Origin of the sequence: Tumidithrix helvetica PCC 7403 (assembly GCF_965232925.1) — a bacterium.
Taxonomy (GTDB): domain Bacteria; phylum Cyanobacteriota; class Cyanobacteriia; order Pseudanabaenales; family Pseudanabaenaceae; genus Tumidithrix; species Tumidithrix helvetica.
This window is the reverse complement of sequence record NZ_CBDDRA010000002.1, coordinates 229,933-287,603: the sequence shown is the minus strand read 5'-3', so window position 1 is coordinate 287,603 and position 57,671 is coordinate 229,933. Positions and strand designations below refer to the sequence as shown.

At 45.4% G+C, this 57,671-nt stretch carries 49 protein-coding genes, 1 tRNA gene and 1 pseudogene (2 of these 51 only partly in view); 28 read left to right on the top strand and 23 right to left on the bottom strand.

The window, feature by feature from the left end; translation table 11 throughout:
- The 7 genes from ACP2WE_RS03110 to ACP2WE_RS03080 form a co-directional block, all read right to left on the bottom strand.
- Nucleotides 1-595: part of a trypsin-like serine peptidase coding region (locus tag ACP2WE_RS03110; RefSeq protein WP_425214124.1), annotated on the bottom strand (this coding region is incomplete at its 3' end). 421 nt of the annotated region lie to the left of the window's left edge; the window shows 595 of its 1,016 annotated nt.
- 39 nt (nucleotides 596-634) lie between these two features.
- Entirely contained in the window at nucleotides 635-763 is a 129-nt protein-coding gene (locus ACP2WE_RS03105) for a hypothetical protein (RefSeq protein ID WP_425214123.1), read from the bottom strand.
- Between the two features lie 17 nt (nucleotides 764-780).
- The gene (locus ACP2WE_RS03100) at nucleotides 781-2,019 is read right to left on the bottom strand and encodes a fascin domain-containing protein (RefSeq protein WP_425214122.1); all 1,239 of its coding nucleotides are present in this window, start codon (nucleotides 2,017-2,019) and stop codon (nucleotides 781-783) included.
- Nucleotides 2,020-2,260: 241 nt separating this feature from the next.
- The gene (locus ACP2WE_RS03095) at nucleotides 2,261-2,686 is read right to left on the bottom strand and encodes a DUF7668 domain-containing protein (RefSeq protein ID WP_425214121.1); all 426 of its coding nucleotides are present in this window, start codon (nucleotides 2,684-2,686) and stop codon (nucleotides 2,261-2,263) included.
- 169 nt (nucleotides 2,687-2,855) lie between these two features.
- Nucleotides 2,856-3,947, bottom strand: coding sequence for a glycoside hydrolase family protein (locus tag ACP2WE_RS03090; RefSeq protein ID WP_425214120.1), 1,092 nt, complete (start codon nucleotides 3,945-3,947; stop codon nucleotides 2,856-2,858).
- 340 nt (nucleotides 3,948-4,287) lie between these two features.
- Nucleotides 4,288-4,704, bottom strand: a complete 417-nt coding sequence (locus ACP2WE_RS03085; RefSeq protein ID WP_425214119.1) for a hypothetical protein — start codon at nucleotides 4,702-4,704, stop codon at nucleotides 4,288-4,290.
- Nucleotides 4,705-4,727: 23 nt separating this feature from the next.
- Nucleotides 4,728-4,994 (bottom strand): hypothetical protein, encoded by a 267-nt coding sequence (locus ACP2WE_RS03080; protein ID WP_425214118.1) that lies wholly within the window; start codon nucleotides 4,992-4,994, stop codon nucleotides 4,728-4,730.
- A gap of 221 nt (nucleotides 4,995-5,215) precedes the next feature.
- On the opposite strand from ACP2WE_RS03080, the gene ACP2WE_RS03075 reads away from it, so the two are divergent.
- Nucleotides 5,216-6,250, top strand: a complete 1,035-nt coding sequence (locus tag ACP2WE_RS03075) for an integron integrase (RefSeq protein WP_425214117.1) — start codon at nucleotides 5,216-5,218, stop codon at nucleotides 6,248-6,250.
- A 108-nt stretch (nucleotides 6,251-6,358) separates the two neighbouring features.
- Here the strand turns inward: ACP2WE_RS03075 and ACP2WE_RS03070 are convergent.
- Nucleotides 6,359-6,633: pseudogene (locus tag ACP2WE_RS03070) on the bottom strand (BrnA antitoxin family protein).
- A gap of 80 nt (nucleotides 6,634-6,713) precedes the next feature.
- Between ACP2WE_RS03070 and ACP2WE_RS03065 the strand changes: the two are divergent.
- From ACP2WE_RS03065 to ACP2WE_RS03035, 7 genes are all read left to right on the top strand, one after another.
- Nucleotides 6,714-6,917 (top strand): hypothetical protein, encoded by a 204-nt coding sequence (locus ACP2WE_RS03065; protein WP_425214116.1) that lies wholly within the window; start codon nucleotides 6,714-6,716, stop codon nucleotides 6,915-6,917.
- Between the two features lie 65 nt (nucleotides 6,918-6,982).
- A complete protein-coding gene (gene uvrC, locus ACP2WE_RS03060; protein WP_425214115.1) occupies nucleotides 6,983-8,890 on the top strand; it encodes an excinuclease ABC subunit UvrC in 1,908 nt (635 codons plus the stop codon).
- Nucleotides 8,891-9,249: 359 nt separating this feature from the next.
- Nucleotides 9,250-10,011, top strand: a complete 762-nt coding sequence (locus ACP2WE_RS03055) for a PspA/IM30 family protein (protein WP_425214114.1) — start codon at nucleotides 9,250-9,252, stop codon at nucleotides 10,009-10,011.
- Nucleotides 10,012-10,221: 210 nt separating this feature from the next.
- Nucleotides 10,222-10,920 (top strand): PspA/IM30 family protein, encoded by a 699-nt coding sequence (locus tag ACP2WE_RS03050; protein WP_425214113.1) that lies wholly within the window; start codon nucleotides 10,222-10,224, stop codon nucleotides 10,918-10,920.
- Nucleotides 10,921-11,012: 92 nt separating this feature from the next.
- Nucleotides 11,013-13,652, top strand: coding sequence for a CHAT domain-containing protein (locus ACP2WE_RS03045; RefSeq protein WP_425214112.1), 2,640 nt, complete (start codon nucleotides 11,013-11,015; stop codon nucleotides 13,650-13,652).
- 148 nt (nucleotides 13,653-13,800) lie between these two features.
- On the top strand, nucleotides 13,801-14,151 hold the full coding sequence (locus ACP2WE_RS03040) for a Spx/MgsR family RNA polymerase-binding regulatory protein (RefSeq protein WP_425214111.1): 351 nt from the start codon (nucleotides 13,801-13,803) through the stop codon (nucleotides 14,149-14,151).
- Between the two features lie 139 nt (nucleotides 14,152-14,290).
- Nucleotides 14,291-14,863, top strand: a complete 573-nt coding sequence (locus ACP2WE_RS03035) for a hypothetical protein (RefSeq protein WP_425214110.1) — start codon at nucleotides 14,291-14,293, stop codon at nucleotides 14,861-14,863.
- A 50-nt stretch (nucleotides 14,864-14,913) separates the two neighbouring features.
- Here ACP2WE_RS03035 and ACP2WE_RS03030 read toward each other — a convergent pair whose 3' ends face one another.
- Together ACP2WE_RS03030 and petJ are read right to left on the bottom strand one after the other, a co-directional pair.
- Nucleotides 14,914-15,873: a tetratricopeptide repeat protein gene (locus ACP2WE_RS03030; protein ID WP_425214109.1), complete on the bottom strand. Its 960-nt coding sequence runs from the start codon at nucleotides 15,871-15,873 to the stop codon at nucleotides 14,914-14,916.
- A gap of 56 nt (nucleotides 15,874-15,929) precedes the next feature.
- Nucleotides 15,930-16,274, bottom strand: a complete 345-nt coding sequence (petJ, locus tag ACP2WE_RS03025; protein ID WP_425214108.1) for a cytochrome c6 PetJ — start codon at nucleotides 16,272-16,274, stop codon at nucleotides 15,930-15,932.
- A gap of 273 nt (nucleotides 16,275-16,547) precedes the next feature.
- Here petJ and ACP2WE_RS03020 point away from each other — a divergent pair, with 273 nt between their 5' ends.
- Nucleotides 16,548-17,021, top strand: a complete 474-nt coding sequence (locus ACP2WE_RS03020; protein ID WP_425214107.1) for an Hsp20/alpha crystallin family protein — start codon at nucleotides 16,548-16,550, stop codon at nucleotides 17,019-17,021.
- A gap of 138 nt (nucleotides 17,022-17,159) precedes the next feature.
- Here the strand turns inward: ACP2WE_RS03020 and ACP2WE_RS03015 are convergent, their stop codons facing one another.
- From ACP2WE_RS03015 to ACP2WE_RS03005, 3 genes are all read right to left on the bottom strand, one after another.
- The gene (locus ACP2WE_RS03015; RefSeq protein WP_425214106.1) at nucleotides 17,160-17,852 is read right to left on the bottom strand and encodes a DUF4276 family protein; all 693 of its coding nucleotides are present in this window, start codon (nucleotides 17,850-17,852) and stop codon (nucleotides 17,160-17,162) included.
- Nucleotides 17,813-18,892 (bottom strand): AAA family ATPase, encoded by a 1,080-nt coding sequence (locus tag ACP2WE_RS03010; protein WP_425214105.1) that lies wholly within the window; start codon nucleotides 18,890-18,892, stop codon nucleotides 17,813-17,815. Before ACP2WE_RS03010 ends, ACP2WE_RS03015 begins: the two co-directional genes overlap by 40 nt.
- A gap of 114 nt (nucleotides 18,893-19,006) precedes the next feature.
- The gene (locus ACP2WE_RS03005; protein WP_425214104.1) at nucleotides 19,007-19,864 is read right to left on the bottom strand and encodes an ADP-ribosylglycohydrolase family protein; all 858 of its coding nucleotides are present in this window, start codon (nucleotides 19,862-19,864) and stop codon (nucleotides 19,007-19,009) included.
- Nucleotides 19,865-20,282: 418 nt separating this feature from the next.
- On the opposite strand from ACP2WE_RS03005, the gene ACP2WE_RS03000 reads away from it, so the two are divergent.
- The 6 genes from ACP2WE_RS03000 (at nucleotide 20,283) to prfC (ending at nucleotide 26,137) form a co-directional block, all read left to right on the top strand.
- Nucleotides 20,283-21,368: a cytochrome c oxidase subunit II gene (locus tag ACP2WE_RS03000; protein ID WP_425214103.1), complete on the top strand. Its 1,086-nt coding sequence runs from the start codon at nucleotides 20,283-20,285 to the stop codon at nucleotides 21,366-21,368.
- A gap of 5 nt (nucleotides 21,369-21,373) precedes the next feature.
- Complete coding sequence (gene ctaD, locus ACP2WE_RS02995; protein WP_425214102.1) at nucleotides 21,374-23,014, top strand: cytochrome c oxidase subunit I; 1,641 nt, start codon at nucleotides 21,374-21,376, stop codon at nucleotides 23,012-23,014.
- Nucleotides 23,015-23,173: 159 nt separating this feature from the next.
- Nucleotides 23,174-23,797, top strand: coding sequence for a cytochrome c oxidase subunit 3 (locus ACP2WE_RS02990; protein ID WP_425214101.1), 624 nt, complete (start codon nucleotides 23,174-23,176; stop codon nucleotides 23,795-23,797).
- 158 nt (nucleotides 23,798-23,955) lie between these two features.
- Nucleotides 23,956-24,144: a 50S ribosomal protein L33 gene (gene rpmG, locus ACP2WE_RS02985; RefSeq protein ID WP_330484676.1), complete on the top strand. Its 189-nt coding sequence runs from the start codon at nucleotides 23,956-23,958 to the stop codon at nucleotides 24,142-24,144.
- Between the two features lie 25 nt (nucleotides 24,145-24,169).
- Nucleotides 24,170-24,385 carry a 30S ribosomal protein S18 gene (gene rpsR, locus ACP2WE_RS02980; RefSeq protein WP_408648805.1) on the top strand — a complete coding sequence of 72 codons (216 nt, stop codon included), beginning with the start codon at nucleotides 24,170-24,172 and terminating at the stop codon, nucleotides 24,383-24,385.
- A 138-nt stretch (nucleotides 24,386-24,523) separates the two neighbouring features.
- Nucleotides 24,524-26,137 carry a peptide chain release factor 3 gene (prfC, locus tag ACP2WE_RS02975; protein WP_425214100.1) on the top strand — a complete coding sequence of 538 codons (1,614 nt, stop codon included), beginning with the start codon at nucleotides 24,524-24,526 and terminating at the stop codon, nucleotides 26,135-26,137.
- 40 nt (nucleotides 26,138-26,177) lie between these two features.
- Here prfC and pdxA read toward each other — a convergent pair whose 3' ends face one another.
- Nucleotides 26,178-27,212, bottom strand: a complete 1,035-nt coding sequence (gene pdxA, locus ACP2WE_RS02970; protein ID WP_425214099.1) for a 4-hydroxythreonine-4-phosphate dehydrogenase PdxA — start codon at nucleotides 27,210-27,212, stop codon at nucleotides 26,178-26,180.
- 187 nt (nucleotides 27,213-27,399) lie between these two features.
- Between pdxA and dnaA the strand changes: the two genes are divergently transcribed.
- Nucleotides 27,400-28,869 (top strand): chromosomal replication initiator protein DnaA, encoded by a 1,470-nt coding sequence (gene dnaA, locus ACP2WE_RS02965; protein ID WP_425214224.1) that lies wholly within the window; start codon nucleotides 27,400-27,402, stop codon nucleotides 28,867-28,869.
- A gap of 174 nt (nucleotides 28,870-29,043) precedes the next feature.
- On the opposite strand, the gene ACP2WE_RS02960 is transcribed toward dnaA, so the two are convergent.
- Nucleotides 29,044-29,265, bottom strand: a complete 222-nt coding sequence (locus tag ACP2WE_RS02960; RefSeq protein WP_425214098.1) for a hypothetical protein — start codon at nucleotides 29,263-29,265, stop codon at nucleotides 29,044-29,046.
- Between the two features lie 57 nt (nucleotides 29,266-29,322).
- Nucleotides 29,323-30,282, bottom strand: a complete 960-nt coding sequence (locus tag ACP2WE_RS02955) for an asparaginase (protein ID WP_425214097.1) — start codon at nucleotides 30,280-30,282, stop codon at nucleotides 29,323-29,325.
- A 503-nt stretch (nucleotides 30,283-30,785) separates the two neighbouring features.
- Here ACP2WE_RS02955 and ACP2WE_RS02950 point away from each other — a divergent pair.
- From ACP2WE_RS02950 to lpxB, 8 genes are all read left to right on the top strand, one after another.
- Entirely contained in the window at nucleotides 30,786-35,009 is a 4,224-nt protein-coding gene (locus ACP2WE_RS02950; protein WP_425214096.1) for a PAS domain S-box protein, read from the top strand.
- A 439-nt stretch (nucleotides 35,010-35,448) separates the two neighbouring features.
- Nucleotides 35,449-39,666 carry a PAS domain S-box protein gene (locus ACP2WE_RS02945; RefSeq protein WP_425214095.1) on the top strand — a complete coding sequence of 1,406 codons (4,218 nt, stop codon included), beginning with the start codon at nucleotides 35,449-35,451 and terminating at the stop codon, nucleotides 39,664-39,666.
- A 159-nt stretch (nucleotides 39,667-39,825) separates the two neighbouring features.
- Nucleotides 39,826-40,086, top strand: a complete 261-nt coding sequence (locus tag ACP2WE_RS02940) for a BolA family protein (protein WP_425214094.1) — start codon at nucleotides 39,826-39,828, stop codon at nucleotides 40,084-40,086.
- Between the two features lie 10 nt (nucleotides 40,087-40,096).
- Entirely contained in the window at nucleotides 40,097-40,300 is a 204-nt protein-coding gene (thiS, locus tag ACP2WE_RS02935) for a sulfur carrier protein ThiS (protein ID WP_330485265.1), read from the top strand.
- 94 nt (nucleotides 40,301-40,394) lie between these two features.
- The gene (gene pdhA / locus ACP2WE_RS02930) at nucleotides 40,395-41,420 is read left to right on the top strand and encodes a pyruvate dehydrogenase (acetyl-transferring) E1 component subunit alpha (protein ID WP_425214093.1); all 1,026 of its coding nucleotides are present in this window, start codon (nucleotides 40,395-40,397) and stop codon (nucleotides 41,418-41,420) included.
- A gap of 106 nt (nucleotides 41,421-41,526) precedes the next feature.
- Complete coding sequence (locus ACP2WE_RS02925; RefSeq protein ID WP_425214092.1) at nucleotides 41,527-42,867, top strand: PrsW family glutamic-type intramembrane protease; 1,341 nt, start codon at nucleotides 41,527-41,529, stop codon at nucleotides 42,865-42,867.
- A 76-nt stretch (nucleotides 42,868-42,943) separates the two neighbouring features.
- Nucleotides 42,944-43,657: a Uma2 family endonuclease gene (locus ACP2WE_RS02920; RefSeq protein ID WP_425214091.1), complete on the top strand. Its 714-nt coding sequence runs from the start codon at nucleotides 42,944-42,946 to the stop codon at nucleotides 43,655-43,657.
- A gap of 13 nt (nucleotides 43,658-43,670) precedes the next feature.
- Nucleotides 43,671-44,837: a lipid-A-disaccharide synthase gene (lpxB, locus tag ACP2WE_RS02915; protein ID WP_425214090.1), complete on the top strand. Its 1,167-nt coding sequence runs from the start codon at nucleotides 43,671-43,673 to the stop codon at nucleotides 44,835-44,837.
- Nucleotides 44,838-45,014: 177 nt separating this feature from the next.
- Here the strand turns inward: lpxB and ACP2WE_RS02910 are convergent.
- Together ACP2WE_RS02910 and ACP2WE_RS02905 are read right to left on the bottom strand one after the other, a co-directional pair.
- Nucleotides 45,015-45,087, bottom strand: a tRNA-His gene (locus ACP2WE_RS02910).
- 63 nt (nucleotides 45,088-45,150) lie between these two features.
- Nucleotides 45,151-46,131 carry a pentapeptide repeat-containing protein gene (locus ACP2WE_RS02905; protein WP_425214089.1) on the bottom strand — a complete coding sequence of 327 codons (981 nt, stop codon included), beginning with the start codon at nucleotides 46,129-46,131 and terminating at the stop codon, nucleotides 45,151-45,153.
- A 144-nt stretch (nucleotides 46,132-46,275) separates the two neighbouring features.
- On the opposite strand from ACP2WE_RS02905, the gene ACP2WE_RS02900 reads away from it, so the two are divergent.
- Nucleotides 46,276-46,458: a DUF8621 family protein gene (locus ACP2WE_RS02900; RefSeq protein WP_425214088.1), complete on the top strand. Its 183-nt coding sequence runs from the start codon at nucleotides 46,276-46,278 to the stop codon at nucleotides 46,456-46,458.
- 182 nt (nucleotides 46,459-46,640) lie between these two features.
- Here ACP2WE_RS02900 and ACP2WE_RS02895 read toward each other — a convergent pair whose 3' ends face one another.
- From ACP2WE_RS02895 to pilM, 4 genes are all read right to left on the bottom strand, one after another.
- Nucleotides 46,641-49,016 (bottom strand): secretin GspD/PilQ domain-containing protein, encoded by a 2,376-nt coding sequence (locus tag ACP2WE_RS02895; protein ID WP_425214087.1) that lies wholly within the window; start codon nucleotides 49,014-49,016, stop codon nucleotides 46,641-46,643.
- A 345-nt stretch (nucleotides 49,017-49,361) separates the two neighbouring features.
- Complete coding sequence (locus ACP2WE_RS02890) at nucleotides 49,362-50,111, bottom strand: hypothetical protein (protein ID WP_425214086.1); 750 nt, start codon at nucleotides 50,109-50,111, stop codon at nucleotides 49,362-49,364.
- Nucleotides 50,108-50,788: a PilN domain-containing protein gene (locus ACP2WE_RS02885; RefSeq protein ID WP_425214085.1), complete on the bottom strand. Its 681-nt coding sequence runs from the start codon at nucleotides 50,786-50,788 to the stop codon at nucleotides 50,108-50,110. The genes ACP2WE_RS02890 and ACP2WE_RS02885 overlap by 4 nt, the downstream gene beginning before the upstream one ends.
- A gap of 5 nt (nucleotides 50,789-50,793) precedes the next feature.
- Nucleotides 50,794-51,906: a type IV pilus biogenesis protein PilM gene (gene pilM / locus ACP2WE_RS02880; protein WP_425214084.1), complete on the bottom strand. Its 1,113-nt coding sequence runs from the start codon at nucleotides 51,904-51,906 to the stop codon at nucleotides 50,794-50,796.
- Between the two features lie 268 nt (nucleotides 51,907-52,174).
- Between pilM and moaA the strand changes: the two genes are divergently transcribed.
- From moaA to ACP2WE_RS02865, 3 genes are all read left to right on the top strand, one after another.
- Nucleotides 52,175-53,167 carry a GTP 3',8-cyclase MoaA gene (gene moaA, locus ACP2WE_RS02875; protein ID WP_425214083.1) on the top strand — a complete coding sequence of 331 codons (993 nt, stop codon included), beginning with the start codon at nucleotides 52,175-52,177 and terminating at the stop codon, nucleotides 53,165-53,167.
- 232 nt (nucleotides 53,168-53,399) lie between these two features.
- Nucleotides 53,400-54,857: a TIGR04222 domain-containing membrane protein gene (locus ACP2WE_RS02870; protein ID WP_425214082.1), complete on the top strand. Its 1,458-nt coding sequence runs from the start codon at nucleotides 53,400-53,402 to the stop codon at nucleotides 54,855-54,857.
- 129 nt (nucleotides 54,858-54,986) lie between these two features.
- The gene (locus ACP2WE_RS02865; protein WP_425214081.1) at nucleotides 54,987-56,396 is read left to right on the top strand and encodes an S-layer homology domain-containing protein; all 1,410 of its coding nucleotides are present in this window, start codon (nucleotides 54,987-54,989) and stop codon (nucleotides 56,394-56,396) included.
- Nucleotides 56,397-56,682: 286 nt separating this feature from the next.
- On the opposite strand, the gene ACP2WE_RS02860 is transcribed toward ACP2WE_RS02865, so the two are convergent.
- Nucleotides 56,683-57,671, bottom strand: partial view of a YHYH protein gene (locus ACP2WE_RS02860; RefSeq protein ID WP_425214080.1) — the 3' portion only. It continues 160 nt past the right edge of the window; the window shows 989 of its 1,149 coding nt (coding positions 161-1,149); its start codon lies beyond the right edge, outside the window; the stop codon is at nucleotides 56,683-56,685.

The following is a 57,671-nucleotide window of genomic DNA, read 5'->3' as shown; positions in this document are numbered from 1 at the left end:
CAAGTGCCCAGTCTGCACCGTTCCCAAACTCTTGTCGTCCAATAATAGAGACTCCATTGTAGATTTCTCCATTATTGATGACTGTTTGGGCAGTCGTCGCATTCTGCATGCGGAATCCAAAGACAAAGCGAACATTTGCTACATTACCTGCATTCACACAATGCCCAGCCGTAGCTATTACATCCCGCGCAACTAGAAAACCTGAACAGAAAGCCCCAATGGGTTGATTGACGAAAGGTTCTCCAGCACATAAATTTCGGGCGGTGCCAAAATTTTGGGTTTGCAATGTTGAAGTTCCATTACCGTTGTTAACAACGTTTGCAGCTTGAAAGAGTGCAACAACACTATCCACGTCAGCCAAAACTGGATCTCCAGCTAGAAGCTGAAACACATCTAATCTGTCATCCGTTCCGTAAATAACCTTTTGATTTTCTTTAAGAATTTTGGCAATTGTTTCACTATCAAAGTCACGGAGGTTCTCGCTCGGTTCTAGTGGAACAGCGAGAAAAGATTTTCCAACTTTTGCCTCACGGGATCTTAACTCCTGTAACAAATCATCAACAGATAGCTCTTTCAGTTTCTGAATATCAGACATGTGAAGTTTTCTCCTGAAAGTTCGTTAATATGGTTTGTTTTAGAATTCCGCCCAACGGTTGAGGTCAGCGGCGGCAAAGAATGTCATAGAAATGTCATGGAGAACGCCCGTCCGCTGCACTGAATGGTTAGGCAACATCAATCGAATCCAACGCTTCTTAAAAACCATGATAAAACACCACATAATTATCTAAAAACAATTGTAAAGATTTCATCACTAACAGCAGGGTCAAAATTAGCGTTTTGGATCGCTTGGACACTACCAACACTGTCATGACAATTGAAGAAAAAACCTCGACGGGTTCGAAAAAGAATTTTGTCTCCGCTGTTAATACGCCCACCGCCATTCTTAACAATTGTAAAGATTTCATCACTTACAGCAGGGTCTAAATTAGCGTTTGGGATCGCTTGAACATTACCAACACTGTCATGACAATTGAGGAAAAAACCTCGACGGCTTCGGAGAAGTACTTTGTCTTCACTGTTAATACTCTTATCTTGATTATTACTGCCATCATCAAGCTTAACGATTGAAAAGATCTCATCACTTACAGCAGGGTCGGAATTAGCGTTTGGGATCGCTTGAACACTACCAACACTGTCATGACAATTGAAGAAAAAGCCTCGACGAGTTTCGAGAGTTATTAACGAGAGGGTTATTAATCCCGAGTTCGGGTTTGGATTAATGAAATTATCTGGAATAATCCTACGAGGAATTACAATATCTGCAGAAAATTGAGACTTTTGTTCATTAGTATCTCCATCACGTATAGTTACATTTACCAAAACGGTAAAGCTTGTATCTTCATTTGTTATCACAGGAAAAAGAGAATCACCGTTTGACAACCGAAAGTTTTTATGAAAAGTACCACCAATTGAAGTCTCACCAAAAGTATCAATATTTAGAAAGGCTTTGTCGAGAATAAGAATCGGTCCAGGATTCCACTTTATTCTGATAAAGGCATTGCCAGATTCATCTCTGAAGCCATAACCATTAATACTTGCTTGTTGATTACTAGAAACTCGATCCACACAATCTCGCCAGGCTTCAATAGTGTTGGGATCTCTTACAAAAGTTGCAAAATGGCTTGTAAATGAGAAAGATTCCCTATCTTGCTGTGAAAAACTTGTTTCGTCCTTCCATCTACTATATTCTTGCCTAAATTCTGAAGAGATGAAAGCCCTTCTCCCATTTCCACCAATATCAACCCCAACAGGAAATCCCTGAACAGGGAAGCGGGCACCGATATTGAGGTTTTCTCCACCATTTTTCGATGCCCACTTCTGATATGTTGTAAAGGCTTCACCCTCGCCCATATGGAAGAACGAAAGAGAGCTAACATAGTTTTGCTCCTGTGTTACTGAGGAGATTGACTTATTGAATAAATCTCCAGCTAAAACAGAGTTACAAGCTTCGATTCCCATTCTTTCTACCTCTTTTATTCCGTATAGTCAGATTAGACTGACAGATTCCGCCTGCTAAGTAATTAAATACTAGTAGAGTACAAATACTCATTCAAGACGCATTTGAATTACTTTCATCTGGAAAGCGCGTTTAGCGATTGGAACACTAACGGTTGAGCTGAGCGGCGCGCGCGCCGTGGTTTGAGCTTGGCACTTTATCTCCCACGCGGCCGTTCCAGCGATTTGTTAGGCGGCAAGCGGTTCACGGGACGTAAACCATACCGATATCTACAACGAAGTCGGAGCCCGATTCCATAACCTTTGCACCGAGCACTAGGTCACTTCTTCCCTCGGATTGTGTCCACAAATCCACGAGAATATCCCAACGTTTTCCCATCCAAATGCAAACAGACGAGTCCCAGGTCTGCTCGGGAAGTTCCACCAGTGTTTGTCCATACTCAAGTATGTAGTTCGCCATGTGATCGGCGGTATCGGCGGAGACGGGAAGAACTTTCAGCACGCCATCGCTGAGGCGATAGTCATGCCGAACGAGCGCGCTGACAACGTCGCTAAATACCGGGCGCCAGACCGTGGGAATCGGGCGCTCACCCGACTCGTCTTTGACGGCGAGAATCTCGCGCTCTGAAGTGTGATCACGCATATCGAAGCTACAACCCTCTTGCCGCATAGCGCCCTGCGCGTCACTGGACGGCGATAATATTTGCATCATAACCGATAGTGTCTACTTCTGTTCCGAGTGCACGCGCTTGTTAGACCTCGATTTGGAAGTACAAAAGTTTACATAAACCCTTGAGTAAATATAATACTGTTCTACAAAGAAATCAAATTAAATATAGTTATTGCCAGCTCTTTCTTAGTTCACATATTCGTCTACTGATATCCCCCTCACGAAGCACTGCTACGCCAAGGTTAATTTCTTTATAGCCTATTCCATTGCCATCTTTTACTATTCCTGCCAAATAAATTTGTGATGCACAATTTTCCAAATCAACGAAAAATTGTGGGCTTCCTTGTCCGTTAACATCCCATCGATTAAATTGACTAGACGTATTAGTAAGTGGCTTCCATCCATCCCAAACATTTTGATCATCACTTAAATTGTAACCAACACCTTCACCAAAAGAAGATAGCAATACTTTATTATGATTATCGACATTAAATACATCTATATCCAGAGCACCTTCTATACCTACTGGCTGTATCAATCTTTCATCTAATTGATTAACATTTGACACGGGAATTCTAAAGATTTTTCCGACTTTATCAAACCACAATTCATATGTTTTTTTCGCCAATTGCCTGTATGTAGGACGACTGAATCCACTGTCATTTTTATTTGCATTACAGTTATTCAAGCCCGGAGTTAAATAATTATCATTTCGGTAAACTATCTTGAAATTAGAATCAAAAATAGCTGTTCCAATAAGTCCGCATTCTTTTCCAGGAAATGGGGAGTTGTGTTTAACAGCAGTATATGAAATGTAAAAATTATTGTCTTGAAACACGACGGTTGGATCATTTACTTGATATAGCAAGCCTTCAGGCCATTGGTTAAGTGGAACGGTGCAAGCTCTTTGATCAGGTTCAATTAAATATCCCTTAAATTTCCAATTATTGACTCCGTCAGGAGATACTGCATAGCCAATTGAATCTCTTGCCACTGAGCCATTCTGGCAATATACAGATATACCCATAAACATAACAAAAGTGTTGTTATTTGTTTTTACAACGAAAGGTGAGTAAACACCTTTTACATTACTATCATCTTCGGGAGAAATTATATCTGATGGCTTAAAAATCAAATGATACGTAAATATATTTTTGCCTAGATCAATATTTAATTGCTCTGCTTGTGCATTTGCAGAATTGAATAGCAACAGAGCGCATATAAATACTGAACTTAGCAAAAGCATAATTTTTTCGCTCATATGGGTAAGTAGGTGAAGTTAGTTAAAAAGGGCAACTGAGATCCTTATATTAAGCAAATGAATTTTTTGAGTTGAATCCAGTTTCACCTGATTCCCTACATGAGCGAATTTTTTTCATGATCATCACCTATTAACAAGTCTGAGTGATGGAAGTCTAACGGCTCAAATCAGCGGCGGCAGATTAGCTTGAACTCTGCATGAGTGGCTTTCGACCGTCCGCTGCATTTGAATTGTTAGACCGCTTGCACAGGATTATGATTGCATACACATTTTGAGAGTCAGCAACTTCAGGGAGGTGAGCAATACTCCCTCTCTGATAGTATCCACCCTTCGGTCAGATTCAATCTTCAACTACAGAGTTGGTGAAGCTCAACCCTATTTCAGCGTGATCTCCTCCACCTGTTCCAGAATTTCTGAGTTGGACATTGTGATGAGCTGGTGTACCACCTTTTGGAACAGTAAAGCTGACGACCTTTTCGTCTTCAAGATCATCAGTATTCTCAGATGTACCCTCGAATAGCTTTGCGTTCCCCTCAATCTGCACAGCTTTACCATCCACAACTCTGGCTGTAATTCTTAGTTCAACACGACATTCACCACCCCAACGTACATCTGGAATATCCATCGCGGATGCAGGCTGCCCAGCATCAAGAACCATCTCTACATTAAATACACGATTGGTATGCTCATTACTCTGGGGCCAGGTTTCATCATCAGTACCATTAATAATTACCGTTCCAGCTAATCGACGTGCCATTGCTAATATCCTCTATCTAAGTTTTAAAGATCAATCTTGATACCAACACTGACAGAACCATCTCTTTCTCGACGACCCTGAACAGTCACTCGATCATTGACAGGTATATCAACGCGAGATCTACCCTCCATAGAATCTTGAACAGATTGAGCAAGATCCCGCTTAGTGTCTTCACTAACGCGATCAAAATTGCCGTCTAAAGCATGTCCGACATCCTCTTTGACTCGATCAACCCGTTCACGTACTGCATCAATAACGCGCTCTACTGGATCTCGATCCACTGGTGGCATTGGTCTTACTCCTTAACAAAATGATGTTGGAACCTAACAAATATCCTCTGGTTACAGTCTCGTCAGAACCTTGCGGTCTAACTATGTATTATACGGAAAGTTTCCGTATAACTACCTTAAACAGTATGATTATACTGAAACTTTCGGGTTAACACAACTATTTGGTGTACTATACGGAATTTTTCTGGGTAACATCCTTGTATAGGGTGTTATACGGAAAAATGCAGAGTATCAAACTAAAACCAATTCTTAGGAATAGAGAAAATAAAGTAGCTGAGCCTGTTGCTGATGAGGTTCAGCCGCCAAGAAAATTGCTCGATCGCGTTCGTGATGCCATTCGGGTTAAGCACTATTCCTATCAGACTGAGAAAACATATGTGCAGTGGATTCGACGCTACATTTTGTTTAATGGCATCCGTCATCCTAGTGAAATGGGTGGCGCTGAGGTCAATTCATTCTTAACTTATCTTGCGGTTGAAGAGAATGTCGCGGCTTCCACTCAAAATCAGGCTCTTTGTGCGATTTTATTTTTGTACAAACACGTATTGCAGCAAGAATTAGATTTGTGTCTTGATACTGTTCGTGCCAAACGTCCTCGCAACTTGCCTACCGTGCTAACTGTGGATGAAGTATTGGCAATCATTCAAAATCTTTCTGGAGTCTATCAACTGCTTGTCAAGCTACTTTATGGAAGTGGAATGCGGTTGAACGAAGCATTACAATTGCGGGTCAAAGATGTGGATTTTTCACAGCAGCAGATTGTTATCCGAGATAGCAAGGGAATGGAAAGTCGCATTACGATGTTACCAAAAAGTATTGTAGAACAGCTTCAAGTGCATTTGGAGGGCGTGAAACATCTGCATCATCAAGATTTAGATAAGGGTTATGGGGTAGTCAATTTGCCCTTTGCTTTAGAAAGGAAGTATCCCAATGCTTGTCGTGAGTGGATTTGGCAATATGTTTTCCCAAGCAGTCACATCTCTAAAGATCCTCGGAGTGAAGCTATGCTCCGCCATCATTTGCATGAGAGTGGATTGCAAAAAGCAATCAAACAAGCCGTGAGACTTACAAAAATTGAAAAGCGGGTAGGATGTCATACCTTTCGTCATAGTTTTGCAACGCATCTACTTCAAAGTGGTTATGACATTCGCACGGTTCAGGAATTATTGGGACACAAAGATGTGAAAACCACGATGATTTATACGCACGTTCTCAATCGCGGCGGAAAGGGCGTGATTAGTCCACTCGATCGCTAGCGATCGAATTTCATCCATCGACAAATCTAAAGCCCCAGACAATTGGGTGCGATCGCGTTGACAATCAAGATCACCTTTAAACCATTGTGCAATATCACCTTCAAACCATTAATGATGGTCTTCCATATACGCTTGTAGTAAGCTATTAATTTGGGTTTGATAGCCTCGTCCTTGAGACTTAAACCATTCCAAAATATCGCTGTCAATTCGTAAAGTCACTTGAGCTTTGTGCTGGCTACGGGTAAACCATGTCGAACCACAACTTTAGCAAATTTTTCAGGTGTAATTTCAGGGCAGTCAGACAGATCGATCGCTTCGTCAGTCATTGCATCGAGTCGTTGCCAGTCTGTTTCAGATTTGCTCAAAATAGGTTTGTTGCTCATATTAGATTGCCTTTCTTGCAGAAGAGCTTTGAGTTAAACTAGCACTAGACTTGACAGTTATTTTATCCCACCAAATCACTATGCCTGAAATCATTGAGATACCAGTTGAACTGACTCACTTTAGGCTACCTGAAGCAGTGCAATTTCGTCTTCAGCTTTTGCTCGATCGCCAAGATGCTGGGGAAAGACTAAGCCTATTAGAAAGACAAGAGGCAGAGGGCTTAGTGGAATTAGCTGAGTTTCTATCCCTATTGCAGTTGCGATCGCAGACAGTCGCTCAATAAAATACAGTAAATTAAATATAGACGACAGCACTCCCCAAGCTTTACTCCGCTTGGTCAAGGAATCCATGACCTTGAGCCTGATCCAAAATCCTGAAAAACTGCAAGCCCGTCTCAAAGATATCCCCTTAGAAGCAGGGGTATATTTGATGCGCGATCGCCAAGATCAGATTCTCTACATTGGCAAATCCAAAGCCCTACGCAATCGGGTGCGATCGTATTTTCGCAGTAGCCAAGACCTGTCGCCGCGCATCGCCATGATGGTGCAGTTGGTCAGTGAAATTGAGTTTATCGTCACCGACTCCGAAGCCGAAGCGCTTGCCCTCGAAGACAATCTGATCAAGCAGCATCAGCCCTACTACAACGTTCTGCTCAAGGACGACAAGAAATATCCCTACGTTTGTATTACTTGGTCGGATGCTTACCCCCGCATTTTTATCACCCGCAGGCGCAATCTCGGCTCTGCCAAAGATAAATATTACGGGCCCTATGTCGATGTGCACAATCTCAAACGCACCTTAGGGATTATCAAGCGTGTCTTTCCCCTGCGCCAGCGTCCCAAACCGATGTTTAAAGATCGCCCCTGTCTCAACTATGACATGGGTCTATGTCCCGGAGTTTGCCAGCAACTAATTAGCCCAGAGGACTACCACACCACCATGCAACGGGTGGCAATGATTTTTCAGGGGCGCACTCGCGAGTTGATCGATGCGCTCTCGGCAAAAATGGAGACCGCCGCCGAGGATTTAGAGTTTGAGAAAGCCGCCTTTATTCGCGACCAAATCAACACGCTCAAGCATCTGGGGGCAGACCAAAAGGTGTCCCTGCCCGACGATACGGTTTCTCGCGATGCGATCGCCCTTGCCCATGACGAACAACATACCTGCATTCAGCTTTTCCAAATCCGTGCAGGGCGGCTGGTAGGGCGGCTTGCCTTTTTGGCAGACAGCCAAGGCGATTCATCGGCAATGATTTTGCAACGGGCCTTAGAGGCGCATTATCAGAGTTGCGACCCCGTCGAGATTCCCAATGAAGTGCATACCCAATTGGAACTGCCCGAAGCCGAGGTCTTAAGTGCTTGGCTGAGCCAGCGCAAGAGTAAAAAGGTGACGATTTTTATGCCCCAACGCCAGCAAAAAGCCGAGCTAATCGAGATGGTCGAGCGTAACGCGCAGTACGAGTTGGCAAGAATTCAAAGACAGAGCGATCGCAACCAGCAAAGCCTTGAGGGGTTAGCCGAAATTCTGGATTTACCGACATTGCCCCATCGCATTGAGGGCTACGATATTTCCCACATTCAAGGGTCGGATGCCGTTGCCAGTCAGGTTGTGTTTATTGATGGCTTACCTGCCAAGCAACATTACCGCCACTACAAAATCCGCAATCCTGAAATTACCTCAGGGCACTCCGATGATTTTGCCAGTCTGGCGGAGGTCGTGAGTAGGAGGTTTCGCAAGTACGCGATCGCACCACAATCCATAGAAAAAACCACAGAGCCATCCACAGAGCGATCGTCGCCTGAAGAATTTGACGAAGATTTTCCCGATCTCGTCATGATTGATGGCGGCAAAGGGCAACTCTCAGCGGTAATGGCTGTAATTGAAGATCTGGGGCTTGCCGAACAACTTAGGGTAATTAGTCTTGCCAAAAAACGCGAAGAAATCTTTTTGCCTTACCAAACCCAACCAATTGGCATCGATGCCGAGCACGCTGGCGTACAGCTATTGAGACGGCTGCGAGACGAAGCCCACCGCTTTGCCATTACCTTTCATCGCAAAAAACGCAGTCAGCGCATGCAGCGATCGCACCTCGACCAAATCCCCGGCTTGGGGCATCATCGCCAAAAGCAACTCTTAGAGAAGTTCCACTCTGTAGAATACGTGCGCCAAGCCAGTGTTGCGCAAATTGCTGAAACCCCTGGTATCGGTGACAAACTCGCCCAGCAAATCTACGCGCATTTTCACCCAGTTACCTAATATCAATTTCTCTTAGAATTTGCAACAGATCGGGTTTTGGATTCCGCACAGGGCGCAATCTTTTCAAAAAATGATATGGGCTGGGCTTAGGTGTTTTCTGCGAAGCCATAAGCATGCAAATGGTTGCCCATGATACTATGTAAGAGAATCACGTTTCACACTAAGCTGTCTAGCTGCTAGTTGTGCGCTCGATCGCTTTATTAGCCTCAAGTTAATGGTAGCGTGAGCAGAAACGTATCTGGGTTGGAAGACTTTAGGTTAAAAACTTAGACCCAAAGGAGCAATATATTTTTGTATCCACAGAAGTATATTTAGGTAATTGTTAAAGGACTTTGCTTTATTAAGGAAAAGGTAAGGATATGGGACTATTAGATCGCATCGGCATGGTGGTCAAGTCTAACGTAAATGCGATGGTCACCTCCGCTGAAGACCCAGAAAAGATTCTGGAGCAAACAATCATCGATATGCAGGAAGATCTGGTGCAACTGCGTCAAGCAGTAGCCCAATCAATGGCAGCCCTAAAGCGTCAAGAGCAACAGTATAACCAAGCTAATACCCAAGCTCAAGAATGGGAGCGTCGGGCAATGTTGGCACTGCAAAAGGGGGATGAAAATCTAGCACGGGAAGCATTAAGCCGCAAAAAAACTCATTCTGACACCGTTGCTTCCCTTAAGGGCAGTCTCGATCAGCAAACAGTTCAGGTTGATGCCCTCAAGCGTAATCTTGTTGGTCTTGAAGGCAAAATTTCTGAGGCTAAAACCAAGAAAGAAATGCTCAAGGCGCGTCTGCAATCTGCCAAAGCCCAAGAAAATCTCAACAATATGTTGGGCAAGGTCAATACCAACTCTGCCTCGGCAACTTTTGAACGCATGGAAGAGCGGGTATTGATGGCTGAAGCCAAAGCGGGTGCTTCTGCTGAGCTAGGCATGGACAACCTTGAAAGCCAATTTGCTCAGTTAGAATCAGGTAGCGGTGTCGATGACGAACTCGCAGCACTAAAAGCAAAAATGATTGCTGGTAGCAGCCCTTCTACCCCTGCTTTACCTTCTGACTCAACCAAGTCTTCGGTTGGTAATGTTGATGCCGAGCTGGATGCCCTGCGCAGACAAATGGGTAAATAGCAAAATTTGATGTTTATGTTGATAGGGGCGAACGGTTCGCCCCTATTTTCGTTTTACAAACAATAATTGGTCGATCGAAAGCTTGACTTTATCCCATTTTCAAAAAACACCTTCGCATTGCTTTGTAAAAAAAGTGCGGAGTGCGGCACTCAACTCTCAATCTGTTGCAAATTCAAGTGAAATAGGTATTAGTAAGGGAAAGATAAGGATATGGGACTCATACAACGCATTAGCATGGCGATCGAATCTAATCTCAATGCACTCGTCACCGATGCGGAAGATCCAAAAAAAATTTTAGAGCAGACAATCCTTGATATGCAGGAAGATTTGGTACAGTTGCGGCAAGCAGTAGCCCAAGCGATCGCCGCCCAAAAGCTTCAACAAGATGAGTACAACAAAACGAATATCGAAGCTGAAAACTGGGAACGTCGAGCGCTGCTTGCCATCCAAAAAGAGGATGAAAGTTTGGCGCGTGAAGCCCTGAGACGCAAAAAAGCTGCTACTGCTACTGCTGCATCGCTGAGTGAGAATCTCGAACGACATACAGGTGAGGTTGCGAAACTAAAGCTTAGTTTGGCGGCATTGGAAAGCAAGCTTTCTGAAGCTAAAACGATGAAATCTGTGCTTACGGCACGCTTGCAGGCGGCTAATGCACAAACTAATATCAACAATGTTTTGGGCGAGGTCAATACCGACTCGGCTTTTGCCACCTTCGATCGCATGAAAGAAAAAGTAGCGATCGCGGAAGCAGAAGCTGCGGCTACGGCTGAGTTGGGCATGGATGCACTCGAACTCAAATTTGCTCAACTGGAAGCAGGCAGTGATGAAGATGATGAGCTTGCCGCATTAAAGTTAAAAGCGATCGCTGGTAGTAGCCCTTCTACCCCTGTATTACCACCTTCTGAGTAGTCTCAAAATCCGTGCAAATCCTTGATTCAGATCTTTTGCTTTTCTGCTACTTTTAAATCATCTGATTTTTGTGTGAAGGAATGTCTAGTGCTATGCGTAAAAGCTTAGGTATTGCGCTCTCGTTGATGTTGGCTTGCTTGCCCGCGCAAATATTATGCAGTGAAAGCACTTGGGCGCAGAGGACGGCAGACCGAAAAGCCGAGGCAGATATATTGATGAAGCAAGGGAATCAGCAATATCAAATCAGCCAGTTTGAGTCAGCATTGCAGTCATGGCAACAAGCACTGACGATCTATCAGCAAATCAAAGATCGACAGGGTGAGGGTAGAACGCTGGGAAATTTGGGAAAAGCTTACGAAGCGCTTGGGAAGTATGATGAGGCAATCGAGTCCAATCAAAAGAGTTTAGCGATCGCCCAAGAGATTGGCGATCGCCGTGGCGAAGGAGAAGCTCTGATCGATTTGGGTGTTGTCTACCGCACTCGTGGAAACTACGCTAAAGCGATCGAATATCACGCACAAAGTTTAGTGATTACCCGCGAGATTAAAGATCGTCGTGGCGAAGGATCGGCTTTGGGTAATTTGGGCATGAATTACTATGCTCAGGGTAACTATGCCAAAGCGATCGAATATCACGAGCAACGTTTAGCCATTGCCCGCGAAATCAAAGACCGCCAAGGCGAAGGGAATGCAATGGGCAATCTTGGCAATGCCTATCGTTCTCAGGGGCACTATGCCAAAGCGATCGAATATCAAGAAAGACGTTTGGCGATTACCCGCGAGCTTAAAGATTTGAGAGGGGAAGGACAATCTCTCGGGTTTTTAGGACTTGTTTATCGGTCTCTGGGCAACTATACCAAATCGATTGACTATTACAAGCAGAGCTTAGCGATCGCAATCCGCATCAAGGATCGACTGGGTAAAGCAAAATCGCTTGGTTACTTGGGGAATGTGTTTTATGACCTCGGTGACTATAACGAGGCGATTAAGTACCACCAGTCGAGTTTAGAGGCGGCTCGGGAAATTCGCGATCGGCGTGGGGAAGGAAAATCACTAGGATTCCTCGGTCGTGCTTACGCGGCTCAGGGCAATTATGACAAAGCCATCCAATACTACGAGTCTAGTTTAAAGATTGCCCAAGAGATTGGCGATCGCCTTGGGGAAGGCGAAACACTGGATTTCTTGGGAGGTATTTACCAGGTGCGTGGCGATTATGCCAAAGCAATTGACTATCACAAGTCAGGGTTAGACATCGCCCGTAAAATCAAAAACCGCGATGGTGAAAGAATTGCCCTGAGTAACCTTGGGCTTACGCTACAAAAGCAGAACCAACTCGATTTGTCTATCGTTTTCTATAAGCAATCGGTTAATGTCAGCGAATCCATTCGCAAAGACATCCGAGGATTAAAAAAAGAAGAGCAGCAATCTTACCTCAACACGGTTGCTGGTAATTATCGCAGACTTGCCGATCTCCTAGTCAAACAAGGTCGCGTTATGGAAGCACTGCAAATCTTAGACCTACTTAAAGTTCAAGAACTTGAAGACTTCCTTAAAAACATTAAAGGGAACGATCGCACGGCACAGGGCGTTAGGCTTTTAGAACCAGAAAGAGTTGTCAGTGGACAGTTGACAGGTGTGAGTTTTGAGAAGATCCCCGAACTCAATCGCAATCTAGCAGATCGGATTCAGCAGATTCCTCAGGCAGAAATCAACAAGGTTCCAGAGTACTTGCAAAAAATCCCACAGGGGACAGTGCTACTTTATCCTTTGATTTTAGGCGATCGCTTAGAAATCATCCTCTTCTCACCCAATACCATTCCCATCCATCGCACTGTCCCCATTAAAAAAGCCGATCTAGAAAAGCTCGTAGAAGACTTCAGATCCGATATCCGCGATCCAACTTCCTTAGATATCAAAAACTCAAGTCAAAAGCTCTACGACCTACTGATTAAACCGATCGAAGCCGAACTCACGCAAGCCAAAACGGACACAGTTCTCTACGCACCTGATGGCTTATTACGCTACATTCCGCTGGCGGCGCTCTATGATGGCAAACAGTGGCTAGTTGAGAAATATCGCACCAGTAACCTGATCGCCTATAGCCTCACAGACTTCGATCGAAAAACCAAAACTATCCCTCATATTCTTGCAGGAGCTTTTGGGAAAGGCGATCCAAGCTCGAAGCAAGCTTCTCTGCCTGCCACGATCGCAGAAGTCAGCGAAATCACCAAAACCTTTCCCAATACGGTTAATTTGGTTGAGGCACAATTTAGTCGGGCAGCTACTGAAGCTCAGATGTCAAACCATAACATTCTGCACCTCGCCACCCATGCTGAGTTCAATTTGGGGAATCCCGATAACTCGTTTATCATCTTTGGCAATGGCGATACCGTGCGGTTAAGCGAGATCGTCGATTGGAAGATGAGCAATATTGACCTGATCGTGTTGAGTGCTTGTCAAACGGGCGTGGGAAAACTCGGGGATGGGGTTGAGATTCTTGGTTTTGGCTATCAAGTACAGAGGGCAGGGGCAAAAGCCGCGATCGCTTCGCTATGGTCGGTTTCTGATGGTGGTACGCAAGTCTTGATGCAGTCCTTTTATGAGTATGTGAAGCGATTGAATTTCACCAAAGCCGAAGCATTGAGGCAAGCACAAATTTCTACAATTCGCAGCCAAAAATTTAGCCATCCCTTTTACTGGTCGGCTTTTATCTTGATTGGCAATGGGCAATAGTGACGAGTTAAAACGGCGGATCTCAACCTAGATAGGGGTTAGTAAAACCAAGCATCTTTGGACGAGAATTAACGTCAAAGCGAAATAATGTTGGGAAGAACACAAAACCACCTGTAAAATCAAGGGTGACCCATATTTTGCATGATTTATGACCATTCAAGTCTACGGAATTCCCAACTGCGGAACTTGTAAAAAAGCTCTAGCATGGCTACAAGACAAAAACATTGACTACGAATTTATCAATACCAAAGAGCAGCCACCCAGTGAAAGCGCGATCGCGCTATGGGTAAAAGCTCTTGGCAATCAACCCATGCGAAATACCTCTGGGCAATCCTATCGATCGCTTGGGGCTGAGAAAGAAGCATGGACAGATGTGGAATGGATAGAAGCCTTTAGTAAAGATTCGATGCTTCTAAAACGTCCTCTGTTTGTCAAGGATGGCATTGCCGTATCCGTAGGATTTCGCAACCCTGAAGATTTACGCCAAAAACTAGCCTAGCTTTTTTGAACTTTGACGCAGTAAAAAATTATCTACCTGTAAATAATATTCCTCTGGGAATCCGTTCAAAATTTATCCTTTGAAAATGTATTGAATCCTTCTTTGGCTCATCCTCACTTTCAAGATTGTTAACTATTCTATGAAGAAATCGTTTTTAGTTGTTCTCAGCCTCATGGTTGGGCTGACATCCTTTAGTTCTACTGTGCGGGCGGATAGCTACAGGATTCAACCAGAAAGGGTACTCAGCGTCGTGACGGCTGACTGGAATAAGGATGGCAACTTCGATCGCGCAATTTTGATTGAAGCTGAACCGACAGAAGTAGACCTTTTGATTTATCTTTCCGACGGGCATGGCAAGATGCAATTGGCGATCGCTAAGAAAAATATCGCTTGGCGCGGCGCGATGTGGGGAACACAGCCGACGATGAATATCAATCCAGTCAGATCTTTGGAAATTATTTCTGGGAATGATGCGATCGGTCGAAATCGCTGGATGCAAAAACTTACCGTTGCCTATCGCAATCGTGAGTTTACAGTCGTGGGTTACACATACAACGCAAGAGATACCCTCGATCTTGATGATCAGATGGAATGCGATGTCAATTTACTCACGGGCATGGGCATCAAAAATGGACAATCGTTTATGACTTCTGCTTCTGCTGTGACCCTAGCCAATTGGTCTGAGACTTCATCTCCCAAGGAATGCCATTAACTTGACACGATCGCCAACGACTCCAAAAAACGCCGATTTCTTCGAACTGTTTACACAAACAGCGTCTGGTCAGAAGTTTTAAGTTCCTTAGCGAGATCGAGTGCTTGCTGATAGTTGGCGATCGCACCCTGTTCTAAAAATTCATTTGCCGCATTTTGGATGTCCGCGATCGAATCGGTCTGTTGCCCCAAGCTATATCTGGCAATGCCGCGATTGAGCCAAGCCTCAGGGTTGTGAGGATTAATTTGCAAAGATTGGCTCAGATCGGCGATCGCTTGGGCGTAGTTGCGTTGTCGATGATGGGCACAGCCACGATTGTAGTATGCTCGATCGTCGCGATCGTTCCACGCAATGGCATGGCTATAGTCAGCTAGAGCTGCCGAGACATCTTTTAACGCGAAATAGGTCAACCCTCGGTCATTGTGGATATTTGCATAGGTACTACCAAATTCAGAGGATGAATTCGGAATTTGTGTCGTTTCCCCATTCCCAAACTGGAGCGATAGCGATGCGAGGGATCGGTCGTAATCTGAGATCGCTTCTCGATAATGCCCTAGCTCAAACTTTGCTAAGCCCCGATTGTAAGCAGCCCTAAAATCACTGGGAATAAGCTGTAGTAATCGGTCGTAGTCAGCGATCGCCTTTTCGTAGCGCTTCAATCGGTAATAAGATAGCCCTCGATTAAGATAGGCTTCGGGATTTTGAGGATTTATCTTTTGGGCTTGGGTGCAGTCAACTACAGCATTTTGATACTGAGCAGTCTGCAAATAGGCTAAACAGCGATTGCTATAGGCAGCACTGAGGTTTGTCTCGAGCGCGATCGCATGGTTAAAACCCGCGATCGCGGCTTGATAATTGCCCAACTGCATCTGCTCGACAGCCTGTTGAAATGGCGACATTGCGGCGGCTGCGCTTTGATTGAAGAAGCGATCGCTTGGCGCAAAAAGAAGGAGGCAAATCACAACCCATAGAATGCCCGTAATCCTTAACAATCTATCAATGCGTTGCATGAGTTTGCCTCAATTCTTGATGAATTATTGCTTGTGGAATCGCTAAAGTAGGCTGCCTACTTTTTCTTTGCCCAGCCGTTATCAGCTTGGGCTAATACATAGCTAGCGACATTCTCAATCTGCTCGGCATTCAGCTTTTTCCCAAAGGCGGGCATGCCACCTTTGCCATTGGTAACTTGCTTGGTAACTGCCTCAATGGAATACATGCCGTACTCTTGAAGTGCCGCCAGCTTTAAGGTTTTATTCTTCACGACGTTGTTATTGCCCTGTAGATGGCAGCCAATGCAGTTTGCTTTAAAGATTTTGGCTCCATCGGCAATATCCGCCGCAGAGGATGGTTGCACGAAAGCCAATAGGCACAAGCTCATGGTTAGAAATATGGCTACAATCGTTCTCTTCACGTTGATTCTCCTTGGATAATGTGGGTTGCCTAGATGATTTGCCCTATCATTGTTTCGATAGAGATACGCTTACGTCAAATGACAGCCTGTCAAACAAGCCATAAACATCAAGAATGATGTGCCAGAAGCTTTGGTTAAGGTAGTGAGAACACAACCTCAATGGTGCGGTTCTCCTGACTGTAAGTCGAATGGAACCTCACCGATAATAACTGTGTGGGCAATGAAGCTCACAAAAACAAATACACAAACCCTTACACAGGAGGACTGATAGATATGTTGATGCGTTGGCAACCCTTTCAAGAAGCCGATCTGTTACGCCGTCAGTTCGATCGCCTTTTTAGCGATGTAGCTGCCCTTACGAGCGAAGCAACGGGTACAGAATGGCTACCTGCTACTGAATTACATGATGACGGCGAAAACCTCACACTTCGTGCCATTATTCCTGGAATGGAGGCTAAAGATCTAGATATCCAAGTTACCAAGGATACAGTCACTCTTTCTGGCGAACGTCGTTATGAAAAGGAAGATAAGACCAAAGACTACTTCTGGAGCGAAGTTAAGTACGGTAAGTTCTATCGCGTCATTCAATTGCCGATCGCCGTTCAAAACGACCAAGTGAAGGCTGAATACAATAATGGTATTCTGACGCTGACTTTGCCTAAGGCTCCCGAACTTAAAGCCTTTAAGGTCAATCTCCCCAACTTGGAATCAACAGAAACTGCCAAAAACTTGGAAGGTAAACAATAGTTTCGTGTGAGTTGCACATTTATGCAAACGTGATACGTGAAAGTGAAGTAAGTTAATGAAGTTGCGATCGCTGTTGAGGATTTCCCCAACAGCGATTTTTTATTTGCAAAGCTCTATGGCTTTCACAGCTTGATATTGTCAAACACTAGTCTTTGAAAGCGCTTCAATGCGTTCTACCCAATCATTAAAATACATACATTCGCGGCGGATAGTGTCTAATCCAATATCCAGAGCTATTAGAGAGCCGTGTAGAACTTTTTCATAGTTGCTGCATATATTGAGGATTCGTTTAGAAGGAGCTGTTGCCTGTCCATCATTGATATGCTCAGGTGAGTCAAAACTGTTCCGAATATCGAGCAACTTGCTGGTTAAGTCAGGGCTGCTAAACCAGTTTGTAAATGCATTAGGGTCACTAAATAAAAGTCCTTCAAACTCATGAATGACAAGATTGGCAATGAAGTTGGGTTGCGCGATATCTTTTTGAAATGCCTTTTCAATAGCCTTTGCTTGCTCAATTGACGAAGCCCCAATAGAAGATGACATTCCTGGGAAGTCTGATGGCAATGCATAAAAATCTAGAAGTGTTGTGACCCATGCGGTACGGTCTTCTTTACACTTGGTTTCAATTTGCCATTTGATTTTATGGTAAGAGACAACGCCCCCTTTGCCCTGCATACTTGTGCGTAAAACAATTGGGGTCAGCCAGATATCCAGACGATGAAAATGCTCAGACAAAACATCGCCGACAAAGGTCTCTTCCGTTTGACCTTCGCAGAAAACAATAACTCTAATCATCTGGACGGTCTCCCACCCAAGATGTTTTTCTGCCATAGCTCGCCAAGGGAATATTCTTCGAGCCAGCTTTCTAGCTCATTTTCATTAAGTCGATGTAGATATGTACATCCCTCATTGCGATCGGCAACAATTACATCGCTTGCCTCAAATTCGTTTAGTAAAGCAACTGACTGAGTAGAAACGATAATCTGCTTCGATTTGGAAGTAGCACGTAGTAAAGAAGCTAAGACATTGATCGCATACGGGTGAAGTCCTAATTCTGGCTCATCAATTAAGATCGTTTCGGGTTGGTTTGCTTCTGGCTGCATCAAAACTGTTGCTAGACAAATAAAACGTAAAGTTCCATCTGATAATTGATACGCTTTAAATGGCTTGTCTTCACCTTTTTCAAACCACTCTAGTTCGATTTGGTCTGGGTTATTCAGCTGCGGACGTAGGCAAAAATCACCAAAGAATGGAGCGACCAGTTGGATGGTTTTCACAATTCTTTGATAATGCGTCTGATGTTGTTCTTTTAGTAAGAATAAGTATGCGGCTAGATTCTGGGCATCCGATCGCAAATAAATGTTGTCGTTAATTGCCTGTCGTTGCTTTACCAGAGAGCTGTCGCCAGTGTCGTGAAAGTGGTAAAGTCGCCAGCTTTTCATCACTGGGACGGTGTAATCATAAAATATAGCATCTGCATCTTCAACCTCAGTTTCAAAATGTCCTGCGCCAAGATACCAACCGCCCTCAACGTTCCAGCAAAGTGTCTCATCAGTAAATACCATGCGGTTATCTTGAGTTGGTCCTAATGCGAATATATAGCCGTAATTCCCAAAGTAGAGTTCTGCAATGATCTCGTCAGTCTTTTTTCGACCAAAATGCAGGAGCGCATCTGGCCCACCTTGCTTGCTAACGTAGAGCTGTAGCTTTCTTGCCAGCATCTGCTGGATCATCTGAAAAAAACTGATAAAGTTTGATTTACCAGCTCCATTCGCACCGATCAATACATTCAGTTCTTTTAACTCAAGATCGCATTCACGGATTGATTTAAAACCTTTTATAACAATGCGAGACAACTGATTTTGGTTCATCTTTTAGTCTCCTAAACCGATGAGCATGACGCAGATTAAGTATAGAAATGCCAAAAAACGCGACTTAAGTTTTAACATGGCAACACCAAAAGACAAGCATTCACGATCCTGAGTTTAGACCAAAGGCGATCGCCCCGAAACTTTGGCTAGTAACTGAGCATCCAATGCCAGAATGTAATCGCGCCCATAGGCATCGTTTTCAAGCGCATCTACCAAATGTTGGGGCAAATCTTGAGAGACTTCGCGGCTGCAACTGGCTGCGGCTAGCGCGATCGTTGCCACCGTATCCACATCGCCCCCAAAGTTAATACTGTCGCGCAAAACTTCGCTGAGGCTATCGTTACGAGTCACAGCAGTCACAGCGGCTCTGACACTCATCCATCCTTTCGCTCCTACTTCGCCTTGCCATGCGATCGCCCACTGATAGCCTGGAACCTTGGCATCTAGAAAATTCCCCAAGTCTGACTTGGCTCCTAGGTCGTATAAAAAGTAATGGGTCATCAAGGCAGATGCTTGGGCTGCCGCAATTCCATCAGGCGTATCGTGCGTGAGCCTTGCTTGAATCGATGCTTTTTCTAGTACTTCAGCGATATCGCCAAAAACACCGATGGGACTCGCTCGCATGGCAGAACCACTTTTATCGCTATTGGCGCGAATGTTGGCAAGAAAGTCTTGTCCCGTTTTGGTTTGCTGGAGGAAGCCATAAAAACGCGATGCATAGCCTTCATGGGGATCGCGGTGAAATACTTCGACAAAACCCTTCGCGAGGGATTCTGGAGTCCAAGGAACTTCGGAAACAATGGCTTCTGCGATCGCTAGACTCATCTGCGTATCATCCGTATATTGACCTGGGCGAATGTCATGTTTGGGATGCTTGATGTAACCCGATAAATCGTTACGCTTGAGAATCGGTGCGGCGGCATATTCAAACCCAGCCCCATAGGCATCACCAATCGCAAGTTCTAACAACATAGGCAGCCATTTTAACTAAAATTTAACTTCGCAAGTTTGATTCTTAAAAATTTGCTGGAAGTAGATCTTCTTGGCTCCAATTCCATAAATTTCCCAAGATGTCTGTTTTAAGGAGGGTTTTCAATTCCTTTTCGTAGTTTAAAACTCTAGAGGTATGGCGATAGAGATACAAAGAATTTATTTCCTCGAGAAAATTAAAAAAACATAAAGAAATAAATTCAATTTACTTTTGGTTTCACTGAAAAAATTTATAGACAACTCATGCATCAGAGTGTACGAATGCTGTATTTATATCCGATCCCAAAAACATTCCTAAAGCTTATTGGTATTTTAACCAACTTCTCAGGCTTAGCGTGCATGATAAATAAGATGTTGCTTTAATCAATTTGATTTCGTCCGTTGCAAGATAGGGAAAGCTATGAAAAGAAAAAATATAATTTCTGTACTGATTCTGACTGCCCTGATCGTTGCAGCAAGCATTTGGTACGGTCAGAATCACGGACTTTTACCCTTGGCTTTAGGCCCTGAAGCTGCCCTGTACGATAGTTTGTTTGGAACCCTGATCGGAATTGCGTTTGGGCTGTTTCTAATCGTTCAAGGCGTGCTTATATTTTCGATCTTTAGATTTCGGCAGCGTAAAGGCGACGATACAGACGGTCCTGCCATTCATGAAAATTTACGTCTAGAGTTAATTTGGACGGCGATCCCTACGGTGATGGTGATGTGGGTAGGAATCTATAGTTTCGATATCTATACGACCATGCAAGGAACATCGTCGATCAATAGCCCCATGTCGCACAACCACCAACAGCACCAGAGTACGATGGTGGCGATGGCAGCTTCTACAAATTCAGACATGGATTCTGTAATGAGCTTAGAAGCGAGTAAAACGCGGACTGACACTATGCCAAGTTTGGCTAAAACTAAAGCGAAAACGGATCGCTCGACAAATACGATCGCGGCGTTGGATATTACAGAAAAACCCATGGCGATCGAAGTTACGGGTATGCAGTTTGCTTGGATTTTTAATTACCCCAACGATATTGCCGTCGGCGAACTTCACATTCCTGTCAATCGCAAAATTAGGCTGAATTTATCGGCCGCCGATGTGATTCATGCTTTTTGGGTTCCCCAATTGCGACTAAAACAAGATGCTGTCCCCGGACTTCCAACGCATATCGAATTTTCCGCAGATAAAGTCGGCGAATATCCTGTTGTATGTGCGGAATTATGTGGTTCTTATCACGGTGGTATGCGGACAACCATGGTCGTGCATACACCTGAAGACTATGAAAGCTGGCTCAAAGAACAACTATTAGAGGCAAGTGCCCCCAGCGATCGCGCCGTAGCTTCAATTGGTAATCATCCTAAAAATCCACAGCAGATGTCTGAAACCGAATATCTGTCGGGAAAGGCTAATTCCCTCTCGGACAAAATGGGAATTGATTCTGAAATGTTAGGTCATATTCATCCCGTAACTCATCACGCAGATTCCAATATCTAATCGCTATGACACAAGTAATTGAAAAAACTGGCAATATTGGCGAAGCACCGCAGCCAGACAAAACTCCGTTTTGGGAGTTTTTTAGCTTTAGTACAGACCATAAGGTAATTGGGATTCAGTACCTTGTGACCACCTTTGCTTTTTATCTGTTGGGCGGAGTTTTGGCATCGATCATCCGAGCCGAGCTAACCACACCAGATTCTGACCTGTTGCCGCCCGAGCTATATAACGGGCTTTTCACGATGCACGGTACAATCATGATCTTTTTGTGGATCGTGCCCGCCGTCACGGGTGGATTTGGTAATTATCTCGTGCCTTTAATGATTGGGGCGAGAGATATGGCGTTCCCGAAACTGAATGCGATCGCCTTCTGGATGATCCCACCTGCGGGAGCTTTGTTAATTAGCAGTTTCTTTTTTGGACCCTCTTCCACAGGTTGGACGGCTTACCCACCCCTGAGTATTTTGACCGAACAGCATATCGGTCAAGCGATTTGGATTTTTAGCATCATCCTGTTAGGAACATCGTCGATTTTGGCGGCAGTAAATTTTGTCGTGACGATTTGGTCGATGCGGATGCCTGGCATGGATTTGTTCAGTATGCCGCTGTTTTGCTGGGCAATGATGGCAACATCTTGTTTAGTGCTCGTTGCCACACCAGTACTTGCAGGCGCAATGATTTTACTGGCGTTTGACCTGCTGGTCGGAACGTCATTTTTTAACCCCACAGGCGGTGGTAACCCAGTCGTCTATCAGCATTTATTCTGGTTCTATTCTCACCCTGCTGTGTATGTGATGGTTTTGCCCGTGTTTGGCATTATCTCTGAGGTTTTACCTCCTCACTCACGCAAGCCAATTTTTGGTTACAAAGCGATCGCCTATTCATCCATGGTAATTTGCGTTTTAGGGTTAGTGGTGTGGGCGCACCACATGTTTACAAGCGGTACGCCTGACTGGTTGCGCGTGTTCTTTATGATCGCCACCTTACTCGTAGCAGTTCCTACAGGGATCAAGGTGTTTAGCTGGTTAGCCACCCTTTGGGGTGGGAAGTTACGCCTCAACAGCCCCCTCTTGTTTGCGATGGGCTTTATCTCGATGTTTGTGGTCGGTGGTTTGAGCGGCGTCATGCTGGGTTCAATCCCGATTGACATCCACGTTCACGATACTTATTTTATCGTCGCCCACTTTCACTATGTATTGTTTGGCGGTAGCGTCTTTGGCATCTACGCTGGTATCTACCACTGGTTTCCAAAGATTACGGGCAGAATGATTAATGAGTTTTGGGGTAAGGTGCATTTTGCGCTTACCTTCATTGGCTTTAACCTCTGCTTTTTCCCCATGCACGTCTTGGGGCTTCAGGGAATGCCGCGCAGAGTGGCGCAGTACGATCCTCAATTTGCCACGATCAACATCATCTGTTCGGTTGGGGCATTTATCTTAGCAATTTCCACAATTCCTTTTGTCATCAATGCTGCCTACAGTTGGCTGCGCGGACCCCAGGCGACCGATAATCCTTGGGATGCCTTGACATTAGAATGGACAACTTCTTCACCCCCGATTCCCCATAACTGGGTTGGCGAACCCGTACTAGCTACAGGACCATACGATTACGGTGTGGATGAGTACGACGACGAATACGATGATTAACAACCTCTCCCTCCCAGCCTCGATCTCCTTTTAGGAAATGGAGGAGCAAGAAGCCCTCTCCCACGAGGAGAGGGGTTGGGGAGAGTCAGATTACCAGAATCTAAAGCAAGATCATCTTGCTTGCTCAATTTCAACCTATAACTTTATCTACAGATTCCCATGCAAGGATCGACTATTGATTCAACCCAAGTTGAGCTAAATCATTCTCCGATTGCTCATGCCGAAGCTCACCATGCCGAGCATCCCGACCTCAGAGTGTTTGGGCTGATTGTGTTCCTGATTTCTGAAGGAATGCTGTTTGTAGGGTTGTTTGTTGCCTACCTCACGTTCAGATCGGTTGCACCTGCTTGGCCCCCCGAAGGCACTCCCGAATTAGAGCTTTTACTGCCAGGGATTAATACAATCATTCTGGTCTCTAGTAGTTTTGTGATTCACCAAGCCGATCGTGCGATTAAGCACAATAAAGTCGTGGCGACCCGTAATTGGTTTATTGCTACCTTTATCATGGGCGCAATTTTTATTGCGGGTCAGGTTTATGAATATAACCATCTAGAATTTGGTCTCACTACCAATCTTTTTGCCAGCACTTTTTATGTACTGACTGGGTTTCACGGCTTTCACGTTCTGGTGGGCTTAACCTTTATTGCGGCGGCAGTGGTGCGATCGCTGAAAGCAGGACATTATTCTGACACCAAGCACTTTGGCATTGAGGCAGCCTCGATCTATTGGCACTTTGTAGACATTATCTGGATCGTGCTGTTCTTGATTCTCTATATTTTGTAGAGTTGTAGAGATCCTTAATTGTTTGCGAACGTAGTACGGGCTGACAGCCCGTTCAGGCAAGAGGGTTGCGCTACAAATGAACTACATTATTCCAAAATGCACATATCCGTGTAATAATAAAAGACCGTGCTTTCAAATAATGTTTTCAAACTAGGAAAATGGCTAAAGGCGTTCGCATCATTATTTCTCTGGAATGCACCGAGTGTCGCACAAATATCGATAAGCGATCGCCCGGTGTCAACCGCTACACGACCACCAAAAATCGTCGCAACACGACCGCGAGGATAGAGCTAAAGAAATTCTGCCCTCATTGCAACAAGCATACCGTTCACAAAGAAATTAAATAACCATTAGGTAGTTGATTAAATAGCTATGTCCTTTTATCGTAAGCGCCTTTCTCCGATCAATCCCAAAGATCCGATCGACTATAAAGATGTAGATTTACTCCGTAAGTACATCACCGAACGTGGCAAGATTTTGCCTCGTCGCATCACTGGCTTGACTGCCAAGCAACAACGCCAACTCACCACAGCGATCAAACAAGCTAGAGTAGTTGCTCTATTGCCTTTCATCAACAAAGAAGGTTAGAAAACAAGCTAGGGCATTCGCTCTGGTTCGATTTTTCGTCCATGCCCAATGCTCTATGATTGGGCATGTTTTGCGTTTTTAAACGATCTATCTTGGTATATAGCTGTTACCGTCCATGCAGAGCAGCATAATTTCTCTATGAGTCAACTACAGCAAGAATTAGAACAGGCAGTTAATCTTCGACGTACCTTTGCAATTATTTCTCACCCTGATGCAGGGAAAACGACACTGACTGAGAAATTGCTGTTGTATGGAGGAGCGATTCATTTGGCGGGTGCTGTCAAAGCCAGAGCGTCACAGCGTCATGTCACCTCAGATTGGATGGAGTTAGAACAACAGAGGGGCATTTCGATCACCTCCACCGTCTTGCAGTTTAACTATCAAGGATGTTGCGTTAATTTACTCGATACCCCAGGCCACAAAGATTTTAGCGAAGATACCTATCGCACCTTGGCAGCCGCAGATAATGCCGTGATGTTGGTCGATGCCGCCAAGGGTTTAGAGACCCAGACCCGCAAACTTTTTGAAGTCTGTCGGATGCGATCGCTGCCCATTTTTACCTTTATCAACAAACTCGATCGCCCTGCCCGCGAGCCTTTAGATCTCTTAGATGAAATCGAGAAAGAACTAGGCTTGATCCCCTATGCGATGAATTATCCGATTGGGACAGGCGATCGCTTTAAGGGTGTCTACGATCGAGCCAGTAAGACAATTCACCTATTTAAGCGCAGCGGTCACGGGCAACGGGAAGCCGAGGTGCAAATTTTGCCTGCCGACGATCCGCAAATCCTAGACTACATCGACCAAGATTTATACGAGCAATTTCTAGAAGATTTAGAAGTGTTGGAGACCTTGGGTCCAGAGTTAGACACAAAAGCCTTGCATCAAGGCAAAATCACGCCCATCTTTTTTGGCAGTGCCATGACCAACTTTGGTGTGGAGCTATTTCTCAAGTCATTTTTAGAACATGCCCTCAAACCAGGTGTCCATGACAGCAGCATTGGCGAAGTTTCGCCCGTGGATGAAGAGTTTTCTGCCTTTGTGTTTAAGCTACAGGCAAACATGGATCCGAAGCACCGCGATCGGATTGCCTTTGTGCGGGTTTGCTCGGGTAAGTTTGAAAAGGATATGGCGGTCACCCATGTGCGCAGTGGTAAGTCCATTCGCCTCTCTCACGCCCAGAAATTGTTTGGTCAAGACCGCGAAGCGATCGACATAGCCTATGCTGGCGATGTGATTGGCTTAAATAACCCTGGCATGTTTGCGATCGGGGACACGATTTGTATTGGCAAAAAGCGTCAATATGCTGGTATTCCTTGTTTTTCGCCTGAAATTTTTGCTTACCTTCGCAATCCCAATCCCTCAAAGTTTAAGCAATTTCGGAAGGGTGTAGCGGAATTGCAAGAGGAAGGAGCGATTCAAATTATGTATTCGGTGGACGAGGCAAAGCGAGATCCCATCTTGGGTGCAGTCGGGCAATTGCAGTTTGAGGTCGTTCAGTTCCGTTTACAGAGTGAATATGGTGTGGAATCACAGTTAGAATCTCTTGGTTTCTCGGTGGCTCGTTGGGTAGAAGATGGTTGGGAAGCCCTAGAGGAAGTCGGCAGATTATTTAATACCCTTGTCGTTAAAGACAGTTTGGGTCGTCCTGTCCTCCTGTTTAAAAACACTTGGAACCTCAGTCAAATTGAAGCCGATCATCCTAAACTGAGACTGAAAGCGATCGCCCCGATCGCTGGCTTTACGACTTGATCTTGCCCTGACCGTATCAACCCATGGCTTTCAGTCAATCTCAATTCTTCAATTTGCGATAGGAAGCTAAGTCGGCGGCTAAGAGAATGGATTCGATCAGGCTGGCGGGATTGGCGATGCCTTTGCCTGCAATATCAAAAGCCGTGCCATGATCGGGAGAAGTTCGTACAAAGGGTAGACCTATTGTGGTGTTGACCGCCCGATCGAAGGCGAGAAGTTTCACTGGAATCAGCCCTTGATCGTGATACATCGCTAGATAGGCATCATGTCCTACATGAATCCGATCGCTTTCATACCATGCCTGAGCAGGCTTTACCCACATTGTATCGGGCGGAATCGCACCATCCACGGGGAAATCAGGATATTTATGGTTCCATTGTTTTAATAATGGATTCAACCATTCCTGTTCCTCTGTGCCTAATTGCCCCTGTTCGCCACTGTGAGGATTGATTCCCGCGATCGCAATTCTCGCCTGTGGTAAACCAAAATCCTTGAGCAGCGATCGCCGCAGAAGCTCCAATTTGCGCTCGATCAGGTCGGGCGTTAAGGCTTGGGTCACTTCACTAAGGGGAATATGCACGGTTGCCAATAACGTTCGCAAGATCCAACCCGTATGGGGCGATCTGCCCACAAACAACATGCCAAACTCTTTGACCCCACTGCGCTCGGCAAGTAACTCCGTCTGCCCCGGGTAGTGATGTCCTGCTAATTTCCAAGCTGACTTGGCGATCGGGGCAGTGACGATCGCGTCAAACTTGCCCGCGAGTGCCTGCGCGATCGCCGTGTCTAAATAGGTAAAGCTAGCTGCCCCACTCGCCGCATTGCCCACGCCGATCGCGATCGGTTCTAGCGTAGCCGTATCGAGCATCTCAAAGCTATCTGGATCGGCTAACGGGAGATTTGTGTGGGCTTTTAATGACAAATAAATGTCTTGGACTTGACTGCGATCGCCCACTACCGTTATCGTACTTAACATTTTATACAGTACGGGATCTGCCAGAGCCTTTAAAACGATCTCTGTACCTATACCCGCAGGATCGCCTAGGGTTAGTGCTAACTTAGGTTGTGGATTCATCGGTTTATCTTGCCCTAAAGGTAAATAAGGTTATCTTGCGTCAGTTTTACAGGTTAGAGCCGTTATGCATCAGTTTTTTATGGTCATATTTGTTGCGATCTAAGATCTTGAGCCACGAATCCTGTCTAGCCACGCTAATATGAATGTCTCAGCCTTAACAACATCTATAGTCCTTGCCAAAATGCCTGTGGATATCTCATTAGAAACTGTCTGGAATCAGGTTCTTGAGCTTTTAGAAAGCCAGCTCAGTCGTCCTACCTATGAAGGCTGGATCAAGACTGTGGTGGCAGAAGAGTTAACCACAGAACGGCTGACCATTCGCACGCCCCACCCCTTTGCCAAAAACTGGCTACATAAATACTATTTTCAGAATATTAACAGCGCCGTAGCCGAAATTTTAGGCTATCCCGTTGAAATTCATATTGTCTCATCGCCTAACCCCAACAGTAGCAAGGAAGCCTTGGTAGAAGACGACAGCGATCGCACTACGCTGCAAGTAGATGAGACAGCCGATCCCAAACATTCAGATCTAAAAAATTCAGAAACCAAAACCCCAGCCGCAAAAGCCCCAGTCCTTTTGCCCCTGCCAGAACTTAGCAATGCCCCTAAAAATAGCACGCTAAACGCCAAGTATGTGTTTACCCGCTTTGTGGTGGGGGCAACCAATCGCATGGCTCATGCCGCCGCTTTAGCCGTTGCCGAGTCCCCTGGGCGCGAGTTTAATCCGCTATTTCTCTGCGGGGGGGTGGGGTTAGGTAAGACCCATCTCATGCAAGCGATCGCCCACTATCGGCTGGAAATCGATCCTGCGGCGCGAATTTTCTATGTCTCTACCGAGCAATTTACCAACGATCTGATTACGGCAATTCGCAAAGATAGCATGCAGTCCTTTCGGGAACACTATCGCGACATTGACATGATTTTGGTGGATGACATTCAGTTTATCGAGGGGAAAGAATATACCCAAGAGGAGTTTTTCCATACCTTCAACACGCTGTATGAGTCGGGGAAACAGATTATCTTGGCAAGCGATCGCCCTCCCAATCAGATTCCTAAATTACAAGAACGTCTTTGTTCGCGGTTCTCAATGGGGCTGATTGCCGATATTCAAGTGCCCGATCTAGAGACGCGCATGGCAATTTTGCAGAAAAAAGCCGAGTATGAGAATCTGCGAATTCCCAGTGATGTGATTCACTACATTGCTGCAAGCTACACGTCGAATATTCGAGAACTAGAAGGCGCGTTGGTGAGAGCTGTTGCCTACATCTCGATTTCGGGCTTGCCGATGACCGTTGAGAATGTTACCCCCGTGTTAAATCCTCCGAAGGAACCTGTAGAGGTGTCTGCCGAGATGGTCTTAGATGTGGTTGCCGAGTTGATGAACATCGATCTCGCCGATCTGCAAAGTAATTCCCGTCGCCGTGAAATCAGTCAAGCCCGCCAAGTTGCCATGTATTTGATGCGGCAACATACCAACCTCAGTCTCCCCAAAATCGGCGAGGCTCTGGGTGGAAAAGACCACACCACTGTGATGTATAGCTGCGACAAAGTGACCCAATTGCAGGCAAAGGATGCGGATACGGCTCAGTTAATTCGACAGCTCAGCGATCGCATTTATTTTGTGGCACAGTCTCAACCGAAGGCTAACAAGGCGTAGGAACGTACTATTCCCACTTTGCCGAGCAGAGCGCGTAAAACTGCTGGCGCGTCAGTTTAATGATGGGGCTGAGATCCAGAGCGATCGTAATTTCCCTCAGCAATTGGTATTGTTGCGTCCTTTGGTTATTTGAATTATAGGAGAAATCTCAAGCGATTTAGATAACGCACATGCTTATAAACCTTTCAGTATCCGACTTGTAAAAGCATCGATCGCTAGGGCTGCGACAAGCAATGTTAAAATTCCAGCAGGAATACCTTGCCCAAAGCCTAAACTGTTAAGGGCAACTGTAAAAGATGACCCTGCACCAAATGTCTGACCGCTAAAATAAACCCCGAGCCAGAACAGTCCGTAAGGAAATGCGACACCCGCAATCTTGCCAAGTACCTTGTTCATGAGTGCGCTCCTCTTCGATCTAATGCATTTGTGATTTCAGTCAAAATTTAGATTGATTTAAATAATCGATAGTTCGCCAGTAACTTCTAAACGCTTGTATTCTCCTAGTACGACAAAGGATTCTTCCAAGCTCTCTGCGATCGAGGGAGTAATCCATCCCATTTGGCGAAGTAAGTGAATTGCCACAGCATGTTTGGCACGTTTCGCTCCATCCATGACTTTAATTGCCAGCCCTAAACCTTCGCCGACGCGCCCGACACACTGAACGCCTTCTGCACCCGATTTACTGACTAAAGCACCTTGGGTACGGCGCATCAGTTCGGTGTCAAATTCACCATTCCCTGAAATCATTTCAGGATAGTGGGTCATCGCTCGTGTGATTCGTTCTAAATGGAGTTGATTGTGCGCTGCCAGTTGAGCATAGAGATGAGCCAGTTGTCCTAGTTCCAACAGATAGGTGGGAACGCCACAGTCATCATGCGCACCGATAAATTCTGCGGGAGGCATGTGCAAGAGTTCTGCCATTTTTTCTAGAATCAGTTGTTGCACGGGATGATTGGCATTCATGTAAGAAGAAATTTCCCATCCTTTTTGTTGGCAGACGGCAATCATGCCTGCGTGCTTGCCAGAGCAGTTGTATTGGAGGGGGCTACTCTTACCATCGGGAATTGGACATTGCAGGGCACTCGCCTCGACATCGCAACGCCACAAAATATTAAATACTTGTCGCGCTTGCTGAATATTGCCTTGATGGGAACCGCAAATCACAGCTAAGTCGGCTTCTGAAAGGTTAAATCGTTCTTGCGTACCTGTCGCAGACACCGCGATCGCTTGGATCGGTTTTAAAGCAGATCGCGCAAAGGTAGCCGTTTGGGCATCGCCAGCCACGGATAAAACCCGCCCCCTTGTATCGGCAACTGCGGCTTGGCAGATATGCGATGACTCCACGACGCCCTCACGCAATAAGCTGACGGTAAGGCTGCTAGTAGTTGAGCGATTTCTTTTTCCGAAGTTCATATTTAGGATTTATAGAGTGACTGGCAGGGACGATAACCAGAGAATGCAGAGCATCAACATGGACGCAACCATGATCTTACGAACAGGTTGGGATAAATGTAAAGATATATAACAAAAAATAGCAAGCTGCTATGGGTGTATGAGTACCGATAAAATCAATCCTAACCAAACTAAATTTTGTGCTTGGCTGAATTCTTCATCTTTTTCTTCATGTTTTTGGGGGATAATACCTTTTGGGAATAGTATTTTTTTGGGATATGGTCGCTTTACCCACATGGTAAAGGTTAGTCAGTGCTAAATGGCTTCCAACATTATGTCTTGCTTGAGAAAAGTTGGAGATTTTACAGAATAAAAAATTCTGCTGCAAGTAGTTGGGATGTCAAATTCCAACTTTTCTTATCAATCGTCGATGCTGAAAGGGCAGGGAATTTTATCCTTAGTAAGATTCAACCGATCGCTAGCCAATGCAATATGTTTAACATTGAGTTACAGATGAAGTCATAATGACTCAACTCTTGCAACCTCCTACAATTTTGATTGTGGACGATTCTGAAAGCGATCGCGCCACTTACTCGCGTTATCTGCAAGCAGACCAAGCGCAGCAATATCGCATTCTCGAAGCAGAAACCTTTGAAGAAGGGCTGGAAATGTGGCGATCTCAGCATCCCGATCTTGTGATGCTCGATCTAAATTTGCCCGATGGCGATGGTTTGGAATTTCTAGAAGCAATCGATGCAGATCGTGCAGGAGAAAGAGTTCCTACGATTGTATTGACGGGGCAGGGAACTGAGAAAAAGGCTGTAAGCGCCATGAAATTAGGGGCGGCTGACTACTTGGTAAAAGGGGATATTACAGCAAAATCGTTCGCTACGGCGGTTAGGCAAGTGCTGCGAGAAACCGCTCTAAGGCGTCAACTACTGCGATCGCAACAACAGCAGACAGTAATCGCCGAAATGGCACTGCGGATTCGCGAATTTCTGAACCTAGAAGATATCTCAAATGCGATCGTTAAAGAGGTGCGTCAATTTATTCATGCCGATCGCGCCGCTATTTATCAATTTAACCCAGATATGAGTGGCACAATAGTTGCCGAAGATATAGTCTCGCCTTGGCAGCCTTGCTTAAATGTGCAGGTTGAGGATACTTGCTTTCGAGAAAATCTTGGTGGCGCCTATTGCGAGGGGAGGGTTTTCGTAGCCAATGATATTTATGCGGCTAACTTGACAGATTGCCATATTCAACTGCTCGAAAGATTTCAGGTACGGGCAAATCTGGTCGTGCCGATCCTATTGTCCAATGAAGACAAACGAAGTTTATGGGGCTTGCTGATCGTTCATCAATGCTCGGCTCCAAGGGTTTGGGAAGAGGCAGATATTCAGTTACTTCAGCAGTTATCGGTGCATCTAGCGATTGCCATTCAGCAAGCGATCGTTTATCAACAAATTCAAACTGAGTTAGCAGAACGCAAGCGAGTTGAGGCTTTACTCATAAATCAGCAAGCAGAGCTAGAAGAACGCAATGGACTATTAGAAAGGGTAAGTGAGTCGTTGCAATGTACTGTAGAGGAATTGAGGGTCAGCACTGAAGAACAGATCTTGCAACATCGATTGCTAGAATACGAACAGTCGCGCTATCAAAATTTATTTGAGTTTGCTCCTGATGGATATCTGGTGACAGACTTATCGGGCAGGATCCTAGAAGCAAATCAAGCTATCTTAAAATTGTTGGCGATTAGTCATGAGTTTATTGTAGGAAAACCTTTGGTAGTCTTTATTGACCCTAACCACAGGGATGTTTTCTACAGCCATCTTAATCAAATCTCATCCTTAGACAATACCACGACAACTTGGGAAATTACGTTAAAAGCTCGTCAGGGTATTCCCTTTCCTGCTGAAATTACCGTAACCCAAAATATCAATCTTGCTAATAATGAGACTCAACTGTTCTGGATGATTCGCGATATCAGCAACCGCAAACAAACCGAGCAAGAACTGCTACAACTCAATCAATCGCTAGAAGAAAAAGTCACAGAACGCACTCAAGCCATACAATTGCAATCGCAAATGCTGGAGCAGATTCATGATGCGATAATTTCTACTACGATGGAGGGCACGATCCAAACTTGGAATATTGGGGCTGAGAGTCTCTATGAATACAAGCCTAATGAAGCGATCGGGCAGAACGTTAGTATGCTTTATCTAAATGAAGATTTATCTCTCATAGAATCTACAGTCTTTAGACCGCTATTAGAAAAGGGAACTCATAAAGCTGAGCTACGGAATCAGACAAAATCAGGGAAAACAATTTATGTAAGCTTGCGTCTTTCGCTCGTTTTGGATGAACTGGGAAAACCCATTCGCATGATTGGTTGCTCTAACAATATTAGCGATCGCAAACTTGCTGAAGAAAGTCTCAGAGAGAGCGAACAACGTTTTGCGAATCTAGCGGAGGCAGCTCCTGTAGCGATTTTCCAAATCAATCAAAATAACGAATGCACCTACGTCAACGAGTTTTGGTCTCAGATTACAGGGCAAGAACCCAGTACGGCTCTAGGCTATGGATGGCTTCAGACCATTCATCCCGACGATCGGGAACAGATCCATCAACAATGGACTCAAGCGATCGAGCAACAGGCATATTACCAAGGTGAAGGAAGATGTATCAAACCAGATGGAACTATTTGCTATTACTATTGCCAAGCTGCACCTGAACTAGATGAAGGTGGTGTTTTTACAGGTTATATTGGCACATTAACCGATATTAGCGATCGCAAACAGACAGAACTAACCCTTCAAAAGCAAGCTTTAGTGTTTGAAAATATCTCCGATGGCGTAATCATAACTGATACCAATGGAATCATTATTGATTGGAACCAAGGAGCCGAAGAATTATACGGTTATAGCAAAGCGGAAGTGTTAGGGCAGCCTGTGGCGATTATCCATAAGCAGGAAGAGGGAATGAGAATAGCTAATGAGGTAGTTGGACAGACCATTGAGAATGGTTCTTGGTCAGGGGAATTGAGTATTGTACATAAAGAGGGGATTACCAGAATCACCGAAACGACAACGGTACTATTACGAGATAAGAATGAGCAGATCATTGCTTTGATTGGGGTAAATCATGATATTAGCGATCGCAAAGTTGTCGAAAAGGCTCTTAAACAGCAACTTGCTGCTATTGAAGCCGCGATCGATGGTATTGCGATTTTGCAAGACAATAACTACATCTATGTAAACCAAGCCCATCTAGAAATATTTGGCTACAAGCATCCTGACGATCTTTTATGCAAATCTTGGACAGCGTTGTATTCCTCAGAAGAGATGACCCGATTTGAGCAAGAAGTATTTCCTGTACTCATGCGCGATCGCTCGTGGCGAGGAGAAGTCCGCGCTATCCGTAAAGACGGCTCTACTTTTGATGAAGGACTATCTCTCACCATGACCGAGGATGGCTTGCTGATTTGTGTATGCCGCGATATTAGCGATCGCAAACAAGCTGAGGCTCAACTACTACAAGCCAACGAAGAACTTCTTCGCGCCACTAGGCTCAAGGATGAGTTTCTTGCCAACATGAGCCACGAACTCCGCACGCCGCTAAATTCGATCTTGGGACTATCAGAGGCTTTGAAAGAGCAGATTTTTGGAAAGCTTAACGAAAAACAGGTCAGGGCGATCGGCACGGTAGAGTCAAGCGGCGAACATCTGCTATCCCTGATTAATGACATTCTCGATTTATCAAAAATCTCATCAGGGATGATGGAAATTTTCATTGAATCGGTCTCCGTCCAAACCCTCTGTGATTCCAGTCTGGTTTTTATCAAACAGCAAGCATTTCAAAAGAGAGTGCAAGTCGTTAGTAATATTCCTAGAAATATAAGCAATATCAATGTCGAAGAGCGTCGTATCAGACAGGTTTTAATCAATCTACTCACCAATGCGGTCAAATTTACTCCCAGTGAAGGGGAGATTAGCCTTCTAGTTTCTGTTGGTAGTGGCGACACATGGCAAGGAGAGGCGATAATCCCACAACACATCAAACTTATGAACTCGCCATCGATCGTGTTTCAAGTTGCAGATACGGGAATTGGCATTGCCTCTAAGGACTTGCAACGTCTCTTTCAACCCTTTGTACAGGTTAGTAGCAGTCTCAATCGTCAATACGAAGGCACTGGTTTAGGACTCGCCCTAGTTAAGCAGATTGTCGAACTTCATGGCGGTCAAGTCACTGTTGAGAGTGAAGTTGGTAAAGGTAGCCGCTTCACAGTTGTCCTACCCTATGAAACCTCTGAGTCTAACACTCCAGAATCCGAAGCAACTGCCACCAGTTTACCGACGATCGCAAATCATGACAGTGCGATCGCGCCGCTAATTTTACTAGCCGAAGACAATGAAGCAAATATTCAAACCTTCAGTTCCTATCTGAACGCGCTCGATTACCGTGTGATCGTCGCTAGAAATGGAGAGGAAGCCATAGCAATGGCGAAAGCAAATGCTCCCGATATCATCCTCATGGATATTCAAATGCCGAGGATGGATGGTCTAGAGGCAATCCGCCTGATTCGGGCTGACACGCAGATCCCTACAATTCCGATTATTGCCTTAACGGCTCTAGCTATGGAAGGCGATCGCGAAAGATGTCTAGCGGCAGGAGCCAATGAATATTTGGCTAAACCAATTAAGTTAAAACTACTTAACGCTGCAATTCAGAAATTTTTAGTTCTCCGTTGAGACAGTAAGGCGATCGCTTCTCCAAGCGACAAAACCATAGGCTTTAAGGTGCGACATCGCGAACGAAAATTCCTTTTTAATTGAAAAACGACAGATTGGTATTTGAGTCTTGCCCTCGGTGCAATTTTTTGAAAATAGTTTTGTCCACGATACCCTATGTCATGAAACATTATTCCTAAAGCGCTAGATTTAGTTCAAATTGTTGTATGTGGACTAAAATATACTTTAAGGAAGAGTGATGTTTTTATTAGTAAAAGTTACTTTAAAGACAAATTAAATATAAATTACGTCAACTGATAGTAGCCCCTAAGCTACCGAAAGCTCTTATTATTTCGGTTACAATGACTATTTGTTGAAACTAATGGGTTTATTAGGAATGCAGAAGACAATTTAAGCTCTGTTTGAGTATTTTGGTTTACCTTATTGTCTTGATCAGTTTATGACCGATTCTCCCCATAGCCCAATTCATCAAAGAACTGATATTGCTAGTATCTTCCAACCTTTAGCTTCTCTAACAACGGTTCTCATTGTCGATGATTCGGAGGACGATCGCTTCACCTACAGTCGCTATCTTCTGTCAGATACCGACTATACCTATCGCATCATCGAAACAGAAACCTTAGAGGAAGGATTGGAACTTTGGCGATCGCAACGCCCCAATATTGTGCTTTTAGATATGAATTTGCCCGATGGCAATGGTTTGGAGTTTTTAGAGGCGCTTAGCGAAAATTACCCAACGGGAAGATCTCCCGCAATCCTGTTGACGGGGCAGGGAGACGAGCAGACAGCCGTGCAGGCAATGAAATTGGGGGCGGCAGACTATCTTGTCAAAGGCAATATCACAGCGACTTCTCTTGTAACCTGCGTCTCTCAGGTACGGGAACGGGAGATGCTCGCTCTTCAACTGGCGCGATCGCAACACCAGCAAACAGTGATCGCAGAAATGGCTCTCCGCATTCGGCAATCCTTAAACTTAAAGGAGGTTTTGGAATCGATCGTTCGAGAACTAAGGGAGTTTTTGGTTGCCGATCGGGCGATCGTGTATAAATTTAACCCAGATATGAGCGGAACGATCGCGGCAGAGGCGATCGTTCCACCTTGGCGATCCTGTCTGAACGAACAAATTGCCGACACTTGCTTTCAGGGCAACCTTGGCGGAGGCTACCGAGAAGGTAGATTTTTTACTGCCGCTGATATCTATACTGCCAACTTGACAGATTGTCATACTCAACTACTCGAACAGTTTCAGGTACGGGCAAACTTAGTCATGCCCATTCTATTGCCTAACGCTGAGACTAAACCCTTATGGGGCTTACTGATCGTCCATCAATGTTCTGCTCCTCGGCAGTGGGAAGAGATGGATATCCGATTGCTCCAGCAGTTATCGGTACAGTTGGCGATCGCAATTCAACAGGCAGAACTCTATCAAACCCTTCAAACCCTTAACACTTCTCTAGAGCAGAAAGTTGAGGAACGCACCAACGCTCTGGCAGCTAGCGAAGCCAATAGTCGCGCTGTTTTAGAGGCTATTCCCGATCTCCTGATTCGGATTGGGGCTGATGGCGTTTATCGCGAACTTGCCACCCCCTATCGCGAGGTGGCAACGTTCCCTCCCGATCTTGATGTCATCGGTCGGTCGATCGCTGAAGTATTGCCTCCAGAGATTGCGGAGCAAAAGCTTTACTATTTGCAGCAAGCCATGCAGACGGGAGAACTGCAAATTTACGAGGAACGAGTCCAAGAAGGCGATCGGCTTAAATATAAAGAAGTTCGCATTATCAAGAGGGGCGAGGATGAAGCCCTGTTTATGATGCGAGATATTAGCGATCGCAAGCAAGCTGAGTTCGCTCTGCATGAACTCAACTACAGTCTAGAACATAAAGTCGAAGAACGGACTGCCAGACTTAGTAAAAGTGAAGCCCAGATTCGCGCCATCGTTGAGACAATCCCAGATTTGCTATTGCATGTCACGCGAGATGGCTCTTGCTTAAACTTCAGGCACGCTCAGCACAGTGCAGAGGTGTATTTTCCCATTCAGCAGCATCTCTCGGAAGTACTGCTCCCAGAACTTTTGCATCAACAGCTCGACGCGATCGACCGAGCGATCTCTACAGGTCAGCCGCAAGTTTACGAACATAGCTTCCATAAAAATGACCGCTTGGTATATGAAGAGGTTCGGGTGGTTGGGATCAATCAAGACGAAGCTCTAGTCATCGTGCGGAATATTAGCGATCGCAAACAAATCGAACTCGATCTGCTAGAAAGTCAGCGATTTATTCAAAAAATTGCAGATGCGGCGCCGATTATCCTATACCTGTATGATGTACAGGAGCAACGCAATGTCTATACTTCCCAAGACATTGCGAGTAACATCGGATATACCCCAGCCGAAATCCAGGCAATGGGGGCAGCATGGTTGCCTAGCTTAATGCATCCTGACGATTTGAGCCAAGCCTCCATTCACCACGAACAATTGCAAAAGGCTCAAGATGGCGAAATTTTTACCATTGAATATCGTCTCAGACATACCAATGGCGAATGGCGTTGGTTTGACAGTCGCGATTCCATATTTAGTCGCGATGCCGAAGGACGCGTTAAGCTAATTATTGGTGCAGCTCAGGATATTACCGATCGCAAGCAAAACGAGCAAGAAAAGCTATTTCTAAAGGAACGCCTGCAATTTCTCATCGCTTCCAATCCCGCCGTAATTTATAGTTGCAAGCCTGATGGCAACAATGAGACGCTGTTTATGAGCGAGAATGTCGAGGCTATTTTGGGCTATAAGCCCGAAGAGTTTATCGCGCAAATTAGCTTCTGGGACAGCCATATTCACCCAGACGATGCCCCCAAGGTGCTTGCAGAATTTCCCACTCTCTTTGAGCATGGCATCCATAAACATGAATATCGATTTTTGCATCGCGATGGGCACTATGTCTGGCTGCGCGACGAACTACGCCTAATGCGGGACGAACGAGGTAACCCGATCGAGATCATTGGCTATTTTGCAGATATTAGCGATCGCAAACAGGTTGAGGAAGCCTTTTGGGCAAGCGAACGCCGCTATTCAACATTAGCCCAAGCAGCTCCAGTTGGTATTTTCCAGTTTGATGCCCCGTTGAACTGTGTCTATGCCAACGATCGCTGGAGCGAGATGGCAGGCAGACCGATAGAATCTGCCTTGGGCAGGGGTTGGATGGAAGCCTTGCATCCAGACGATCGCGATCTTCTGATAGCCCAATACGAACAAGGCTTGACTGAACCAAATCCAAAGTCTCAAATCCTCAATACTGGTGAGGGTAGGCATCTACGCCCAGATGGCAGCATCAATTGGTTCTACGTCCAAGTCGCTCCAGAAATTGATGCTGCGGGTAATACGATCGGTTACATTGGTACTTTAACCGACATCACCGATCGCAAACAAACCGAATTACTACTCCAACAAACCAACGAAGATCTCATTCGTGCTACTCGTCTCAAAGACGAATTTCTCGCCAACATGAGCCACGAACTTCGCACGCCCCTGAATGCGATTTTGGGCTTTTCAGAAGTCTTGCAAGAGCAGAGAATAGGTTTGCTAAACGTACAACAAATGAAAGCGATCGCGACGGTAGAAAAAAGCGGGCGACATCTATTGGCACTGATTAACGACATTCTCGACCTATCGAAAATTGCATCGGGCAAGACGGAACTCGAGCTTACTTCCGTTTCCGTCAAGCAGCTCTGCGATTCTAGTTTTGTCTTTGTTAAGCAGCAAGCATTTCAAAAGAGCATACAAGCGATCGCCAAAATCCCAGCGAATATTGGCAACATCACTGTAGATGAGCGTCGGATCAAACAGGTTTTAATTAACCTTCTGACCAATGCCGTCAAATTTACACCCAATGGCGGTCAGATCGAGCTTTTGGTTGCCTTTGGCTGTGGCGACACATGGCAAGGCAAAGCAACGATTCCCAGTCAATTCAAGACTCTGGATTCGCCAACGATTTTGTTTCAGGTCGCTGATACTGGGATTGGCATTGCGCCTGACGACTTACCCAAACTCTTCCAGTCCTTTATACAGGTTGACAGTAGCCTTAATCGTCAATACGAAGGTACTGGATTGGGTCTGGCAATGGTAAAAACGATTGCAGAACTTCATGGTGGTCAAGTTGCGGTTGAGAGTCGCCTTGGCGAAGGAAGTTGCTTTACCGTGGCATTACCCTATCAAATCTCTTTGTCTACCTCCTCTGTGCCCGAACCGATCGCTACAACCCCGCCACTAACAGAAGCAAGACCAGACAATGAGATCGCGCCCTTAATTTTGCTTGCAGAAGACAATGAGTCAAACATTCACACTTTCACAGCCTACCTGACTGGGTGCAATTACCGCACGATCGTTGCTAAAAATGGAGAAGAAGCCGTTGCACTTGCAAAAATGCAACAGCCAGATATCATCCTAATGGATATGCAAATGCCAGTAATGGATGGACTCGAGGCAATCCGACGAATTCGAGCAAACGAGCAACTTGCCTCAATTCCGATCGTGGCGCTGACAGCGCTAGCCATGGAAGGCGATCGCGAAATATGTCTAGAGGCAGGCGCAAATGAATATCTCAGCAAGCCTGTCAAACTCAAGCAACTCAACGCCATCATTCAGCAATTTTTATTTCCGCACTGAGCCAGATCTAAACACAAGTGCAATCTCTGGAGAAATTCGGTAAGATAAAACATTGCAGGACTCGCCCGTGCGATATGGTTCTTGGCGATCGCTTATAGGGTGCAGTGCTAGACTAGTTTAGACTAAGCCAATCCTTCAGTAATCCATTTTCAGCAATCTATGTCCACCAGCGATATTCAGTCTTTGATCTTAAAAGTTTTGCCCGATGCCTTGGTCGATGTCCAAGACCCCAATCAAGATGGTCAGCATTTTGCCGCAACCGTGGTATCTGGACAGTTTGTTGGGCTAACGATGGTGAAGCAACACAAGCTCGTCTACGATGCGATCAAGCCCCAATTAGACAGTGGTTTGATTCATGCCATGCAGCTCAAAACCTACACACCCGAAAAATGGCAAGCCAACTCAGTTCAGTTTGGATAAAAGCTTTGCCATGATTACTCTGCAAGTGAATGGCAGCGATCGCACCTGTGCCCCAGATTTAACCATGCTGCAACTACTCGAGCATCTGGGGCTTAACCCTCGGTTGATCGCGATCGAATATAACGGCGAGATCCTGCACCGTCAGTTTTGGCAGGAAACCATTGTGCAATCAGGCGATCGCTTAGAAATTGTCACCATCGTAGGTGGCGGCTAAGCGATCGGAATCATAGAGAAACTTAACAATCTCGATTGTTTCGCTGTAAACTAACAGCATCAAACCCATGTAAATATTCTGACTTTACTAGCCAATGCTTCAAGAATCTGTTGCCACAGTTGCTACCCCCCTAGCCATCACCCAAGATGAAGGCTTGATGCTTTACGAAGATATGGTGTTAGGGCGTACCTTTGAGGACAAGTGCGCTGAGATGTACTATCGCGGCAAAATGTTTGGCTTTGTGCATCTTTATAACGGACAAGAAGCAGTAGCCACAGGCGTGATTAAAGCCTTACGTCCTGATGATTATGTGTGCAGTACCTATCGAGATCACGTACATGCGCTCAGTGCAGGGGTTACTGCAAATGAGGTGATGGCAGAGCTTTTTGGGAAAGAAACAGGCTGTAGTAAAGGTCGCGGCGGCTCTATGCATATGTTTTCTGCCGAGCACAACTTTCTTGGTGGCTTTGCGTTTGTTGCCGAAGGCATTCCAGTAGCTGCGGGTGCAGCTTTTCAGAGTAAATATCGGCGAGAAACGATGGGCGATGCTAGTGCCGATCAAGTTTCTACTTGCTTTTTTGGAGATGGTGCTGCCAATAACGGTCAGTTTTTTGAAACCCTAAATATGGCGGCTCTGTGGAAGCTGCCAATTATTTTTGTGGTTGAAAATAATCGCTGGGCGATCGGGATGGAGCACGTGCGCGCAACTTCAGACACCTCGATCTATAAAAAAGGTGCTGCCTTTGGAATGCCAGGTATTGAAGTCGATGGCATGGATGTTTTAGCCGTGCGTAAAGTTGCTCAAGAAGCGATTCGTCGCGCCCGTGCTGGCGAAGGACCTACCTTGATGGAATGCTTGACCTATCGTTTTCGCGGTCACTCTTTGGCAGACCCAGATGAGCTAAGACCTAAAGAAGAAAAAGATGAATGGTTTGGACGCGACCCAATCAAAATTTTGGCAAGTCAGCTTACAGAGTATGGTCTAGCTACTGAGTCGCAATTGAAAGCGATCGACAAAAAAATTCAAACCCTTGTCGAAGAATCCGTCCGATTTGCGGAAGCTTCCCCCGAACCTAAACCCGAAGATCTCTATCGCTATCAATTTGCGGAAGACGAATAGTCTTTAAGCATTATGTTTGTGGCAGGAGATATCTCATTCCCATAGCATTTCCATAGAAAATACGGAATCGTTAGTCACTGCCAAGGTTAGATAGAGCAAGGAAATCATGGCGAATCTATCTTCTTATAGTGCTTTCCTCAGACAAACTGGAGCCAATGGAAGTTCTAGCGGCTTCCAATCTGGGGTGTTTCAACTTTCAGCCAACTATGAAGTCACGATCGGGCGTGAGGCTGATTGTCAGATCGTTTTGGAAAGCACTCGTTATGGTGGTGTGTCTAGGCATCATGCCTCTGTGCGTCCCTTAGCCGAGGTCGGCACTTGGGAAGTTTGCGATTTAGGCAGTTCTAACGGCACATTTATCAATGGCGATCGCTTAAGTGGTTGTCGGCGCTTGCAACCAGGCGATCGCATCGTGTTAGGCGAACAGGTGATTGAGTTTACGTTTGAGCTTCAGGTCGTGCAACCAGTGGTTACACCCAACTCCCCTGCCAATCCGCCGACAAATGCTTTATCCATGTCTCAGTTGATTCCAATTCTCTCGACAGGTAAGGATCTCAAGAGTAAAGCTTTTTTAATTCCTGCGATCGTCACAGTCCTGTGTGTCGTTTCCATGTTTATGACGATCGGAAACTTTGTCGCATTTGCAGGGTTGCTTGCATTCTATCTCGCTGGGGCAGCGTTTTTTGTGGTTTATCGCCTCTGTGGCAAGCGCAAGCCTTGGTGGCTGTTGCTAGCTGCCGCGATCGCCACCGCTGCCGCGATCGTCAGTCCTCTGTTTAAATTGTTTGTATTTGTATTTCGCAAACTCTTACCAGGCGATATATTCCATGTATCTGGGCGTGCTGGGTTTATATCGCACCTAATCGCCAATTTTTTTGGTGCAGGGATGTTAGAGGAACTGTTAAAATCTCTCCCTGTCTTTATCTGCTACTTTTTAGGGCTGTTGCTGGCAAAATCACCCCGTTGGCGAGAACGGTTAGGCGTATGCGAACCGTTAGACGGCATCTTGATTGGCGCAGCCTCCGCTGTGGGATTTACGTTACTTGAAACCCTCGGACAATATGTGCCGAATATTGTCGTAAAAGTTGGGGAAAGTAGTGGAGAGGGGGCAGCCTACTTTGTGGGCTTGCAACTCTTAATTCCCCGAATTCTCGGCTCTGTGGCTGGACATATGGCCTATAGTGGCTACTTTGGCTACTTTATTGGCTTAAGCGCGCTTAAACCTTCTAAATGGTGGCTGATTTTACCGATCGGCTATCTTACTTCTGCCACCATGCATGGATTTTGGAATGCTTCCGCATCGATCGGGGGTAACGAACTCGTGCAAGGCGCAATTCTAGCGGTTGTGGGCGTTTTCTCCTATGCTTTTTTAGCGGCGGCAATTCTGAAAGCACGAACCTTGTCCCCAACGCGATCGCAAAATTTTGCCACCCGCCTTAAGTTGTAGGCTAAATCGAGGTTTAAATCTGAGCGAATAGGGTTTGTAGTAAAGTAGGTATAAGTTACCATTATGGAGTTGCGACATGGTTACCCAAGTTCCGATCTCAACCCAAGAGATAGTCTATCCCGAAAGCGATGGCAAGCCAATGGCAAGTAACACAACGCATCTTGAATGGATTGTCATCCTGAAAGAAAATCTCAGTTGGTTATTTGCTAGCGATCCAAACGTTCTCGTTGTAGCAGATTTATTTTGGTATCCCGTTGAGGGACGCAACAAAATTGTTACAGCTCCAGACGTAATGGTGGCGATCGGCAGACCCAAAGGACATCGTGGTTCTTATAAACAATGGGAAGAAGGCGGTATTGCCCCGCAAGTTGTATTCGAGATTCTTTCTCCGAGCAACGACAGTTCAGAAATGGGTAGCAAACTAATTTTCTTCGATCGCTATGGGGTAGAAGAATATTACATCTATGACTACGAGCAAAATCATTTGCAAGTTTGGCAGCGAGAAGAGGAAATTCTGACTTCACAACTGGTTGATAAGGAATGGGTTAGCCCCCGTTTGGGAATTCGGTTTGACTTGTCAGGTAAAGAGATGCAGGTGTTCTATCCCGATGGCACAGCGTTTCTAACCTACGACCAAGTCCAAGAAAATCTCGTCCAAGTCCAAGAAAATCTCGTCCAAGCTCAAGAAAATCTCGTCCAAGTCCAAGAGAATCTATTACAAGAAAGAAATAGAGCTGAAAGACTGGCAGCACAGCTACGAGCCCTTGGAGTTCAGCCACAAGAAGAGTAAAACGTAACAAAGAATGAAACGACGCATATTTATCAGTACTGGGGAAGTGTCAGGTGATTGGCACGGTGCAATTTTAATTGAGGCACTTAAGCAACGCGCCACGGCAAAAGGCATAGACCTAGAAATTTTGGCACTGGGGGGCGATCGCATGGTGGCAACGGGTGCAGAACTGCTAGGTGATACGGTTGGCATCGGTTCCATTGGTGCGATAGAAGCTTTGCCCTTTGTGATTCCCACCCTACGCGTGCAGGCAGAAGCCAAGAAAAAGCTGAGAAAAAAAACACCTGACCTCGTGGTATTGATCGATTACATGATGCCCAACCAAGGCATGGGCTATTTTGCCAAGAACGAACTCAAAGTACCCGTGATTTATTACATTGCCCCCCAAGAGTGGGTTTGGTCGCTCAATGACAAAAATACAAGGGCGATCGCGGCGTTTACCGATAAGGTATTGGCAATTTTCCCGCAAGAAGCAAAGTACTACCAAGACCAAGGCGCAAATGTGGAGTGGGTAGGGCATCCGCTCGTAGACTTGATGGATCGCGTGCCATCCCGTGCAGTGGCTCGCCAACAACTAGGGATTTCTGAAGATGAACTGGTAGTAGCCTTGCTACCTGCCTCGCGATCGCAGGAACTCAAGATGGTTGCACCGATTATGTTTGAGGCAGCTCAAAAAATTCAAGCGAAATTACCCCATATAAAATTTTGGTTGCCGCTATCCTTAGAACGCTACAGGGCAGATGTCGAAAAGCTATTACAACAGTATAATCTCAATGCCAAGGTGGTTTCTACCCCTTCCCAAACTGTAATTCGAGCGGCTGACTTGGTGCTCTCTAAATCTGGAACAGTCAATCTAGAGACTGCTTTATTGAATGTGCCTCAAGTGGTGCTCTATCGGGTGAGTGCGGTGACGGCTTGGATTGCCCGCTATATCTTGCGCGCCAAAATCCCCTTTATGTCACCGCCCAATCTCGTGCAAATGGAAGCGATTGTGCCAGAGTTTATGCAAGAAGCAGCGACACCAGATGCCTTAGCTGATGCTTGCTTGGAGTTATTACTCAACGAACAAGCCCGTCAACGCACGTTGGATAACTACGCCAAAATGCGCGATCGCCTCGGTGGCAATGGTGCGATCGACCGCGTTGCCGAAGCAGTTCTCAACCTTTTGCCACCTGCCTAACAAGTTGATGGAATTACTCTGACATCAATAGTCCTACGCGCTCAAACTTAAGCGAACGCCCTATTGGCTTACCGATAGGGCGTTATAGAAAAACTGACGATGTTTGGATCGGGTTTCTTTGGTTTTGCTATTTCACCAGCTTTCCCAGATCGGAGAAACTGTTCATAGGGCTATAAGGGCGAACGATGGGAATTGAACCCACGAATGGTGGTACCACAAACCACTGCCTTAACCACTTGGCTACGCTCGCCATCAGTAAAAATTGGACAAAACATAGAATAGCATCGATCGCGTCCTAAGTTAAAGAGAATTCCTAATCATTTTGTAAACCTTTTGACGACAGATTGAGCAACCAACGAAAGTTATAGTCATAAAAGGCTTTTTCCCAATTGTTTGCCGTCTTAATCTGTCTCACGGTCAAGCCATCTGCCCCTTCAAAATTGACATCAAACAAATTAGCGTTTTTAAAGTTGGCACGAGTTAGTAAACTGTCTCGGAGATCGGCATCCAGCAGATTGGCATTTTGAAAGCTGACATCACTGAGATCGGCGTGACTGAGATCGGCAAACCAGAGTTTGGCTTCATCTAAAATTGCATTTGTGAAATTAGCTCCCTTGAGATTGGCATTACTGAGATCGGCATTTGTAAGATTGGCTTTGCTGAGATTGAGGTTGCAGAGATCGAGATCTCTAAGATTGGCATAACTCAAGTCAACGTTACTGAGATCGATATCTCTAATTTCTGCCCCCTTAAGGTTAATACCACTGAGATTGGCAAGAAATAATTTTGCTTCACTAATATGCGCATTGCTGAGATTGGCATTGCTTAAGTCCGCCATCAACAGTTTTGCCGCGTGAAAATTGGCTTGACTGAGGTTAGCTCCACTCAAATTAGCGCGGCGCAGATCGCTGTCGCTCAAATTTGTAAAGCTGAGATTAGCATGACTCAAGTTTGCAAAGCTAAGATTGGCATCTTTCAGATTGGCATGACACAAAACTGCGCATGAAAGATTTGTGTTGGCTAGGTTTACAGCAGTGAGATCGAGGAAGCTCAGATCGAAGCCACTCAGATTCTCATCGCTAAAGTTCCGTTCTCCCGCTAAGTAGCGTGCTTGAAATCTTTGTTTTGCTCCTGCTTTACCACCTAAAACTGGGAAATTCCTAAAACTGCGTGTCTGCACGCGATCGCTTAAAACGGCATCGTCATAACTGGGCTCATGACTTAGACGAGAAGATATACCTAGGCAATCAAGGTTTTTACGATCTTGCCTTTGGTCGAGACGTTGTTGCGTCATGTCTGTCGAACCATGCTTGTGAAATCGAAAGCTTGGAGATTTCTATCATACGTCTTTCCCCTAAAACTTTCTTGCCAATTTTTTGGTTGTCGCTTGTACTATGATCGTTCACAAGATTGAGTCTTAACCTTGGATAAATACTGTATGACCACACATTTTATAACTGCCGAAATCGACTTAAATGAAGCAAAGCCCAACTTGGTAAAGGCAATCTCTGAGGAGATCTCTAAACAGGGAGAACCCTTACGTTGGGCGATCGCGGCAGTCGATCTAGAAAAGCAAACTGCACAGGTTGAAGCCGTTGTGACGCAACCTACAAACAGATAAAAGCTGCATCGTCAATTTTTGGCTAATCGATCGTTGCTCGTTTGGCAGGATGCACCAAGCACATGCTGCCTCTTTTTTCTTTTCTCGTCCAAAATCCAGCAATAAAAAACCCTTGGTACGATTACCAAGGGAAAAGAGTTAAATGAGAAGAGATAAGAAAGCTTTTTAGATTGCTGGGAAATCTATTGAGGCTTAATTCTATTACTATCAAGAACCTTTTGTACTTCAGTTCCTGGTTGATAGGTATAACCCCAGTTAGCTCGTTCGCTATCATCAACAATGCGCGGTGTAACGACAACAACCACCTCATTACGCTGGTTTACATTAGTTTCTTGACGGAACAATGCACCTATAATCGGTAAATCTCCTAAGATTGGAACTTTACTGACAGTACTGCGATCGGTATCCGAAATTACACCTGAGAGAATTAGGGTTTGCCCGTCTCTAAGTCGAACTTGACCAGACTCTAACTTTCGTTCTGAGATCAGTGTAACAAAACCGCCTGATAATAGAGAAACCACCCCATTTGGTGCAGAGACAAACGGAGCAACAGATAGGTTGATAAAGCCATTATCATCAATACGTAAAACCTTGACATTTAGAACTAAACCAGCCTTCGTTAGGGTGACGGTTTGTGTGACAGTGACTTGACCGCCTGTTGCATTAGTAACTACATTTTCTACCTTACTGACAACATCATTCGTCAAACTAACAGTGGCAGTTTCGCCTTCTTGAATGGTTAAAGTCGGGTCGGTGATGACCTTGCCACGATTAACAGCGATCTGTGCGTTCAAGCTAGCAATAAACTGTTGTGGTGTAACAAGAGCCGAAGCAATATTATTAAAGTTAATACCAAGTGTATTCGGGGTAAGAAGACTACTATTACTATCAATACTAGTTGTCGTTCCACCACCATTAGGATTGCTTGGACTAAATTGGAATGAACCACCAAAAGTCTGGTTATCAGACAATGTGACTTCAACTACACGTACGTTAACTGCAACTTGGCGTTTGCGAAGATCTAAACGCGCCAACTGAGCTTCGGCAAACTCAACGAGTTTAGGTGCTCCTATCAAAGTCACAGAGTTACTACGCTCCTCTGCAACCACTTGCAATCCCTTTAAGATTGTCTTTGAGTTATCTGTAACTCCGCTCAGTGTCTCTAGCACAGGTACTGATTCTAGTTGTACGGGCGCAACAATTGTGGCTCCACCTGAGCCAACTGCGGTTGCAGCTTGTACGCCAGGAATCGCTCTTTGCCTTGTCACAACGCGCTCTGCACCTAAGCCCACCAAATAGGATGAAGCATCACCCACCGTAATTTGGTTTAAGCGGTAACTGCGCGTTACCAAGTTTTGCAGCGACACAGGTAAACGGGTTGCAACAAAGACGGTGCGACCAATGCGGTTTGCCTGTAGTCCAGTGATTCGCAAGATGTTGTTAAACACCTCTTGAGCCGATTCGTTTTCAATGTCTAAAACGGGAATCAATTGGTTCAAGCCAGTCGTAGCAGCACCAGTTGTTCCTCCCGAAGTGGGTGTGGGAGTCGTACTACTCGATAAAGCCCCGCCCTCGGCTGAGACTACACTCAAACCTGCAACACGACCGATGAGGGTTAAAACTTCAATTGCGGGGGCATTTCTCAAACTAATTCTAGGGACACGCTCTGCACTACCGAGATCGATCAGGTCAGGACGTAGCTTGACCGTACTCACTGCAATATCACCGACAGGAGGAGTAATCAGTTTGCGGAATGGAGGCACAACGCCTTGAGTCCGACCTTGAACCTGTGGCTGAACAGGTGAAGCTACAGCAGGTGGAACCTGAGGATCTGGGGGCACAGTCGTTTGAGCAACTCTGGTTTTACCGTCAGATGAGGTGATTGCCAACTCTGGTTGAATCACAGCTTGTCCAACTGTGGTTGGTTTACTATCTGAGTTGTTTGTACTCAATACTTGAGTAGATGGTTCCGAAGAAAGCTGACTATTTGTTGTCGTTTGAGTCTCTTGTGCAGCAGGCTTAACTGGGCGCGTTACAGATTGCGCTGGAACTGTTGGCTTGCTAGTTATAGGAACCTGAGCTAAGCGATTGCTTGCATTATTGGTTTGACCTTTGTCGTCAGGTGTCGCTGTTGCAACGGTAAACATCAGTCCAGTTAACGTGTCGCGACGGATTACAGAGCTTTTGACTGCTTCAGGATTTGAAATTGTCACACGAATAGCCACTTTATTCGCAGCAGTTTGAGTGGCTTCGATCGCGCTGATACCAGGGGCAGGGTTGGTTTTGGCAAATGAAGCATTACCGTTACCTAGTTGGAGCTGTGCGCCGTTAAGCTCAGCGATCCAAGCCTTGCCTTGGCTGCGGTAGGTAATTTGTGGGCGATCGCTACCAGCAAAATTGAGAATCAGATTTAAGCGATCGCCAGATGTTGTGGTGTTGATATCCGTAATACGACTGGCAACCTCTGAAACGACCTCAGCATGGTTGGGGGATACGATTAAGACTTGCGGACAAATAGTTGCCACCATTAACCAGCAAGCTAAAGACTTTCCATTCATAAATAAAACTCCTCACTTAACTCTTTGATAGATCGTTGTAAGATCGTAAAACCACTAATACAAAGCTGGGATATGGCTGGAAATTATATCACAACTGTCAAGTTTGCATGAAAAAGCAGTCAATCTTTTAATGTTTTTAGAGGCAAAAACTAACTAAATTTGTTTTCAGTATGTTGCACCTAGAGAATGAAAACTTTAAGCATGTCTGAGAACATTCCTTAAAATCTCAAGCCAAGCAATTTTTTAGGTCAAAACACAAAAACACTAGCTTCGAAATTGACTCAACACCAAAAATGCTAAAGATTGACTTCCATCAAGTTATGGATAATTGTAGACTACCCCTCCCTATTTCTTAGGTGGCGTTGCTGCTGCCTTACGCTCGGCATCTGTAAGCGGTACATAGGCAACAAGGGTAAACTTAGCCGTCAACACAGGCGGGAAATTATCTAAAATAGATTTTTTCTTATCCTCAGGAATATTGCCTGGCAGTTGGAACAAATCTGGAGGGATAGATTTTTTGGTTAAAGACAAGTCTTTAACAATCAATAGAGGCTTTAATCGCTCAATGTTTTGAATTGATTTGAGCATCTCAGGGAAAGTGGAATCAAAACTGATGCCAAATGAGTAGGTTTTATACTGTGGCGAAGCTATAACTTCCTTGGGGGTAAATTCAAGCAAAGTCCCTTCCAAATTAAATGAGAAGGGTGGTAGAGAGACAACAATCGTTTTGGGAACTTGAGTATTAATATCTCGAATAAGTGTATCAATACTATCAACACTAGGTAAGAGCGAAAGCACGAACTTATTTTTTTGATTTGCAGCTTCTACTCTTTGCTTGACATCTCCCTTGCTCTTGATCTTCTTTTCTAGCTCGTCAACTGAAGTTTTCTTTGTTTCAATACTTTTCGTATTGCTTTGGATTTCATCGTTTTTAGGTATAACGAAACTTGTCACACCATAGCCTGCTAGACCTACGCCAGCAATAGCGATCGCAATCCCTAGGACTTTGGAAGTCAAGTTCATGCCAAAAAGTGAAATTCCACCTCCGGAAGAACCATCATCACCTTGTTGAGCGGCACTCAAATTTGCGGTCATTTTGGAATCACTCCTTCTCGCTGTAACAAATTAACTCTAGTAACAAGACCATCAGAACCTGCTTTTTGTAACTCTGGTAGTAGCTGTGCTGAACTTTCAGATGTCAACTCAGCATCAATTTTGTAAGTAACAACACTAAATGGCTTATCTTTGCTTGCTGGAACTAAGGTTGCACTTAATAGCTTTGTCTTTTGGGGATCTAAAAATCGAGATGCTTGCAATAAGAGCAGAAAGTCATTGAGCTCGTTATAGGTTGTTGCCTGTCCATCTAGCTTGATATTCTTGCCTGATTGCGTCAAGCCATTAACCTGAACCGTGGCAGGAGTTCGACGTTTGATGTCATCTAAGACAGCATTGATCGGTAGCTGTCCCACAAATAGATTAAGCAGTTCGTTTGTACGAGCTTCTACCTCTAATAGTTGTTTTTCTGTACCTTCCACTGCTTTAAGCTTGGTGTTTAGGTCTCCCTCTTGGGCTGTAAGCTTTGCTAGGTTGTCCACGAGACCTTGATTTGAGTAATCCAGGAAAAAGTAAGCAGCAGCTGTTGCCGCCAAACAAACGACCGCTACAATGCCACCATAGAGAAGAAATTGAGAATCAGCGATCGGCTGACGTTCAATGCCTCCATCTTTTAACGTTTCTCGATCGCTAAGAAAATTGATATCGAGACTGTACATAGAAATTAAGCCTCCCTTATGCCTAAACCTAGAGCTACCGATAGTCCCACCCGTTCTTCAAAAGAGATGTCTTTATCAGTCGAAACTGACAAAGAGCCAAGTGGATCGACGGGCATTGCGGCAATCCCCAATCGTTGACTAAAGAATTCATTCAATTGACCGATACAAGCCCCAGGACCTGCTAGTAAAAGCTGCACGATGTCTGAACCTGATGCTTGACCTGTATAGAAATCAATCGAACGTCGCAGTTCATCAGCGAGATCGCCGATTACCCTTAAAATTGCAGCATCTCCGGGGCTATTACCACCTCCACCCGCCAAACCTGCGGTATCCATGGTCTGAACGGGTACAGCCATAGAATGCAGGATCTCAAGATCGGTGGTTCGTCGCGGAGGCAAGTTAATTGCTCTTAGTTGAGCATTTTGAATCTGTGCCGTACCAATGGGAACTGTTCGAGAGAATTGGGGGATGCCATCCACTGTAACTGTGATTTCCGTTGACTCATATTCAATGTCAACCACTGCCACAGCTTCTGCCGCAGTACTAAATCTTGACAATTCATTACGTAGGGCACGAATCAGGGAAAAGCTACTCACTTCGACAATATCTACATTTAGTTGAGCAATTTCTAAAGCTTGTAGGTAAGTGTCGGTTACCTCTTTGGGGGTTGCTACCATCAAGATTTCCATGCGCTCAACACCGTCGTCATCTAGGCTGGTACCTAGTTTCTGATAATCCACATCGGCATCTTCACGAGGAAAAGGCAGATATAGGCTGGCTTCTTGATTTAAGACCATTTCTCGCAATTCTGAATCAGGAATCTCAGCAGGTAAGCGGATTAAACGACTCACCGTTTCACGACCTGGAACGGCTGTCGCCACACTTTTTGCTTTGATTTTTTTCTCCGCCAACAGCGTGCGGATGATTTCACCTAGAACGACTGGATCGTTGATCCGTCCTTCTTCTACAGTTCCTTCAGGTAGCTCAGCGGTACCATAGCTGATGAGTTTATATGCTGACTGACCTTTTCGGCGCAGTTCGACAATATTAACTCGCTCAGAAGTTATTTCAACGCCTATACCTTTTTTAGAACCGCCGCCGAATTTAAAGCCAAACATATATTTCTATCACTGTAATATCGCTGGTCACACCACCAATGGAGGGATTATAGACCTATAGGGAACATTGTCAATAGGAAATCAAAAATAATCATTGGAATAGCAGGAAAAACATTTTTTGTTCTTGCATTTCGATCGCGTAAAAACGAACGGCTGACAACAAAGTTGCACCGATCGCAAATAAACATGGCAAAGTATGAATTTAAGTGTTCATACCCGACAAATATTTAGGTAGGTAGTATATAGGTAGTTGTCTCCAAAAAAACAAGTGCAAGCCCAAAATTCTGTCGATTATCTCCGCATTAGCTTGATCGATCGCTGTAACTTTCAGTGCTCTTACTGTATGCCCGTTGGAGCCGAGTTTGATTACATTCAAACCCAAGAGATACTGACGAATGCTGAGTTACTGAGCTTGCTGCAAGAGGTTTTTATCCCTTTGGGGTTTAAAAAATTTCGCCTCACGGGTGGCGAGCCGCTTTTGCGTCGGGGCTTGGTGGATTTGATTGCAGCGATCGCGAGTTTGTCTGGGGTTGAGGATGTGTCGATGACCACCAATGGTTATTTGCTCGAGGGGATGGCGCGATCGCTCTATGAAGCTGGACTCAAACGTATCAACATTAGTTTAGATTCTTTAGATCGCGATATTTTTCGCCAAGTCACGGGGCGGGATCATTGGCAAAAGGTATGGCGGGGCATTCTCGCTGCCCATGAAGTGGGCTTCGATCCGTTAAAGCTGAATGTGGTTGTGATTCCGGGGGTGAACGATCGCGAGGTGCTAGATTTGGCGGCTCTGAGTATCGATCGCGCGTGGCATGTGCGGTTTATTGAGTTTATGCCGATTGGGAATACGGCTTTGTTTGAGCATAAAGGTTGGGTGGACTCGGCAACGCTGCGCCAGCAAATTGACGATCGCTTTGGGTTGATAGAAGCCAATTGTCGCGGTAATGGGCCAGCGGATGTGTTTCAGATTCCCAATGCTAAAGGGACGCTCGGGTTTATCAGTCAAATGTCTGAGTGTTTTTGCGATCGCTGCAATCGCATTCGTCTGTCAGCAGATGGCTGGCTGCGCCCCTGTCTTTTAAATGAGTCTGGGCAAATCGATCTCAAAACGGCTTTACGCGAAGGCAAAGATCCTGCCATCCTGCGCACGATCGTGAGGGAGCTACTCAATCTCAAATCTGAAATTAATTTTAAAGATCGCGATCGCGGTACGAGCGATCGACCTTCCTACCAACGCACCATGTCTCAAATTGGCGGATGATTGATTGGTTTGTTGGAAAAACGTTCCTAGGACTAAGTTATCTATCTTTTTCCATTGTATCCACGATGCAATTGTACAAAGGGCTCGAGTTTCTCTAATGGGTTGGAAAATATTGGCAAGACTCCAATTTGTTGGTATTCAGCTTTGTAAAGAAATTTTAAGTTCTGCGCATCGTTAAGTTTCTTCAGAGATAGATCGTTATGAGGCAGCTTATTTTCTAAAGGTAAGGATTATGGATACCCAATTGAGAACGATGGATGCTCAACAAATTGCGCTATACAAAAGAATTCAGGCATTTTCGCTAGACCAACCAGATACGCAATTATTGTTTAGCAAACGTTTAGCAAAGGAAAATGGTTGGTCATGGAACTATGCGCAGAGAGTGATTGAGGAATATAAAAAGTTTGCCTTTCTAGCGGTTGTCACAGGGCATCCAGTTTCACCATCCGATCAGGTCGATCAAGCTTGGCATTTACATTTGAGTTACACGCGATCGTATTGGCAGGAGTTTTGCCCTGATATTTTACAAAGATCCCTGCACCACGAACCAACTCGTGGAGGCTCATCAGAGCAACTAAAACATGAAAATTGGTATAGTCAGACACTGGAGAGCTACGAGCAGTTTTTTGGTAAAGTTCCCCTTGATATTTGGCCTGCCGTTAAAGTTCGATTTGGTCGAGACTTAGATTTTGTCAGGGTTAACCGTCAACAAAATTGGGTATTTCCTAAGCTAGATGTGAAATCCCTATGGAGACTAAGACCTAGACGATTAGAACTCCTTCCTCTTTTATTTGTTTTATCCTTTGCAATGGAAGGTTGCCAAGCGATCGCAGGGTTCCCCAATCCAACCAAATTAACAGGCCCAGAATTTTTAGCCTTCTATATTCCACTTGGAATTATCGGTGTCGCTGTGGCATATTTGCTGCGATTCTCGCTGCGATCGCCTTTCGATGTGCCCGATCAACAATGCGATAACCTCAGTACCTATGAAGTCGCTTTTTTGGCTGGTGGTAACGATCGTACGATTGGTACTGCCATCACCAGTTTAGTGCAACAAGGATATGTAGCAGTTGAAGCACAACGGTCATTCTTAACAGCCAGAAAAAAACTAGTGATTAAAAAGGCTGTGGATGCCTCTTGCGATCCCGTAGAGCTGTTTGTTGCTCGAGAGATTGGTGCGGTCGATGGCGAAATTTCAATGATTTTTCGGAATTCCCAAAATATAGGGGAGAGGATTCACGATCGCTTACAACAGATTGGATTGATTTTGACTGACGAGCAGTCTTTAAAAGTGCAACGATATTCATCCCTGATTATTCTCGCGCTTTTAGGAATAGGTATGTTTAGGATGTTCAGTGGGCTTGTTCATGACAGACCAGTTGGTTTCCTGATCGTAAGCATGATAGTTCTTTTCGTAGCGGGAATTAGGTTTTTTGCCAAACCCTACCGCAGTCATTATGGCGATCGCGTTCTTAAGGATTTGATCGCTAACTCAAAATCTCTCAAGAGAACTAACAGCAGTGACATTCAACTTCCCCTAGCCTTTGCACTCTTCGGTGCAACCGTTCTAGCATCTGATAGTGCTTTGGCTGATTTACGCCAAGTACTTACTCCTAGTAGTGGTGGTGACGGTGGCAGTGGTGGTGATGGTGGCAGTGGCTGTGGAGGCGGTGGCGGTTGTGGTGGTTGATTAACTAGAGCTTCTCCGTAATATCCACTACAATTGACGCACTTGGTAAATTATCTAGATAACGGCAAGCGCAGTCAGCCAAAGTGAAAGCGTCTATACTGAAGGGTATGGATTTCTTGAGTAGATGTTATGTGGTTGAAGCCTGCGCATTTCCCTTTATATGTACTGTTGCTGACTTCATTAGCAGCTTGCCAAGGCACAGGTGTTGGAGAAATTGCCGAAAGTGCGATCGCGCCTAAAAATGCCCCAATCGAGAATGTGGTGCTACCGACGGACTTTCCTGCGGATATTCCGATCTTTCGGCAGGCAAGCTTGCAAGATTTGCAGCGATCGCCTCAGACAGACTCGCTGAATGTGACTTCTCGTTGGCTAATTCGCGAACAAGCAACGCAAGTTACCCAGTTTTATCGCGAGGCACTGAGTCTAAATGGTTGGCAAGTCTTGCGATCGAGCGATTTAGTCAGTCAAACCCCAGATCGAGGCACGTTCTTAGCCGAGCGCAACGATCTACTTGTGACTGTGGCTGTACAACCGATACCCGAGGGGACAAGTCTCTTACTGCAATACGTTCGCCTACCCCAGCCAGTTCCTAGTAATAACCCCAATAATCTCTCTATCAATCTCGACAATCTCTCTAATAACTTCTCAAGGAATAGAACCGATCTCCCGAATTTTTCGATTCGCCTATTTGGGTTTGCCCGTTCTTTCCCCAGTCTCAATGGGCAGCCGAATTCACAAGCCAATCTACAGGGGACAAATCAGGTTCTCACTGCATTCTTACCTAGCGATCTAGAGTCTGCGCCTGCTTCTTTACGCCCCTTTGTTAAAGACATTAGCCAGTTGGGGGTAATTGCGCCCAAATCGCAAAACAACTTCGAGCCAAATCGTACGATCTCTCGTCGGGAATATGCTCGTTGGTTAGCACTGACCAATAATCGCATCTATCAAAATCGTCCTAGCCGTCAGATTCGATTGGCGCAGCCTGCAACGGATGCCCCCGCATTTACAGATGTTCCGCGTAACGATCCCGATTTTGGCATTATTCAAGGTCTAGCAAATGCAGGACTGATTCGTCCTAATTCTGATACAACCAATAAAACTGCTAATCTCTTCCGTCCAGATGGACAGATTAGTCGTGAGGAACTTTTGCAATGGAAAGTGCCCTTGGATCTGCGCCGTCCCTTACCCAATGCCACCGTCGAGTCTGTGAGCCAAGCTTGGGGTTTTCAAGACAGCGATCGGATTGCTCCAACAGCGCTTAGAGCGATTTTTGCAGATGCTCAAGCAGGCGATCTGTCAAATATCCGTCGCAGTTTTGGTTTTACGACATTGTTTCAGCCACAAAAGCCCGTAACGAGGGCCGAAGCAGCAGCGGCACTCTGGTATTTTGGTACGCAAACCGATGGGCTATCGATTCAAAATATTTTAGAAGTGGAGAAAGCTACCGCCAATCCATCGAATACCTCGTCCAATAATACTTCTACAATAACTTCTCCTAACCCTTCTATTACTCCTTCACCTAGTTCTACACCCCGTTAAAATTGGCACTGGTTTCGCACTATGGAAAAAAGCTCTGAAACCCTTTTGGTCTGTGGATTTCGATGATCTGGCTTTAAAATGACTAATACCATTTTCCAAAATACTTTTGGAAAGACCGCGCGGAGCGCGGAACTCAAACCTCGATCTGTTGCAAATTCAAGTAAAGTTGGTATAAAACCCTTGCTTGACAAGGACTTTAGCCGAATAATCCTATCAGACAGAACCAGCGCCTTGCTCGAAAACAGCTGTATATACTTCCAAAGATTAGCAGTTGAGGAGGGAAGCATTACGGTACACCCAGAGCATCGCGCAGAGCCTGTTCGCTAATGCCGAGTCGTCTGGCTGATGCAGCTAAATCGGGAGGAGGAGAACCCAACGCTTCGCGGAGGGTCTGGGCGCTGATGCCGAGTTTTTGCGCGGCTACCTGTAAATCTGGATGATGCATCGGTGGTCTACCATTGGGCGGACGTCCCATCATGCCCCCTGGGGGCGGCCCACTGATCGTCATCACATCTCTCATGTTGTACTTGCCGCGCATACAACCCACCGTATAGGGAAAGTCCCAAGTAGCATGATAGTGGTACATCGATACCTGCTTGCCATCCCAATCGATCGCGTGGGTATGACCATGGCATTCATCTAGATCGGCACTCATGAGCATTTTGCCATTTTGTCCGCGCCGACCGTAAATTCCAAATCCATCTAGGCTATAACCGACTAGGGTGGAATGACCGTTGTTTAGGGTTGCATCTGGGAAGCAAGTGGTGAGACTATGGTAATGATAAACTCCTGAAACTTGAGGATGCCCTTGACAGGAATCTTGGGTCTCATGGGCAACCGCGTCTCGACCCGGTGCGTCCAGTGCATTGAAGAGAACCGAACCTGTCAATAGAATACCAACCGCTCCTGGTGTACAGGATGGCTGGGCTGCTAATTGGGGATTGACAGGCAAATCCACGCGCATATTCTGGGCTGCAATGCTATTAGGGTTGCGATCGAATTGATAGGCGTCATCGTTGCGACTGATGGGATAGGTTCCCGTGGGATGGTTTGGCAAATCGTTGGTCGCAAATACGCGTTTGTCACCTTGAACCGTCATCTTAAAACGCGAGGGCCAAGTCACTGCACCATCGACAACGGCTTTAGATGTTAAATCGTAAGTGCCATCCTTCTTAATCCAAGTTCCATCGCGAAATGCACCCCCAGCGACGGCTTCGATACGGCAGGGCCAAATCCATCCTACCTTTGGACTACGGGATAATTTGCCATCGCCTA

Excerpts from the sequence above, each read along its gene's own strand:
- ACP2WE_RS03100 (WP_425214122.1), bottom strand. The coding sequence starts at position 2,019 with ATGGGAATCGAAGCTTGTAACTCTGTTTTAGCTGGAGATTTATTCAAT.
- rpmG (WP_330484676.1), top strand. The coding sequence starts at position 23,956 with ATGGCTAAAGGCGTTCGCATCATTATTTCTCTGGAATGCACCGAGTGT.
- ACP2WE_RS03105 (WP_425214123.1), bottom strand. The coding sequence starts at position 763 with ATGGTTTTTAAGAAGCGTTGGATTCGATTGATGTTGCCTAACCATTCA.
- lpxB (WP_425214090.1), top strand. The coding sequence starts at position 43,671 with ATGAAACGACGCATATTTATCAGTACTGGGGAAGTGTCAGGTGATTGG.
- ACP2WE_RS03075 (WP_425214117.1), top strand. The coding sequence starts at position 5,216 with ATGCAGAGTATCAAACTAAAACCAATTCTTAGGAATAGAGAAAATAAA.
- ACP2WE_RS02905 (WP_425214089.1), bottom strand. The coding sequence starts at position 46,131 with ATGACGCAACAACGTCTCGACCAAAGGCAAGATCGTAAAAACCTTGAT.
- ACP2WE_RS03035 (WP_425214110.1), top strand. The coding sequence starts at position 14,291 with ATGAAGAAATCGTTTTTAGTTGTTCTCAGCCTCATGGTTGGGCTGACA.
- ACP2WE_RS03005 (WP_425214104.1), bottom strand. The coding sequence starts at position 19,864 with ATGTTGTTAGAACTTGCGATTGGTGATGCCTATGGGGCTGGGTTTGAA.
- ACP2WE_RS03095 (WP_425214121.1), bottom strand. The coding sequence starts at position 2,686 with ATGCGGCAAGAGGGTTGTAGCTTCGATATGCGTGATCACACTTCAGAG.
- ACP2WE_RS03000 (WP_425214103.1), top strand. The coding sequence starts at position 20,283 with ATGAAAAGAAAAAATATAATTTCTGTACTGATTCTGACTGCCCTGATC.
- ACP2WE_RS03015 (WP_425214106.1), bottom strand. The coding sequence starts at position 17,852 with ATGGCAGAAAAACATCTTGGGTGGGAGACCGTCCAGATGATTAGAGTT.
- ACP2WE_RS02865 (WP_425214081.1), top strand. The coding sequence starts at position 54,987 with ATGTGGTTGAAGCCTGCGCATTTCCCTTTATATGTACTGTTGCTGACT.
- ACP2WE_RS02895 (WP_425214087.1), bottom strand. The coding sequence starts at position 49,016 with ATGAATGGAAAGTCTTTAGCTTGCTGGTTAATGGTGGCAACTATTTGT.
- ACP2WE_RS03050 (WP_425214113.1), top strand. The coding sequence starts at position 10,222 with ATGGGACTCATACAACGCATTAGCATGGCGATCGAATCTAATCTCAAT.
- pilM (WP_425214084.1), bottom strand. The coding sequence starts at position 51,906 with ATGTTTGGCTTTAAATTCGGCGGCGGTTCTAAAAAAGGTATAGGCGTT.
- ACP2WE_RS03055 (WP_425214114.1), top strand. The coding sequence starts at position 9,250 with ATGGGACTATTAGATCGCATCGGCATGGTGGTCAAGTCTAACGTAAAT.
- thiS (WP_330485265.1), top strand. The coding sequence starts at position 40,097 with ATGATTACTCTGCAAGTGAATGGCAGCGATCGCACCTGTGCCCCAGAT.
- ACP2WE_RS02955 (WP_425214097.1), bottom strand. The coding sequence starts at position 30,282 with ATGAACTTCGGAAAAAGAAATCGCTCAACTACTAGCAGCCTTACCGTC.
- ACP2WE_RS02990 (WP_425214101.1), top strand. The coding sequence starts at position 23,174 with ATGCAAGGATCGACTATTGATTCAACCCAAGTTGAGCTAAATCATTCT.
- ACP2WE_RS03080 (WP_425214118.1), bottom strand. The coding sequence starts at position 4,994 with ATGCCACCAGTGGATCGAGATCCAGTAGAGCGCGTTATTGATGCAGTA.
- ACP2WE_RS03045 (WP_425214112.1), top strand. The coding sequence starts at position 11,013 with ATGCGTAAAAGCTTAGGTATTGCGCTCTCGTTGATGTTGGCTTGCTTG.
- ACP2WE_RS03010 (WP_425214105.1), bottom strand. The coding sequence starts at position 18,892 with ATGAACCAAAATCAGTTGTCTCGCATTGTTATAAAAGGTTTTAAATCA.
- ctaD (WP_425214102.1), top strand. The coding sequence starts at position 21,374 with ATGACACAAGTAATTGAAAAAACTGGCAATATTGGCGAAGCACCGCAG.
- ACP2WE_RS02900 (WP_425214088.1), top strand. The coding sequence starts at position 46,276 with ATGACCACACATTTTATAACTGCCGAAATCGACTTAAATGAAGCAAAG.
- ACP2WE_RS03040 (WP_425214111.1), top strand. The coding sequence starts at position 13,801 with ATGACCATTCAAGTCTACGGAATTCCCAACTGCGGAACTTGTAAAAAA.
- ACP2WE_RS03020 (WP_425214107.1), top strand. The coding sequence starts at position 16,548 with ATGTTGATGCGTTGGCAACCCTTTCAAGAAGCCGATCTGTTACGCCGT.
- ACP2WE_RS02960 (WP_425214098.1), bottom strand. The coding sequence starts at position 29,265 with ATGAACAAGGTACTTGGCAAGATTGCGGGTGTCGCATTTCCTTACGGA.
- pdxA (WP_425214099.1), bottom strand. The coding sequence starts at position 27,212 with ATGAATCCACAACCTAAGTTAGCACTAACCCTAGGCGATCCTGCGGGT.
- ACP2WE_RS02950 (WP_425214096.1), top strand. The coding sequence starts at position 30,786 with ATGACTCAACTCTTGCAACCTCCTACAATTTTGATTGTGGACGATTCT.
- ACP2WE_RS03085 (WP_425214119.1), bottom strand. The coding sequence starts at position 4,704 with ATGGCACGTCGATTAGCTGGAACGGTAATTATTAATGGTACTGATGAT.
- ACP2WE_RS02890 (WP_425214086.1), bottom strand. The coding sequence starts at position 50,111 with ATGACCGCAAATTTGAGTGCCGCTCAACAAGGTGATGATGGTTCTTCC.
- ACP2WE_RS03030 (WP_425214109.1), bottom strand. The coding sequence starts at position 15,873 with ATGCAACGCATTGATAGATTGTTAAGGATTACGGGCATTCTATGGGTT.
- ACP2WE_RS03065 (WP_425214116.1), top strand. The coding sequence starts at position 6,714 with ATGCCTGAAATCATTGAGATACCAGTTGAACTGACTCACTTTAGGCTA.
- ACP2WE_RS03090 (WP_425214120.1), bottom strand. The coding sequence starts at position 3,947 with ATGAGCGAAAAAATTATGCTTTTGCTAAGTTCAGTATTTATATGCGCT.
- pdhA (WP_425214093.1), top strand. The coding sequence starts at position 40,395 with ATGCTTCAAGAATCTGTTGCCACAGTTGCTACCCCCCTAGCCATCACC.
- ACP2WE_RS02945 (WP_425214095.1), top strand. The coding sequence starts at position 35,449 with ATGACCGATTCTCCCCATAGCCCAATTCATCAAAGAACTGATATTGCT.
- ACP2WE_RS02940 (WP_425214094.1), top strand. The coding sequence starts at position 39,826 with ATGTCCACCAGCGATATTCAGTCTTTGATCTTAAAAGTTTTGCCCGAT.
- ACP2WE_RS02885 (WP_425214085.1), bottom strand. The coding sequence starts at position 50,788 with ATGTACAGTCTCGATATCAATTTTCTTAGCGATCGAGAAACGTTAAAA.
- rpsR (WP_408648805.1), top strand. The coding sequence starts at position 24,170 with ATGTCCTTTTATCGTAAGCGCCTTTCTCCGATCAATCCCAAAGATCCG.
- ACP2WE_RS02920 (WP_425214091.1), top strand. The coding sequence starts at position 42,944 with ATGGTTACCCAAGTTCCGATCTCAACCCAAGAGATAGTCTATCCCGAA.
- ACP2WE_RS02870 (WP_425214082.1), top strand. The coding sequence starts at position 53,400 with ATGGATACCCAATTGAGAACGATGGATGCTCAACAAATTGCGCTATAC.
- prfC (WP_425214100.1), top strand. The coding sequence starts at position 24,524 with ATGAGTCAACTACAGCAAGAATTAGAACAGGCAGTTAATCTTCGACGT.
- ACP2WE_RS02925 (WP_425214092.1), top strand. The coding sequence starts at position 41,527 with ATGGCGAATCTATCTTCTTATAGTGCTTTCCTCAGACAAACTGGAGCC.
- uvrC (WP_425214115.1), top strand. The coding sequence starts at position 6,983 with ATGACCTTGAGCCTGATCCAAAATCCTGAAAAACTGCAAGCCCGTCTC.